We start from the raw sequence: 57,671 nt of genomic DNA on the forward strand, positions 1-57,671 counted from the left end.
TGCGCTTTTTTCCTGTCGTAAATGGGATATCTGAAATCAGGCGGCGCTGCGGCGCAAACGCTCAAGCCCGAGGTTTTCAAGCACCGCATCGACCAGCGGCGCACGGTTCATGGTGTAGAGATGGAACTCGTTGACACCGCGCCGTTGAAGATCGGCGATCTGCTCGGCAGCAACTTCCGCCGCAACGCGGGCGCGTCCCTCGAGATCGTCGTCATAACCTGCAAAACGCTCATCCAGAAAACCGGGCACACTGGTACCGCAGCGGCCGGCGAAACGCTTGAGCTGGGTCAGGTTCTGGATCGGCATGATACCCGGAACCACCGGAATGGTGATGCCCGCAGCCGTAACCCGCTCCATGTAGCGCTCGAACACGTCATTATCGAAGAAGAACTGCGTCAGCGCCCGCGTTGCGCCATTGTCCGCCTTGCGCTTCAGCATATCGATATCGACCGCATCGCTGGCGCTCTCCGGATGCTTTTCGGGATAGGCAGAAACGGAAACCTCGAAATCGCTGATATCGCGTAGCCCCTTCACCAGGGCGGCGGCATTCTCGTAACCTTGCGGATGCGGCCTGTAATCCGTGCCGATACCGGTCGACGGATCACCGCGCAGCGCCACGAAATGGCGAACGCCGGCATTGCGAAACTCTTCAACGACTTGATGCACGTCGTCACGGCTGGCATCCACGCAGGTCAGGTGCGCGGCGGTCGGCAAATGGCTGTCACCGATCATCCGGCGCACCGCATCCAGCGTCGGCGCCTTGGTGGAACCGCCCGCGCCATAGGTGACGGAGACGAAATCCGGATCCCATTTCTTCAGCTCGGCAACCGTTTCCCAGAGCTGGTTTTCCATCTCGGGATTCTTGGGCGGGAAAAACTCGAAAGATAACCGGATATCACCCCGGATTTCGCCATTGTGGCGCGCGGTTTCCGACCTCAACATATCATGCCCTCCCGGCAGCAAGTAAAACGGCCTCTTGCACCACATCGTCTACCATCAGCAGCCGCTGGTCGCGGGCAACCCATATCGTGACGTCCAAGGATTCATCGGACGCCCGTTCAGAATGAAGATCGACGGCGCGGTCGAGCGCGAGCCCGGCCTTTTTCAGCCATTCATCCATGAGCGGATGCGAAAAGCCGAGCCGTACATGCGCATGCTCGTCACGAAGATGCTCGAAGGAATGCGGTGCAAGATCGATGACGATCAGCCGGCCACCGGGACGCAGTATGCGGGCGGCTTCGGAAAGCGCGATCTCCGGCTGGTCGAGAAAATGCAGAACCTGATGGATGACGATCAGATCGAAATCCTGGCCTTCCAGCGGCAGGTTGAGAATATCGCCATGGCGAACGGATGCATTGACCACGCCCGCCTTGTCCAGATTGGAGCGCGCCACCGACAACATGTCGCGGCTCGCATCGACGCCGATTGCCCGGCGATAGATGCCGCTCAGAAGCTGCAGGATGCGGCCCGTGCCGGTGCCGAGATCGAGCAGCGAGTCGATCGGGGTGGTTCCCACCAGCTTCAGCAATGCCCCTTCCACCGCCTCGTCGCTCACATGCAGGCGGCGCAGCTCGTCCCAGGCGGAGGCATTGCGGCTGAAATAATCCTGTGCCCGCTCCGCCCTTACCCGCTTGACGGTGGCAAGGCGTTCGCTGTCGCGCTGGAGAACGGCGTCAGAAGGCGATGCGGCGCCCAGCAGCTGCCTGATAACAACGGCGGGCTCGCCATCCTGCCGCAGGCGGAAATAGGCCCAGGCGCCTTCCTGATAGCGCTCGATCAAACCTTCTTCCGTCAAAAGCTTGAGATGACGGGAAATACGGGGCTGCGACTGGCCGAGAATTTCGGTGAGATCGGTGACAGTCAGATCGCCGGCCGCCAGAAGCGCCAGCAAGCGAAAGCGCGTCGGCTCGCCGGCCGCCTTCAAGAGATCCACCAATTTATCCAAACCGAACGCCACGTCTGCCGCACCTTGCAATCTAATCAACATATAAAGATATCTTTATGTCGGTGTCGCGCGAGATGCAAGCGCAATTTGCCACGCTCTCCCCTTAAGCCCCATTTATTGCATCAAAAAAGGCCCGCTTTTAGGCGGGCCTTTCTGAAGTAATCCGAGAACAGGATTAGCGCGTCAGGCGCTTGTAGCTGACGCGGCCGGGCTTGATGCTTTCCGGGCCGAGACGGCGGACCTTATCCTTTTCATAGTCTTCGAAGTTGCCTTCGAACCATTCCACGTGGCTGTCACCCTCGAAGGCGAGGATGTGAGTGGCCAGACGGTCGAGGAACATGCGATCGTGGCTGATGATAACGGCGCAACCGGCGAAGGCTTCTAGCGCTTCTTCGAGCGCTGCCAGCGTTTCCGTATCAAGGTCGTTGGTCGGTTCGTCGAGCAGCAGCACGTTGCCGCCTGCCTTCAGCATCTTGGCAAGGTGAACGCGGTTACGCTGACCACCGGAGAGGTTGCCGACCTTCTGCTGCTGATCGCCGCCCTTGAAGTTGAAGGCGCCGCAATAAGCGCGGGAGTTCGTTTCGAACTTGCCGAGCTTGATGATGTCGTTGCCGCCGGAGATTTCCTCCCAGACGGTTTTGTCACCCGCCAGCGTATCGCGGCTCTGGTCGACGTAACCAAGGTGCACGGTCTCACCAATGGTCACCGAACCGCTATCGGGCTTTTCCTGGCCGGTGATCATGCGAAACAGCGTGGTTTTACCAGCACCGTTCGGGCCGATGACGCCGACGATGCCGCCCGGAGGCAGCTTGAAGGTGAGGTTTTCGATCAGAACACGATCGCCATAGGACTTGGTAAGGTTTTCCGCCTCGATAACAACGCGGCCCAGACGCTCGGCGACCGGAATGACGATCTGCGCGTCGCCGGGACGGCGATTTTCAGCTGCTTCCACCAGCTCGTCATAGGCGCGGATACGCGCCTTGGACTTCGTCTGGCGCGCCTTGGGGCTGGAAGCGATCCACTCCTGTTCGCGGCTGATGGCCTTCTGGCGCGAGGCGTCTTCGCGGGATTCCTGCTGCATGCGCTTGGCTTTTGCCTGCAGATAGGCGGAATAGTTGCCTTCGTAGGGAATGCCGCGGCCACGGTCGAGTTCGAGAATCCAGCCGGTGACGTTGTCGAGGAAGTAGCGATCGTGGGTGATCATCATCACGGCGCCGGGATAGTCGCGCAGGTGCTTTTCGAGCCAGGCGATGGTTTCGGCGTCAAGATGGTTGGTCGGTTCGTCGAGCAGCAGCAGGTCAGGCTGCGAAAGCAGCAGCTTGCAGAGCGCCACGCGGCGGCGCTCACCACCCGAAAGGCCGGTTACTGCCGAGTCGCCAGGCGGGCAACGCAGCGCATCCATGGCCATTTCGACCTGATTTTCCAGATCCCACAGGTTCTGGCTGTCAATGATGTCCTGAAGCTTTGCGCCCTCATCCGCCGTTTCGTCGGAATAGTTCATCATCAGCTCGTTGTAGCGATCGACGATTGCCGTCTTGCTCGCCACACCTTCCATGACGTTTTCCATCACGGTCTTGTTTTCGTCGAGCTTCGGCTCCTGCTCGAGATAACCGAGCGTCGCACCCTCAGCGAGCCAGGCCTCACCGGTATATTCCTTGTCGAGACCAGCCATGATCTTCAAAACGGTCGACTTACCGGCACCGTTCGGACCGAGGATACCGATCTTGGCATCGGGATAGAAGGAGAGATGGACGTTCTCAAGAACCTTCTTCGCGCCATAGGACTTGTTCAGCCCGGCCATGTGATAGATGAATTGACGTGCCATTGTAGCGAATGCTCCACATCGGATTTTAAAGAGTACGTATCGGGAAATTTGCCGCTATGTAGGGTAAATAGGACCTTGGGGCAACCTCTGGCACGATTATGACCCCATGATTATGACAAGGGATACCATGGCAGGCACGGGCGAAAGCATGAATGAGACGACGGATGACTTGACGTTCAGCCGGATTGAGAGGCTCGACGCTCCATCAGGCGCATCCATCGCCTTTCGCCACCAGCCCTCTGCCCTTTCTCCGGCGCGCGGCGTGCTGATGATCTGCCACGGCCTGGTGGAGCACGCCGGCCGTTACCGCCGTTTTGCCGATGTCATGGCAAAGCAGGGTTTCGAGGTATACGCCCACGATCATCGCGGCCATGGCCGTACGAGGGCGGCGGATGCGCCGATCGGCCGCTTCGCCTGGAAGGATGGCGCCCAGAAGGTGGTTACCGATGTCATGGCGATGCGCATGATGGTCGGCGAAAGACATCCCGGCCTGCCGGTGATCCTGTTCGGCCATTCCATGGGCGGCCTTGTGGCGCTCAACACCGCCGTCAGTCATCCGGATGCCTTTGATGGCCTTTCCATCTGGAATTCCAACCTCAATCCCGGTGTCATGGGCCGTCTTGCACAGATCGTGCTGCGCCTTGAAAAGATGCTGAAAGGCTCTGATGTGCCGAGCGCCATCCTGCCCAAAGCAACCTTCCGTGCCTGGAATGCCAGAATGCCGGAAAAGCGCACTCATGCGGACTGGCTGAGCCATGACAGGGCAGCGGTGGACGCTTATGTTGAGGATCCGCTTTGCCAGTTCGAGGCCAGCGTCTCCCTGTGGCAGGATGTCTTTGAATTGTGCTATCGTGCGCCGAGGCTCATCGAACGCCTGCCGAAGACGCTGCCGATTTTGCTTGTCAGCGGCGATCAGGATGCCGCGACCAATGACGGCAAGGAGATCGTCTGGCTTGCCGAACGCTTCCGCGAAGCGGGTTTCAGCCATGTCGAACACACGATCTACCGGGGCATGCGCCACGAAACGCTGAACGAGATCGGCTGGCATGCCGTGGCTGCGGATTTCGCCGCCTGGTGCGGCCGCGTCGTTGGCAACTGACGAGCCTTTGCCGAAACGGAATAAGTCCATGAGATAAAATCACATGCGGCAATGCGGGGAGACGTCTATAAACCGGCAAGCACAAAACACCGGGGGACAAATGACCGAAACGCCGAACAGGAAACCGCCACTATCAGGCATTCGCGTCATCGAGCTGGCGCGTGTTCTGGCCGGTCCCTGGGCGGGGCAGATGCTGGCAGATATGGGTGCGGATGTCATCAAGGTCGAGAACCCCGAAGGCGGAGACGATACCCGCGCATGGGGTCCGCCCTTTGTCGAAAGCGCCGATGGTGAAAACCTCTCCGCCGCCTATTACCATGCCACCAATCGCGGCAAACGCTCCATCGTCGCCGATCTCAAGACGGCGGAAGGCTGCGCGCTGGTGCGGCGGCTCGTGCGCACCGCCGATGTCGTCATCGAGAATTTCAAACGCGGCGGGCTTGCCAAATATGGCCTCGACTATGAGAGTCTCAGGGTTCTCAATCCGAAGCTGATCTATTGCTCCATCACCGGCTTCGGCCAGACCGGTCCTTATGCCGACTTCGCCGGATACGACTATATCGTGCAGGGCATGTCCGGTTTCATGTCGATCACCGGCGAACCCGACGGTCAGCCAATGAAGGCGGGCGTAGCGGTTGCCGATATCTTCACCGGCATCTATTCCGTGTCAGCCATTCAGGCCGCGCTGATCCACGCCATGCGATCAGGCGAAGGCCAGCAGATCGATATGGCACTCCTCGATGTGCAATCGGCAGTGCTCGCCAACCAGAATATGAACTACCTGATATCCGGCAATGCCCCCGTCAGGCTCGGCAACGCCCATCCGAATATCTCACCCTATGAGGTCATGCCGACAGAGGATGGTTTCCTCATCCTGGCCGTCGGCAATGACGGCCAGTTCCGCCGTCTCTGCAAGATCCTCGGAATCGAGGCGACCGCCGATGAAGAACGTTTCGCCACCAACAAGGCGCGCGTGGCGCATAAGGCAGAGGTGCGGCGGATCGTTTGCACCGAGACGCTGAAATGGCAAAAGCGCGATCTTCTGACCGCCTGCGAACAGAATGCCGTGCCGGCCGGGCCGATCAACTCCATCGAAGACATGTTCGCCGATCCGCAAATTCAGGCCCGCGGCTTACGTGTTGATCTCGAATCAGAAGATGGCACGGTCATTCCCGGCGTGCGCACCCCCATCGTGCTGTCGCAAACCCCGCTGCACTACGGACGCCCGAGCCCGAAGCTTGGCGAGCATCAGGCGCAAGTGCTGGCCGAACTGGAAAACATCGAAAGGACCACGACGCCATGAAAGCAACCGGAATGAAAAGAACAGGCGGACAACTGATCGTCGAAGCGCTGAAAGCCAATGGCGTCTCCCGCGTTTCCTGCGTTCCCGGTGAAAGCTATCTGGCGGTGCTGGACGCGCTTTATGAAAGCGGCATCGAAACCGTGGTGTGCCGCCAGGAAGGCGGCGCCGCAATGATGGCCGACACCTGGGGCAGGCTGACCGGCGAACCCGGCATCTGCATGGTAACGCGCGGTCCCGGCGCCACCAACGCCTCGGCCGGCCTGCATATCGCAAGGCAGGATTCAATTCCGATGATCCTGTTCATCGGCCAGGTACAGCGCGAAGCCCGCGAGCGTGAGGCGTTTCAGGAGGTGGAATATCGCCGCGCCTTTACCGAATTCGCCAAATGGGTGGGCGAGATCGACGATGCGCGCCGCATTCCGGAATTCGTCACCCGCGCCTTTGCCGTCGCCACCTCCGGCCGCCCCGGTCCCGTGGTGCTGACGCTGCCCGAAGACATGCTGGTTGAAGAGGTCGAAGCCCCCGAGGCAAAGCCCTATACGCCGGTCGAAGCGCATCCCGGCCCGTCGCAGATCGCCGCTTTCTCAAAAATGCTGGGCGAGGCCAAGCGGCCAATCTTCATCATCGGCGGCACACGCTGGTCCGAAGAAAGCGTCGCAAGCTTCACGGCTTTTGCCGAAAAGAACAAACTGCCCGTCGGCTGTTCCTTCCGTCGCCAGATGCTGTTCGATCACTTGAGCCCATCTTACGCGGGCGATATCGGTATTGGCATCAACCCGGCCTTGGCGAAGGACATCAAGGAAGCCGACCTCGTGGTGCTGCTCGGCGGTCGCCTCTCGGAAATGCCTTCCTCCGGCTACACGCTGATCGACATTCCCTACCCGTCGCAGAAACTTGTCCACATCTACCCGGAGGCCGAAGAGCTTGGCCGCGTCTATCGCCCCGATCTCGCAATCTGCGCCTCACCGGATGATTTCGTCGCCGCCCTTTCTTCCGTAACGCTCCCCGATAACGCCGCCTGGGCGGACCGCACGGCCACCATGCATTCGGCTTACCTTACCTGGTCGACACCGCCGCAGACCGGTCCGGGCGCGGTGCAGATGGGTCCGATCATGGACTGGATCGAGGCCAATGTGCCTGACGATGCCATCTTCACCAATGGCGCGGGCAACTATGCCACCTGGGTGCACCGCTTCCACCGCTTCCGCCGCTTCAACACTCAATCGGCGCCGACCTCCGGCTCGATGGGTTACGGCCTGCCCGCGGCTGTGGCCGCCAAGCACCTGTTTCCCGAGCGGGAAGTGATCTGCTTTGCCGGAGATGGCTGCTTCATGATGCATGGGCAGGAATTCATCACCGCCGTGCGGTATGGTCTGCCGATCATCACCGTGCTGGTCAATAACGGTACCTATGGCACGATCCGCATGCATCAGGAGCGGGAATATCCCGGCCGCGTCAGCGGCACCGATCTCGTCAACCCGGATTTCGCCGCCTTTGCCAAGGCCTATGGTGGCCACGGCGAAACGGTCGAAAAGACGCAAGACTTCGCCGCCGCCTTCGAACGCGCCCGGGCAAGCGGCAAGCCCGCCATCATCGAGGTGAAGCTGGATGCCGAAGCGATCACGCCAACCCGCACGCTGACCCAGATCAGAAGCCGGACCTGATATTGCGCATGGACATGGCTCCGGCATGGTGTAAATCCTGACTAGAACATACAGGTTAGGAAACGACATGCCGGATGCAGCCCCTCCCGTCATCACCCCACGCGGCGCAAAGATCGAACCTTCGGCCGGTGCGCCATTCGAGGCCGTGCGCGTGGCACGCGATGTCCTGCACACATCCCGCACGGCGGCGCTCGCGACCCTCGATCCGGTCAGCGGTTATCCCTATACGACCGCCACCAATATCGGGATCGAGCCGGATGGTACGCCGTTCTTCTTCGCAGCGGGCCTGACGCTGCATGCCCGAAACATGGAGGCCGACCCGCGCATCTCGTTGACACTTGCCCCCTTCGGCAAGGGTGACGCGCTGACGCTGCCCCGGCTGACACTGGTAGGCAAGGCGGAACTAATCGATCCGGAAGAAGTAACGCTTGCCAGACAGCGCTACATCGACCGCTATCCCAAGGCAAAACTCTACCTCTCTCTTCCCGATACAAGGCTCTACCGGCTGCGGACAGAGGGCGTGCAGATCAATGGTGGCCCTGCCCGCAACGCCAGCAACATCACACCCGCCGATCTGCGCACTGACCTTTCCGACGCGGAACAGCTGATGGCTGCGGCAGCGGACGAGGCCGCGCGCCTCAACGCCATCAAGGGCGAGGCATCACGGCTGGCCGCTCTTGCGGGTGCGAAAACCGCACGCTGGAAAATCACTTCCATAGACCCTGATGGTATCGACCTCGCCTCAGCCAATGACCTGGCACGACTGTGGTTTGCAGAACGGGTGAAGACGTTGAAGCAGCTTGAGAAGGCGCTTGCTTAGCTTCTGAAATGAAGGGCGCAAGCGATTCACAAACCTGGGACAATCGCCTCTCCTCCGTCATGCTCGGGCCTGTCCCGAGCATCTGCTACCTATCAATTTGCGATACGTGATTGGATCCTCGGGGCAAGTCCGAGGATGACAAAACGAGCGTTTCGAATTTTCCCAACAAAAAAGGCCGGGCTGCATTCCGCAACCCGGCCTGTCTCAAAATCAAACCGTTACTCAGAGAGCAGCGGTAACGATGAACTCAACCTTGTAGTCCGGAGTAGCAAGCGCCGCTTCGCTGGTGGCGCGGGCCGGCGGGTTTGCCGGGTCGATCCAGCCTTCCCAGACGGCGTTCATTTCGCCGAAGGTGGACATGTCGGAGAGGTAGATGATGGTCTGCAGGATCTTCGACTTGTCGGAACCGGCAGCGGCCAGCAGACGATCGACTTCAGCCAGCGCCGACTTGCTCTGATCGGTCACGGACACGCCCTCACCGACCTGGCCGGCCAGATAAACGGTGTTGCCGTGGATGACGGCGCCGCTCATGCGCTTGCCCGGCTCGATACGCTTGATGGTCATGGAAAACTCCTGTTGATTGGCTTTAGAAAATCGAATTATCCGCGGAAAATCAGCCGCGCAGGTGGTGGGTCTTTTCGTAGATCGCGGTCGAGCGCGCGCCGGAACGGCAATAGCCGAGCATCGGGCGCTGCAATTCGTCAAGCGCATCCACCATGCCGGTAACCGCATCCGCATCGACGCCGTAGCGGCCAACCGGTACATGCACGATGGTCAGGCCAAGCTGTTCGGCACGCTCGGCAATATCGGCGAAAAGCGGCTGGCCTTCTTCTTCGCCGTCCGGGCGGTGGCAGACGATCGACTTGAAGCCGAATGCCTTGACCTCGTCGAGATCGGCAACGCTGATCTGTCCCGTGACCGAATATTCGTCGTCTATGCGCCTGATATCCATATTAATGCCTCCGCTTAAACCGGCGCCTTGGCGCCGCTGGCACGCTGTCGCCACTGTCTGAAATCCGCATCCGATGTAAGGGCTCAAAACCCTTGCGTCAATGATGCGGCGCCCTCATTCGGTACGCCATTCAGTCCCCTATTCAGAGGATGGAAAAGCGAAGACCATAGGAGCGGCTTTCGCCCGGCTGCAGCATGTTGAACTCGCCGGCGGCCTCAAGCTCCCCGCGCCCCACCCAGCGGTGCGAAACCGGTTCGATGCCAAGCACATTGGCCGGATCCTTCTGGTTCCGCCACATCTGCAGATAGGGCAACGTCTCCGTGCCGAAACGTACTCTCAGCGTCTTGCCGCCAATTGCGGCAATCGGACCGAGCGCAAGTTCCGCCCATTCGTCCTGACCGGCGGGAACACAGAACACCGTGCCCGGCTCCTCGCCAAAGCGCCAGCCATGACCACCGCCATCGAGCATGGCACCTTCCAGCCGAACGGCCTCGTCAAACAGCCGCGCGCCGACATTCATGTGGTACATCAGAAAGACCGGGATCGGCCGCGAACTCGTATTGACGATCCGGTCATCGAGGCTGACTTCGCCGCTTTCGCCATCGATGCGCCATGTCCGCTCCAGAAGGGCCATGCCGCCATCGGCAAGGTTCACGGGAACCTCGGCACGCGCCAATGCATTGGACTCATGAACGTCGAAGGCAACTATCTTGGCGGGATGCGCGGAGAAGGACCCATGCAAAGGATATCGACGCCCCTCGCCCTCACCGCCGATCGGTTCGGGATGGCGGATATGATCGGGACCGCAGGTGAACAGAAAGCCTTCCAGCGAATGGTCGATGCGCGGATCGCCATCATCTGGAATGGCACGGCCGGGCGCGATGTCGATACCATCGACAACACAGGCGCCAATATCGAAAACGGAGGTTTCATCGAGGAAAATGCGTGGCGATTTGCCGGCCTGAAACGAACGCAAGACAACCTCCCTGTGGCAGTAAAAGCGCAATAATCACGGAAACGCTACTAACCGTGACGTAAATTAAGATTGCTTTAACCGTGAATTCACCTTTTTCACAATAGGGTCAAGATTGCGGTGTGTTTATCGGTGAACGAAGTAAGGGATAGCAGAATCGTGAAACAGTTTGTTAACGCAGCTCTGGGTCTGGCGATTGCCTTGGCGGCGGTTTGCGCGCCTCTACAGGCTGGCGCTCAGCAGCGTTATGGCTATCAGGAACAGCCGGTTCTGGTGACGCCGGATGGCCGTGTTCTCGATTTCGTGCCCCAACGTGGCGACATCGTCATCAGTCGCGACAATATGGGCCGCACGGTCTTTTATGACCGGTACGGCAACCTGCTGGCCACTGAAATGCCGTCAGGCTATCAGCAGCGGCAACAGGTACAGCAGCGCGACACCACCTATTATCCCCCGGCCCCCGGCGGCGAGTATCGTGAGCCGCAGCGCGATTACGGTTATCAGGAAAATGGAAGCGTGCGCGATTACCGCGAATATCGCGGCAATGGTTCCGGCGACGATGTCTATACCGGCTCGGTTCCCGGCCCGGGCGCTGTCGAAAGCGCGCCGCTCAACCAGCCGATGCCCGAAGAAAGCACCACGGCTGCTGTTCCGCAGCCGCAGCACCTGATCGAGCGCCACACGCCCGTCACCACACCGGTCAACAGGTCCCGTCAGGAGATCGTAGCACTTCAGACTTTCCTCGACCGCGAAGGCATCTCGCCCGGCGTGATCGATGGCAAGATGGGCGACAACGTCAACAAGGCAATTGCCGCCTGGCAGGACATGACCGGCGAAAAGCTCGACCCGAACAATTCCGAGGACATTCTCGAGCGTCTGCGCGCCTCCGGCGGTATGCCGATCGTCGATTATACGATCACCGCAGCCGATGCAGCCGGCCCCTATGTCGCTTCCATTCCGGATGACTATGCGGAGAAGTCGCAGCTACCCGCCCTCTCCTTCACCTCCACGTCGGAGGCGCTGGCCGAACGCTTCCACATGGACGAGACCTATCTGAAAGAACTGAACCCCGGCATCGATTTCTCCGTGCCCGGCACCATCATCAAGGTGGTCAATCCGGGGGAACCGAAAAAGGGACAGGTGGCCCGCATCGTCGCGCATAAGGGCATCAAGCAGGTCTTCGCTTATGGAGAGGATGGCGCTCTGATCGCCGCTTATCCCGCCACCATCGGTTCTACGGACACGCCTTCGCCAAGCGGCACGCACACGGTCGAGCGCGTCGCGCTTAATCCGGGTTACACCTACAATCCGAAGATCAACTTCAGGCAGGGCCAGAACGACAAGATCCTGCAAATTCCGCCGGGTCCAAACGGCCCTGTCGGCACGGTCTGGATTGCCCTGTCCAAACCGACCTACGGCATCCACGGCACGCCGGAACCCTCGAAGATCGGCAAGACCAACAGCCACGGCTGTATTCGCCTCACCAACTGGGATGCGACGGAGCTGGCAAAAATGGTCCGCCCCGGCGTCGTGGTTGAATTCGCGGAATAGGATTGACCGCGAAGACGAATTGCAAAAGCCCGGCGGATGTCATTCCGCCGGGCTTTTTCGTTGATGGATGTTATCCGCGCTTTTCAGTCAGGAAGTAAAGCAGCGCCGCCGCTGGTAGAGCAAAGCCGACCCAGGACGCAGCACCCCATTCCCCCACGGAATAGGCCCAGCCGCCGACGGCAGAGCCGATCGCTCCGCCCATGAAAAATGTCGCCATGTAGACGCCGTTCAGACGGCTGCGGAATTCCGCCCCGAGCGTGAAGATGGCGCGCTGACCGAGCACCAGATTGGTGGTGACGCCGAAATCGAGAACGATGGCGGCGACCACGAGAATGCCGAGTGCCAGATGCGATCCTTCCGGCGCAAGATGCGTGACGGCGAATGACAGCGCCGCTGCCACCATCGCGGCAAAAGTAGCGGCATAGGTCCAGCCCCGGTCAGCCATGCGCCCCGCAATCGGAGCGGCGACGGTGCCTGCTGCACCGGCAAGGGCAAACAGCGCAATCTGACCCTGGCTGAGATTGAAATGCGGCCCGCTCAGGTAAAGCGGCGTCGTCGTCCAGAACAGACTGAAGGCAGCAAACAGGAAGGCGTGATAGATCGCCCGCCGCCGCAGGATAGGCGTATGGGCGGCAAGCCTGCCCATGGATGCCATCAACGCGCCATAACCCAGCCTTGCCTCCGGCACACGAACGGGCAAAAGGCGATAGAGCACAACGGCGAGAATCGCCATGACGCCAGCCGATGTCAGGAACACACCGCGCCAGGAGACCACTTCCGAGAGGAGGCTGGAAACCGGGCGCGCCAGCATGATGCCGGCCATCAGTCCACTCATGACATTGCCGACCACCCGCCCTCGAATAGCGTGCGGCGCCATGTGCGCCGCATAGGGAACGATAACCTGCACCGCGACCGAACTGATACCCACCAGAAAGGCGGCAATCAGAAAAGGCGCCGCATGCGGGGCAAAAGCCGCCGCGAGGAGCGCAAGCACCGCCATCGAAACGGTACTGACGACCAGCCTGCGATTCTCGACCAGATCGCCTAGCGGCACGACGAACAGCAGGCCGACGCCGTAACCGATCTGCGTCAGGGTCACGATCAGACCGGTTGCGCCGGCAGACAGGCCAAGCTCCGCACCGATGATGCCGGCAAGGGGCTGGCCATAATAAAGATTAGCCGCAATCAGTCCGCAGGCGGTAGCCAGCAGAAAAGTCAGCGCCGGGGAAATGGATGTTTCGTAAACATCCTCCCCTTCAACTACACGCGTCGTCATCATTTTCTCCAATATGGAAACGAATGTTTCCTAAATAGCCACAAAATCATTCCGCAAGTTTCAGGGCGATATTCACCACGGCCGTCATCTCTTCCAAACTGCGCCCGGTCTTTCCCACCACCCGCATGCCGTACATCATGCACAACATCGCTCTGGCGAGATCATCCGGATCAGTCTTCGACTGCACGGAACCATCCCTCTGCCCTTCAGCCACAAGGCGGGCAACGATCCGCTCCCTCGCCTTCACCGCCCGCTCGACCACGACAGCGATATCGTCGTCCAGTGCGGCGAGATCGGCGGCAGCACCAACCACGAGGCATCCATCCGAACCGGTGGCACCGTGGGACCGTTCCGCATAAAACATCAGGCCGGCTCGCAAACGCTCGTAACCGGTATCATAACCGGCAACGGCGGCTTCAAACCGCTCCGTCTGCAAGATCCTGTAGCGCTCCATCGTCGCGATGAAGATGGATTTCTTGTCCTTGAACGCCTTGTAGAGACTGCCCTGCGCCAGTTCCATCGCATCGGTAAGATCACCGACAGAGGTAGCGTGATACCCGCGCCTCGAAAAAACACGGATTGCTCCATCAAGCGCGCGGTCGATATCGAACTCGCGCGGCCTGCCGCGATGGCGTTGTTCCGGGGAATTGGTGTGGATGGTATCGATCATGGCTGCAATATAGGAAACGATCATTTCCAAATCAAGTCAATAATTAAACCCGCTAGATTGATGAAGCCGGGCGTTTGGCAAGTTCGCGATAAAGCGCTTCGGGGGAAACGCCTATTTCCTCAGCCAGGCTCTTCCATTGGCCCTTTGGCGGAAGCTGGCCATCATTGAATGCGGTCCACGCATCGAGCCGCGCCCCGACCGAGCGCAGCGCCAGTATTTCGGCGCGCGTCCTGACCTTCTGCAACTCGCCGGAAACATGGCTCATCCATCCGCGTGCGAATACCGGCTCCCGCTCCAGCAATTGCCGCACTGTCATCATCGGCACGAGCAGGACACGGCCAGCCATCATCGCCACTGCATCGCAATGATATTGATCCGAGAACACCGAGGCTTCGGCAAGAACTGTCATCGGTCCCGCACGTTGCAACACTGCGCCATTGCCATCGGCCTGAAACCGCATCAGATGCACATATCCCTCGACCACGAGAAACAGCATGTGTATGGCATCGCCTCGATGGAAAAGGGTCTCGCCCTTTTCAAAAGACTTCGAGGCGGCAGCCTTCGGGCGAAGATAGTTGAAAATCAGATTGGACATGATCTCTATCATGTCCAGAAAAGGCATCGGCTGGCAAGGTCAGGAGATCGAAGCAATCAGGTAGCCACCATGAAATCCACTCTCCTCGTTCTTCTCGTCGCCCTTCTGCCCCTCTCCGCCGCGGCAGAACAGCAGCATCAGCATCTTTCGGCCCAGGCCAGTGGACATAGCTTAAACATCAAAAGCCTCTCGGCTGAAGACATTGCCGAGCTGGAGAAGGGTGGCGGATGGGGTTTTGCGAAAGCGGCCGATCTCAATGGAATTCCGGGGCCTTCGCATGTTCAGAAAATGGCGGAGCAACTGGCATTGACGGCGCAGCAGCTGGCCTCGGTGCAACGGCTATTCGAGACCATGCAAGACAATGCCGCGATAGAGGGAAAACAATTGATCGCCAGGGAAGCGGCATTGGAGGCCGCTTTCCGTGATGGCACGATAGAGGCGGATCAACTGCGTGCCCGCCTCGATATTATCGAGGCAAGCCGCGCGAAGCTCCGATACATCCACCTTGCCGCCCATCTCGAAACGGTCAAGCTACTGAACAGGGAGCAGATCGCACGTTACAACGAGCTGCGCGGCTCCACACGCTAGCCGGGAAATTGTGCTCAGGCCGCCTTGCGGGTGAAAAGGCGCGCAGGTTGCGTGCCGAGCCTCAACAGGCGTTTCGGCAAAAGGCCTAGCACCTCGCCCGCGAATGCTTTCGCATTCTCCACCGCCTTGTCGATATTGCTGACCTTGTCCTTATCGAGACAGAGAAGAGTGCCGCCATAATCGAAGATATCGCGATAGGCCGCTCTTTCGACAATCGGCGTATTCAGAATCGAAACGTTCTTCTCGGCCAGCAGCATTTTGACGAGCAGCAGCGAGCGGGTCGCCACCATGGCGTTGACCCGCGTCAGCACGATGGAATGGGCGATCGCCTTGCCCATCTTGCGGTTCAGGAATTCGATATGGTCAAGAACCTCGGCTGCCCCGCGCGCATCCATGGCGCAGCCCTGCACCGGTATCAGCACATGGTCGGAAATACCAAGCGCCATGGTCAGAAGCGGGTTTTTCGCTCCCGGCAGATCGATGATGAAACAGTCGGTATTGGCATTGTTTTCGCGGATATGCCCCTCGAGGGACGCCATCGTCACATGCGAAATTACCGAGAGATTTTCGATCTCTCCTGATAATTCGTGCCAGCGGGAAATCCACAATTGCGGATCGGCATCCAGCACGGTCACGCGGTGGCCGCTGCGGGCGAGTTCGGTTGCCAGAAGCAGCACGGCAGTTGTTTTTCCCGCGCCGCCCTTGGTGTTGGCAAAAGTAATGACAGGCATGATATCCCCTGATGATCAGAGCCGTTTCATGCTCATTCGCGCACCGAACCAATCATGGTGCTTTCCATAACCTTAACGAACATGGTTAAGAAAAGACTAAGATCGTTTGTGGGGACAACAAAAAGCCCGCGATAAATCGCGGGCTTTTGCCATCTGATTGATCACGCCAGCTTACGGCAGGAACCCACATCGTCCGCACGCAGGCGGCCGGCTTTTAGATCCTCGTACTTCGGCAAGTTCAGGGAACTGCCCAGCCTTTTCTCAACGGTTGCACGATCAAGCGTAATCATGCGTCCGGCGCTGGTGAAGGAGACAATGCCATTCTTTCCAGAATACGCCATAGTCGCGCGCATTTCACAGAAGTAGCGGTCTGAGCCCCTGGACAAATTCCATCCCTGGATTCCTGCCTTATTGCTCGACAGAGCTCCGACTTTGTAACCCTGACCGGAAAGTTCCTTGAAAGAAGCAGCCTGAGCCACGAGGGGCAGGCTTAGAAACGCCACTGCGAGCAATGGCGAAAAAACTGAAAATCTCATGGCTGCCATAACTACTTTTTAAAAGCAGTCCTCAAACAATTTCCTGGTATTCTCCAGCGTCATCGGCACCGGATTGCCGCCGCAGCTCGGATCCTTGATCGCTTCTGCCGCCAGTTCGTCGATGCGGTCAGGCTTGATACCCATGGCGGTCAGGTTATCAGGCACGCCGAGTTCCTTGCGAAGCTCCAGCACATAATCATAGAAACCATCGAAACCGCCCGAAATGCCGAGATATGCGGCAGCGCGGGCAATCTTGTCTTCGATGGCCGGGCGGTTGAAACGCAGGACCGCCGGCATCACGACCGCATTGGTCATGCCGTGATGGGTGTTATAGACCGCGCCGATCGGGTGCGAGAGCGAGTGAATGGCGCCGAGACCCTTCTGGAAGGCAACCGCCCCCATCGCAGCCGCCGCCATCATATTGGTGCGCGCTTCGATGTCAGTGCCGTCCTTATAGGCGCGTGGCAGAAATTCCTTGACCAGCCGCAGACCCTCGAGCGCAACGCCAGCGCTCATCGGATGGAAGAACGGCGACGAATAGGCTTCGAGGCAATGGGCAAAGGCGTCCATGCCCGTGCCTGCCGTGATGACCTTCGGCATGCCGACCGTCAGTTCCGGATCGCAGATGACGACGCCGGGCAAAAGCTTCGGATGGAAGATGATCTTCTTCACATGGGTCTGCGAATTGGTGATGACGCTGGCGCGGCCGACTTCCGAACCGGTGCCCGCCGTCGTCGGAACCGCGACGATGGGCGCGATCTTCGAGGCGTCCGCCCGCGTCCACCAGTCACCGATATCCTCGAAATCCCAGACCGGGCGCATCTGCCCGGCCATGAAGGCGATGGTCTTGCCAAGATCGAGGCCGGAACCACCGCCGAAGGCGACGACGCCGTCATGGCCGCCATCGCGATAGGCTTTTACGCCGGCTTCCATGTTGATTTCGTTGGGGTTCGGATCGACATCGGCGAAGATCGCCCGGCCGAGCCCAGCCTCTTCCAGTACATCGAGCGCATGCGCGGTAATCGCCATATTGGCAAGGCCGCGATCCGTGACGAGAAGCGGCTTCTTGATGCCGAGCGTCTTGCAGGCTTCCGCCAGTTCCTTGATCCGGCCACGGCCAAGCTTGACGGCTGTGGGATAGCTCCAGTTGGCGACGATATTCATTTCGTGACTTTCTTCAGATGGTAGGATTTAGGTCGGGTCAGGTTCTGGAAACCGAGAACGGAAAGCGAGCCGCCACGGCCCGTTTCCTTCACACCTGTCCAGCAGAGCGCGGGATCGAGATAATCCGCACGGTTCATGAACACGGTCCCGGTTTCGATCTCACGGCCGATCCGCCCGGCACGCGCTGCATCCTGCGTCCAGAGCGAGGCGGTGAGGCCAAATTTGCTGTCATTCATCAGGGCGATGGCCTCGTCGTCGTTCTTCACCTTCATGATGCCAAGAGCGGGGCCGAAGGTTTCTTCGGTCATGAACTCCATGGAATGATCGACATTGACGAGCACTTGCGGAGCGACGTAAGCGCTCTCGCCGTCATCGGCAGGGAAAAGCTTGGGATCGACCAAAGCCTTGGCGCCCTTTGAGACGGCATCAGCGATCTGTGCGCGCACCACTTTGGCGAAACGCTTGTTGGCCATCGGCCCGAGTGTCGTTTCCTGCTCCAGCGGATTGCCGAGCTTGTAATTGGACACCCACGCCACGGACTTCTCGACGAATGCGTCATAGAGGTTTTCGTTGACGTAGATACGCTCGATGCCGCAGCAGCATTGCCCGGAATTATAGGTCGCGCCATCCATCAGCGTATCGACGGCAGCGTCGAGATCAGCATCCTCCATCACATAGCCGGGGTCCTTGCCGCCGAGTTCAAGCCCGAGACCGGTGAAGGTGCCGGCAGCAGCGCGCTCAATGGCTCGGCCGCCTTCCACCGAACCGGTGAAGTTGACGAAATTGAACAGGCCTTCGGAGATCAGCGCCGAGGTCGTCGCATGATCGAGGAAGACATTGATGAAGACATCCTCAGGCACGCCCGCCTCGACGAAAGCCCGCACCATCCGCTCGCCGACGAGAAGCGTCTGCGCCGCATGTTTGATGACGACTGTGTTGCCGGCCATCAGAGCCGGGGCAACGGTATTGATCGCCGTCATGTAAGGATAGTTCCACGGCGCGATGACGAAGACCACGCCATGTGCTTCGCGCTCGATGCGGCGTTCGAAATTGCCGCTTTCCTCGATGACGAGCGGCGCCAACGCATCCGCCGCAATGGAGGCGACATAGTTGGAGCGCTCGTTGAAGCCCTTGAACTCGCCGCCATAACGAACCGGGCGGCCCATCATATGCGCCAGTTCCGGCACCACCTCGGCTACCATTTCGTTAAGGCGCGCCACACCTTTGAGAACCAGCTGAACGCGGTCCTCAAGCGGACGTCGCGCCCAGTCCTTCTGCGCCTTGCGCGCTTTCGAAACGGCGGCGCGCGCCGCTTCCAGCGACATCGCCTCCCGCTCGGCATAAACCGAGCCGTCGATGGGCGAGATATTCTGGATCATGGTCATGATGTTTTCCCGTAATGATTAGGCTCTCTCGAAACCGCGCGCCACTTCCCAGTCGGTCACGCGGCGGTCGTATTCTTCCTGCTCCCACCTTGCGGCATGCACATAGTGATCGACCACGTCGTCGCCAAAGGCCTCACGCAGCATTTTCGATCCGTCCAGGAAGGCGGTCGCGTCGCGCAATGTCTTGGGTATCTCGCGCACGTCCTTCCCGCCATAGGCGTCACCAACAAAAGCGGGCTCAAGTTCGAGTTTATTTTCAATGCCGTCAATGCCCGCCGCAAGAAGAGCGGCCATGGCGAGATAGGGATTGAGATCCGACCCGCCGACCCGGCACTCGATACGGATGCCCTTGGTTTCCGCGCCGCAAAGGCGGTATCCTGCCGTGCGGTTGTCGAGGCTCCAGATCGCCTTGGTCGGCGCAAAGGTGCCAGCCATGAACCGCTTGTAGGAATTGATGTAGGGCGCCAGGAAATAGGTGATGTCGCTGGCATGCGCCAGAAGCCCGGCAACATAATGCCGCATCACATCCGACATGCCGTGTTCGCCGTCCTTGTCGAGGAAAGCCGGCTTGCCATCCAGGCTCCACAGCGACTGGTGGATATGCGAGGAACTGCCGGCGGCATTGTAGTTCCACTTGGCGAGGAAGGTCACCGCCTTACCCTTCGACCAGGCGATCTCCTTGGTGGCGTTCTTTATGATGGCGTGCCGGTCGGCCATGGTCAGCGCCTCGGCATAACGCACATTGATTTCCGCCTGACCGGGAGACGCCTCGCCCTTGGAATTCTCGACCGGAATTCCCGCACCCTGCAAGCCCTTGCGCAGCGCCCGCATGACGTCCTCTTCCTTGGTCGTCTGGAAGATATGATAATCCTCGTTGTAGCCGCTGGCGAGGTTCAGGTCCCTGTAGCCGCTGGCGCGTGCCGCATCGAAAGTCTGGTCGAACAGGAAAAATTCGAGCTCGGTGGCCATATAGGCCTTCAGCCCCATCGCCTCCAGCCGCGCCACCTGCTTTTTCAGCAGCGCGCGCGGCGAATGCGGCACTTCTTCATGGGTGTGGTGATCGAGCACATCGCACAGAACCAGTGCCGTGCCTTCCAGCCACGGCACCTTCCGCAGCGTCGAAAGGTCGGGCTTCAGCGTATAGTCACCATAGCCCTTTTCCCAGCTTGAGGATTTGTAACCGGGAACGGTTTCCATCTCCATGTCGGTGGCAAGCACATAGTTGCAGCTATGGGTTTCCTCAAAGGCGCTTTCAACGAAAAACTCCGCCTGGAACCGTTTGCCCATCAGACGCCCCTGCATGTCGACAAGGCAGGCCAGAACCGTGTCGATGCGCCCTTCGGCCACATCCATCTTCAGCGCGTCGAATGTATAGCTCGTCATTTTGTCCATCCCTTTTCGTGTATCGAGCAGGCGGCCGGTATGCGGCCGCCCGTCAGTTCGAGCATCAGGCCTTTGCAGCCGCCGCTGCCATGGCAGCCTGCTTGTGCTCCAGCGCGAACTCCTCTTCCGGCGACAGGATGAGGCGATGGCGTCCGACAAAGGCGAAGTAGGCAATGGCAACCGCAAACCATACGGCTACCCACAGCACACCCTTGGTGAAGTTCGGATCCTGGATCTGATAGAGCAGCGTCACGATGGCGATGATGATCGTCAATACCGCGCCCGGAATGCCGAAGGGCGAGCGGAACGGCCGCTCGATATGCGGCAGATTTTTCCTGAGCAGAATGAAGGAAATCGCCTGCAGGATGTAGGAGAACATCGCACCGAACACGGCCATGTTCAAAAGCACGCTGCCGATGATGCTGCCGCCCTGTTCCGCACCCAGCGAGAACCAGATGACGAGCATGACCGCAAGGCCGACGAGCGCGCCGGCAATATTGGCAACGTATGGCGTCCGGTATTTCGAATGGGTGATCGACAGCACGGTCGGGAAGTAGCCCGCACGCGACAGCGAATAGATCTGGCGGCCCTGCGCATAGAGGATCGTATGGAAGCTGGCGATCAGGCCGGTCAGCGCCACGAGACCGAGCAGCACCACGCCGCCATCGCCGTAGATCGCCTTGAAGCCATCCAGCAGCGGTTCAAGCGACGAGCTGAGATGGAAGGCGCCGACGCCCGGTAGCGACGGGTTGAGCAGCACGATCATGAAGGCCGAAACCATCAGCGTGATGACACCGAGAATGATACCCTTGGGCATATCGCGTTTCGGATCAACGGATTCTTCAGCCGCCAGCGGCAGCTGCTCGATGGCGAGAAACAGCCAGACCGCAAAAGGCAGCGTGGCAAGAACGCCCGAAAAACCGAATGGGAAAAAGGAACCGTTACCTTCCGGCAGCTCCACAGCCTTGCCATCAGGTCCGACGCCGATATTAAGCGCGTAACGCGAAAAATCCATGTTCGGAATGGCGCTGACCCAGAAAAACACCAGAACGCCGAGCGAAATCAGCGTGATGACAAGGGTGACCTTGAAGGAAAGCTCAAGTCCGAAGACGTTGAGAGCAAGGAAGATCGCGTAGAAGGCTATCCACACAAAGGGTGAATAGGCCGGATCGAGGCCGAGAATGGAGTTCACATAGGCGGTGATGAAGGTAACGACGACCGCCGGCGTCAGCACATATTCGACATTCTCGCAAAGTCCGGTGACGAAACCGCCCCACGGGCCCATGGCCGTGCGGGCAAAGGAATAGGCAGCACCCGTGTGCGGCAGCGCCGGGCTCATTTCCGCAATCGAGAATGTCAGCCCGAGATACATGATGGCGATGATGATGCCCGCCACCAGCATGCCGCCCCAGCCACCGGTGGAAAAGCCGAAATTCCAACCGGAAAAATGCCCTGATATAACCGCGCCGACGCCAAGCGACCACAGAGACCACACGCCCGCGTATCGGGATAGTCCGCGTTTTTCGAAATAGGATGCATCAGCCTTCTTGTAGCTGACGCCTGATGATGAACCGTCCATGCCCTTCTCTCCTTAATAGAAAAAAAAGCCAGCCAGCCGTTATTGGCCGATTGTGCCCCCAGTTTCCGGCATCGCCCGGGAGGTTTCCCGCACTGCGCCGCACGCATCTGCTGTTCCCTTGCCGCTTCATGCCGTTCCGGCTTTTGTCGATTGCGGCAGTCTCATTGACGGTCGGCCGCAGTGTTTTCACCATAAGCCGCCCCATTGCTCCCTCACTCATCGATTGATGAGAGCGCCTTCCCCATAAGCTCGTGGAGAAAATCGGCGATTGCCGATTGGTCTCCTTCATTGGCGATCAGATCGTTGCGGATCTCGATCATGACGTTCAAAAGTCCGTCCGGCAGCGCATGCAGCCGCAATGTATGCGTTACACCGTCTTCCGGACCGTAGGGATCGTTGCGCTTGACCGTGAGCGCAGAACCCTCGGCGCCCACCAGCATCGCATCGGCCAGCCGGCTGTCAGTATCGTGCAGGATGCCGATCTGCACTTCACGGAACCGACCGTGATAGACCGGCGTGAAACTGTGAATGGTCACCACCACCACCTTGCGGCCGCGGTCCTGCCGCTCGGCAATAATCTCACTGACACGGTCGTGAAACGGCACGTAAAGCGCCGAGGTACGGGCAAACCGCTCCGCCTCGTTCAGATCGAGATTGCCGGGAATATTGTAAATCTCGCTTTTGACCGGCATGGCAGAAGGCGATTCCGGCGGCCGGTTGCAATCATAGACCAGACGCGAAAACCGCTGATGGACGAGCGTGGCATCAAGCTTTTGAGAAAGCAGCCTCGCAACCGCCAAGGCACCCGGATCCCAGGCCGCATGGCTCGAAAGCACGTCCGGCGAAAGACCGAGCGTACCGAGTTTTTCGGGGATGGTGGCTGAAGCATGTTCGCAGACGAGAACGACGTCGCCCTTCGCTGCGGCGTTCTCGACGCCGACAGCCTGTCCTTCCGCTTCCGTGAAAAACCGTGAACGCACCGTCATGCACGCATCCCACCCCGAAACCTGCCATCCCGCCGATGACGAAAAGAATTCTTCACATTATCGCGAGTGTCAAATGGAATTTTGAAATTTTCTCTTCATTTTCCCCATTGACTCGATAGCTGGCACAGATGCTTATATTCGCCAATACACCGGCAAAAAGACCGGAAGGGGAAAGATTTGCGCAGTACGACGGCCACCGTGTCGGATGTCATCCATGCCCATTATGACGCGCTGACCCGTTCGGAAAAACGGCTGGCGGAGAGCCTTCTCGGCAACTACCCCGTCTCGGGTCTCGGCAGCATCACCACGATTGCCGAAAATGCCGGTGTTTCGACGCCGACCGTGGCGCGCATGGTGCAGAAGCTCGGATATAAAGGTTACCCTGAGTTTCAGGCCCATCTGCACCAGGAACTGGAAGCGACGATCTCCGGCCCGGTTGCGAAACATGACCGCTGGGCAACCAATGCACCGGGTCTGCATATTCTCAACCGTTTCGCCGATGCCATAACGGGCAATCTGCGCGACACTTTGAGCGATCTCGACACCGCGGTCTTCGACAATGCCGCAAGGCTGCTCTCGGACCGCAAACGCAGCATCTATTTCGTCGGCGGGCGCATCACCGGAGCGATTGCCGAATATTTTTTCACGCATATGCAGGTGATCCGGCCAAAGACGACGCTGATGTCGTCCAACTCCAGCGCCTGGCCTCAATATATGTTGAATATGAGCGCCGGCGATGTGCTGGTGATCTTCGACATCCGCCGTTATGAGCACGACATGACGACGCTTGCCGAGGTGGCGAAGGCAAACGGCGTACAGATCATTCTTTTCACGGATCAATGGACATCGCCGGTGGCGCGCCATGCGCTGCACACCTTCCGTGTGAAGATCGAAGCGCCCTCGGCATGGGATTCATCGGTCGTTACATTGTTTGTCGTCGAAGCGCTGATCGAAGCGGTGCAGAGCAGCACCTGGGATGAAACCAAGGAGCGTATGAACGCGCTGGAAGGCCTGTTCGAGCAGACGCGTCTGTTCCGCAGGCCGGACCGGACATGAACATTAGTAGCCGGCACAGTGCTTGACGCGGAAACCGCCGGCTGATTGGATACCTGAAATCGCTACCAGCGCGATAAAGCGGGATAAAAACAAGCTGGGGAACATATCTGTCCACCACGAATGATGATGGGATTACCCCGCGATTGCAGGCACAAAGCCGGGCGATGGCGGAAAATGGGCGTAAAGTGACGGAATCCGGATAAATAAATTGCAATCCAGCCGTCACATTAGCTTCATCCAGAATCCGTATCAGCGTCCGTAATACGAGAACACGAAGAGGAGAAAAAAGTGATCTCTCATTGCCGTCGACTGCTTGCTGCCACCACCGCTCTGGTAATGGCCTCCACCGCGATCGCTACCGCTGCGCCAAGCGCCGAACTGATCGCTGCCGCCAAGAAGGAAGGCATGCTGACCACCGTCGCGCTGCCGCACGACTGGTGTGGTTACGGCGACGTCATCGCCGCTTTCAAGGCGAAATATCCGGAAATCACCGTCAACGAACTCAACCCCGACGCCGGCTCTGCCGATGAAGTCGAAGCGGTAAAGGCGAACAAGGACAACAAGGGCCCGCAGGCTCCTGACGTTGTCGACGTCGGTCTCGCTTTCGGCCCGCAGATGAAGGCCGAAGGCCTGCTGCAGCCTTACAAGGTCTCCACCTGGGACGAAATCCCTGACAACGTCAAGGATCCGGAAGGTTACTGGTACGGCGACTATTACGGCGTGATGTCCTTCTTCGTGAACAAGGACCTCGTCAAGAACGTGCCGAAGGATTGGGCCGACCTGCAGAAGCCGGAATATTCCGGTCAGGTAGCGCTTGCCGGCGATCCGCGCGCTTCCAACCAGGCTATCCTCGGCGTTCTCGCCGCCGGTCTTGCCAGCGGTGCGAAGTCCGGCAAGGAAGCCGGTGAGGCAGGCCTGAAATATTTCGCCGAGCTCAACAAGGCTGGCAACTTCCTGCCAGTCATCGGCAAGGCTGGCACGCTGGCACAGGGTGCTACCCCGATCATCGTCGCCTGGGACTATAACGCGCTCTCCTGGAAGAAGACGCTGAACGACAACCCGCCCACGGAAGTCGTGGTTCCGGAAAAAGGCGTTCTGGCTGGCGTTTACGTTCAGGGCATTTCCGCTTACGCCCCGCATCCGAACGCTGCCAAGCTCTGGATGGAACACCTTTATTCCGACGACGGTCAGCTCGGCTGGCTGAAGGGTTATTGCCACCCGATCCGCTTCAACGCGATGGTTAAGGCCGGCAAGGTTCCGCAGGAACTGATCGACAGCCTGCCGCCGGCAGCAGCCTATGAAAAGGCATTCTTCCCGACGCTCGAAGATGTCGACGCCAACAAGGCAGCCGTTACCGGCGGCTGGGACAGCGTCGTCGGCGCGAACGTGAAGTAACCTTTGAAAAATACACCCCGGCTTTTCAAAAAGCCGGGGTGCTTCTTTGACAGCATTTCAGGTAAAACTCCCTAGGTTTTACCCCCGGAAATTGCACAAAACAAAGATCGAAAGTGCGTCTGACGATTCCGTTTTTACCAGACGTGCGATAATAAAGAACTTTATAGACAGACCGTTTGAAAACGGCGTTTGGGGACCAGGCATGCCATCAACCAACACCGGCGGACCATCCGATGCGGGCAGAAAGTTGCCGCTTCATTGGTTAGGCGTCGTACCTTTTGCTGTTTTTGTTCTGCTGTTTCTGATTTTTCCGACGATGAAAATCGTGGTCGGTGCGTTTCAGCGTCCCGATGGCAGCCTGACGCTGGAAAACGTCGCCGGGCTTTTCACCTCGTCCATCCTCGCGGCCTACTGGATTTCGATCAAGATCAGCCTCGCCTCGGCGGCTCTTGGCTGCCTGATTGGTTTTGCCGTCGCCGCCGCCGTGGTTCTGGGCGGTCTGCCGCAGCGCATTCGCGGACCGCTCCTGACTTTTTCGGGCGTCGCATCGCAATTTGCCGGCGTGCCGCTCGCCTTCGCCTTCATCGCCACGCTCGGCCCGGTCGGCCTACTCACCGTGTTTTTGAAGACGCAGATCGGCATTGACCTGAGACTCCTCGGCTTCAACATCCTGTCCTTCTGGGGCCTGACCGTCACCTATCTGTTCTTCCAGATTCCGCTGATGATCCTCATCATCACGCCGGCGCTTGATGGATTGAAGCGCGAGTGGCGCGAAGCTGCGGAAATCCTTGGCGCGACCGGCGTGCAATATTGGCGCATGGTGGCCTTCCCCATCCTCCTGCCATCGTTGCTTGGCACCATGTCGCTGCTGTTTGCCAATGCCTTCGGTGCGGTGGCCACCGCGATCGCGCTTACCGGCTCGTCGCTCAACATCGTGCCCATCCTGCTTTTCGCGCAGATCCGCGGCGACGTTCTCGGCAATCCGCATCTGGGTTACGCTCTCGCCTTCGGCATGATCGTCGTCACCGGCATTGCCAATGCGCTTTACATCTGGCTGCGCGCCCGTAGCGAAAGGTGGCTCAAATGAAGAAGTTCTTCGCCTGGGGCGCGCTGATCTTCGGCCTCCTCTATTTCGCCCTGCCGCTGATCGGCATGACCAACTTCTCGCTGAAAATGCGCCGCGGTGAATATTCCTTCGACGCCTACGGCAAGGTGCTCACCGACCCGCGTTTTCAGGAAACCTTCAGCTATTCTGTGGTGATGGCTCTCTTCACCATCGTTTTCGGTGTGCTGCTGGTGGTGCCCACGGCCTATTGGGTCCGCCTGAAACTGCCGGGCCTGCGCCCCTATATCGAATTCATCACGCTCCTGCCGCTGGTCATCCCGGCCATCGTCATCGTGTTCGGTTATATCAGGCTTTACAACACCTCCAGCTGGCTTCCGCTGACCGGCACGACCTTCGGCACCAACCTGCTTTTGATGTTCGGTTATGCCACGCTCGCCTTGCCCTACATGTACCGCGCCGTCGATACTGGTCTGAGAACCATCGACGTCTCGACGCTGACGGAAGCGGCGCAGAGCCTTGGCGCGGGGTGGACGACCATTCTGTCGCGCATCATCCTGCCCAATGTTCTGGTCGCCGTGCTATCAGGTGCGTTTTTGACCTTCGCCATCGTCATCGGTGAATTCACCATGGCCGCCCTTTTGAACCGCCCGGCCTTTGGCCCCTATATGCAGCTGCTTGGCGCCAACCGCGCCTATGAACCGGCTGCACTTGCCGTGATCTCCTTCGGCATCACCTGGGGTTGCCTTGGGTTGATCCAACTCGTTTCACGCTACCAGAAGGGCGCGCCTCCCAAGGCCTGAGGACAAGATTTTCATGAGCTTTTTGACACTTAGCAATATCAAGAAATCCTTCGGCTCCGTACAGGTCGTCCATGATTTCAACATGGCCATCGAAAAGGGCGAATTCGTCTCCTTTCTCGGACCATCGGGCTGCGGCAAGACCACCGTGCTGCGCATGATCGCCGGTTTCGAAATCCCAACCGGCGGATCGATCGTCATCAACGGCAAGGACCAGACGACGCTCAGACCCAACCAGCGCAATATCGGCATGGTGTTTCAGGCCTATGCGCTGTTCCCCAACATGAATGTCTATGAAAACGTCGCCTTCGGGCTCAAAGTCGCCGGCAAGCCGAAAGCCGAGATCGATGCCCGCGTGAAGGAAATGCTCCAGCTCATCCATCTGGAACATCTGGCGGATCGTTATCCCTACCAGATGTCAGGCGGCCAGCAGCAGCGCGTGGCGCTTGCCCGCGCATTGGCCCCGAAGCCGGAAGTGCTTCTGCTGGACGAGCCGCTTTCCGCGCTCGATGCCAAGATTCGCGTATCGCTGCGCGAAGAAATCCGCCAGATCCAGAGAAAGCTCGGCATCACCACGATTTTCGTGACCCACGATCAGGAAGAGGCCCTGTCGATCTCCGACCGTATCGTTGTCATGAATTCCGGCCGCGCCGACCAGATAGGTTCGCCCTTCGATATCTACAACAAGCCCGCGACCCGGTTTGTCGCCTCCTTCGTCGGCACGCTGAACCTGATCGACGCAACCGTCGTCGATTCCTCTACCAGCACAATCCGTGTCGGAGAGCAGAACGTGACGCTCCACAAGCCGGTCGATGTTGCAAACGGTGAAAAAATCACCCTCGCCTTGCGCCCGGAGGCAGGAGCTCTCGGCGCTGACGCGAAGGGAGACGTCGCTATTTCCGGTGTCGTCACGTCAAGCCAGTTCCTGGGTTCGGTCATCCGAACCCGTCTTGATCTCGGCGGCTCGACCTTGTCTTTCGACATGTTCAACGATCCCGGCACCGCACCGCCCGCCCTTGGCGAACAAGTAACGCTTAAATTCGCGGCTGGTGATCTTATGGTGATCAAAGATTAAATTGCTTTTCTCCAGCGTCGGAAGCAGATAGAGCAGGTATAGTTCAAATCTGCTTACCGACGATGTGAGGCTAGGATGCGCGCGCTTTTTTACGAACTGTTCGGCGAGACCCCAATTGTGGCATCCCTGCCCGATCCGGAACCGAGCGATGGCGGCGTGGTCATCGAGGTGAAGGCGACGGGTCTCTGCCGCAGCGACTGGCATGGCTGGATGGGCCACGATACGGATATTCGCCTGCCGCATGTCCCCGGCCACGAATTCGCCGGCGTTATCGCTGCGGTCGGAAAGAACGTTATCAGGTTCAAGACAGGCGACCGTGTCACCGTTCCCTTCGTTTCCGGCTGCGGCCGTTGCCATGAATGCCGCTCCGGCAATCAACAGGTGTGTGAGACGCAGTTCCAGCCCGGCTTCACCCATTGGGGTTCCTTCGCCGAATATGTCGCCATCGATTACGCGGACCAGAACCTTGTGCATCTGCCGGAATCGATGAGCTACGCCACTGCCGCCGGTCTCGGCTGCCGTTTCGCCACGTCCTTCCGGGCTGTGACGGACCAGGGTCGCCTGAAAGGCGGCGAGTGGCTGGCGGTACATGGCTGCGGCGGCGTCGGCCTCTCCGCCATCATGATTGGCGCAGGCCTCGGCGCTCAGGTCGTCGCCATCGACATTGCGGAAGACAAGCTCGAACTTGCCCGCCAACTCGGCGCAACCGCCACCATCAACAGCCGCTCGGTTGCCGACGTCACGGAGGCGGTGCGCGAAGTGACCGGCGGCGGCGCGCATGTCTCTATCGACGCGCTTGGCCACCCGCAGACCTGCTGCAACTCCATCAGCAACCTGCGCCGGCGCGGGCGCCACGTTCAGGTGGGGCTGATGCTGGCCGATCACGCCATGCCAGCCATACCCATGGCCCGGGTGATTGCCCACGAGCTGGAGATTTACGGCAGCCATGGCATGCAGGCATGGCGCTACGAAGACATGCTGGCGATGATCGAGAGCGGCAAGCTCGCGCCCGAAAAACTGATCGGCCGCCACATCACCCTTTCCGATGCCATCACCGCCCTCCCCGCCATGGACCGTTTCCAGGAAAGTGGCATCAGCATCATCGACCGGTTCGAATAACAGTCACAGCCGGAACGTCCTGGAAAATGCCGTTTGTCTAGACGGCATCAGGCATTCCTGCGTCCGAACGGCCGGACTGCCATCCCCGTGCGATTTGGCGCGGCCTCCGGCCTTCTGGTCGGCGGTGCAACCTCATTGCGAGCGGGCGTATAATCCTGGGTAACTGCCGCACGTTGCTGACGTATGGTCGGCGGACGGGTTTCCGGTAATTCGACGACCGCCTCGATATCTTCCCGCTCGAGACGAGCGTTTCTGCTACCCGACCGATAGTACCAGCGAATACCCCTGCGCAGGAGCACGAACAGGCCCACGAGCAGCACAAACCCACCTATCAGTCTCCCTATAGGCTCAGCCGCCTCCGAAGCCGCCGCACGTTTTTTGCGGTCCTCGACGGTAGGGTCAAATCCAAGCATACTGGAAATGCCCTTAAGGCCTACCTCGTCCAACTTCACATATTGGTCGCCATTATAAAGAACATAAGCGTCGCCACTACTGCTGTTCAGATAACCGAGATCAAAGAACTTCCCTTCCAGCACGAAAGTCGTTTGATCGGGCAAATCGTAAACCCTGTCGATCGTCTCACCGCGACTGAAGCCAGGCGCCGCAAAAAACCGAAAACGCTTGGCATCGGCATCCACAGCAGACGCGAACAAAAATATGATGGCGACGTAAACCAGCGCAATCTGATTCATATCTTCCCCGCAATACAAAAATATCGGGATATATTTCTACAATCGCCTTAATATAAAATTTAATCGATGACTATTCATTTAATTACTTTGAAAATACACAGATGTAATTTTGATACTTATAATATACACCAATATAATATACTCCTCTTCCGCCGCAAACGGACGCACAGAAAAAGAAGCATCGATAAAGAGGATTGAAAATGCTGTTTCTCGACAGCGTGACCATGAAGGAAACTCCGGACCGAAGGGACGAATACCCCTTTACCGTTCCGGCGCTGCGCCAGCTGGAACGCCTCGAATTCAAGACGCCGATCACCTTTTTCGCGGGCAATAACGGCTCCGGCAAATCCACGCTGCTGGAAGGGCTGGCAGCCGGAATGACGGCCTATGCCATCGGCAACCATGGACAGGTTGCCGGCGACCTCTATCTTCAGCATGCGGAAACCGTGGCGAAGGCATTCTATTTCGCCCGCAAGAAATACCCGAAAATCCGCATGTTCATGCGCGCCGAAGACGTGCTTGGCTACATCCGCAAGCAGAATGAAGAGACCCTGGATGACTTTCGCTGGGAGCGGGAAAAAGCCCTGAAAAGAGGGGAAGATTTTCCCGAGGAAACGCCGGACACTTTCAGGCATATCGTCAGAAGCAACGTCATAGACCGGCGTTCGCATGGCGAGGGATTTCTCGATATCATGCAGCAGCGCCTGCACGGCGCCGGCCTTTATTTTCTCGATGAACCGGAAAGCCCTCTTTCACCGCAAAAGCAGCTGGAGCTTGCGGCTATCGTCCGTCACACGGCAGATAGTGGTGGGCAGTTGATCATCGCAACCCATTCGCCGGTGCTCTTGGCCATTCCCGAAGCGACGATTTATTACTTCGACGAGATCGGCATCACCGAGCGTCTTTATGACGAGCTGGAAAACATCAGTTTCCTGCGGCGCTTTCTTGATCGTCCATCAAAATTCCTGAGCGATTAGGAGCTGATAAGGCTTGAAATCGCGCATCGCTTGCCGCATGCCCATTAGCAACATGTGAATTAGAAAAAGAAGCAGGCTTATGTCTCCCACCACCACACCGGCAGCTGCCCGGCCCCTGAACAGGCAGGACTACAGAACTCTCGGCCTTTCGGCCCTCGGCGGCGCGCTGGAGTTCTACGATTTCATCATTTTCGTGTTTTTCGCCACCGTCATCGGCCATCTGTTCTTCCCGCCGGAAATGCCCGATTGGCTGGTGATGATTCAGACCTTCGGCATCTTCGCCGCCGGTTATCTGGTGCGGCCGCTGGGCGGCATCGTTCTCGCGCATTATGGCGATCGTTATGGCCGCAAACGCGTCTTCGCCTTCTCCATCCTGCTGATGGCGCTTTCGACCCTCGGCATGGCGCTGATGCCGACCTATGCCACCATCGGCGTTGCGGCACCCATCCTGCTCATCGTCCTGCGCATGCTGCAGGGCGCGGCCATCGGCGGCGAAGTGCCGGGTGCCTGGACCTTCGTTGCGGAGCATGTGCCCTTTCGCCGCGTCGGGCTCGCCTGCGGTTTCCTGACGTCCGGCCTCTCTTTCGGCATCATGCTCGGTTCGCTGATTGCCTTTGCCATCAATTCCCTGTTCTCGGCAGAAGATGTGGCGGCCTATGCATGGCGCATTCCCTTCCTGCTCGGCGGCATATTCGGCCTGATTGCCGTCTATCTGCGCCGCTGGCTGGAAGAGACGCCGATCTTCATGGAGATGAAAAAGTCGAAGTCGCTGACGGACAAGCTTCCGCTTGGCCTCGTGCTGAAGCACCATATGCGCGGCGTGATCATTTCCGCGCTGCTGACCTGGGTTCTGTCCGCAGCCATCGTCGTTACCACGCTGATGACGGCAACCTTCCTGCAGAAGCTCTATGGCTACACACCGACGCAGGCGCTGGCAGGCACCAGCTTCGGCACGCTGTTCCTCATCTTCGGTGTCATCATCGCCGGCGCATTGATCGATCGTGTCGGCTCCGGCATTTTCTTCATGGCCGCCAGCATCTTCTTCGGCATCGCCACCTTCACTTTCTACAGCTATGCCGGCACATCGCTCGAAACCATGTTCGTGCTTTACGGCGTCATGGGCCTGTCGGTCGGCATGGCGGGTGCGGTGCCTTATGTCATGGTGCGCGCCTTTCCGGCATCGGTCCGCTTCTCGGGCCTCTCCTTCGCCTACAACGTCTCCTATGCCGTCTTCGGCGGGCTGACACCGATTGGCGTAACAATGGCGCTAGCCGTCAATCCAATGGCGCATGCGTGGTATCTGGTGTTCATCGCCGCCCTCGCCTTCTGCATCGGCGTCTACCTCTATCTGCGCGGCAGCGAGATCGAAAGCCATGTCGGCATAGAGGAACTGGCGGCCTTAAGGTCGTAAGCCCAACGACGACACAAAAAAGCGCGGGCAGGACCCGCGCTTTTTATTGCGACAACGGTGGCCGAAACCTCAGGCCGCGCTGTCGATTTCCTCGGCACCGTTTACCGGTACGTAGTTGAGCACCGGTCCCAGCCAGCGCTCTACCTCTACCAACGGCATGTCCTTGCGACGCGCATAGTCCAGCACCTGATCGCGTTCCACCTTGGCGACACCGAAATAGTAGCTCTCGGGATGGCCGATATAGAGGCCGGAGACGGAGGAGCCGGGCCACATGGCATAACTCTCCGTCAGCTCCACGCCCGCCGCGTTGGTGGCGTCGAGCAGGGAGAACAGGGTTTTCTTTTCGGTATGATCAGGCTGGGCCGGATAACCGGGCGCAGGGCGGATACCGGCATAGGCCTCGCCGATCAGCTCATCGCCGGCAAGAGCTTCTTCGGGCGCATAACCCCAGAATTCCTTGCGCACCCGCTCATGCATACGTTCGGCAAAGGCTTCCGCAAAACGGTCGGCCAGCGCCTTGACGAGAATCGACGAATAATCGTCGTTGGCCCGCTCGAAGCGTTCAGCAATCGCCACCTCCTCGATACCCGCCGTCACGACGAAGCCGCCGACATAATCGGCAACGCCGCTATCGACAGGCGCGACGAAATCGGAAAGCGCCACATTGGGGCGTCCGTCACGCTTGGAAAGCTGCTGGCGCAGCGTGAAGAAGGTCGCCAGTTCTTCGGAGCGGTTTTCATCCGTGAACAGCCTGATGTCGTCGCCCACCGCATTGGCGGGCCAGAAGCCGATAACAGCCCGCGGCCGGAACCATTTTTCCTCGATGATCTTCTTCAGCATCGCCTGCGCATCGGCATAAAGCTGCCGCGCGGCCTCGCCCTGCTTCTCGTCTTCGAGGATAGCGGGATAGCGACCCTTCAGCTCCCAGGTCTGGAAGAACGGCGTCCAGTCGATGTAACGGGACAGCTCCTCAAGGTCATAGGTCTCGAACACCTTGGTGCCGAAGAATTGCGGCTTCACGACACTATAGGTCGACCAGTCGATCTTGTGCGCATTCTCGCGGGCGCGGGAAAGCGGCAGACGCTGCTTTTCGCGCTCATTGCGGGCGTGCGCCTCCGCCACCTTGGCATATTCAGCCCGGATGCCGTCGATATAGGCTGGCTTCTGCTCGGCGGAGAGAAGTGCGGAAACGACGCCCACCGCGCGCGAGGCATCGGTGACATAGATCGCCTGACCCTGTTCGTAACGCGGATGGATTTTCACCGCCGTATGCACGCGGCTCGTCGTTGCGCCGCCGATCAGCAGCGGGATGTTGAAACCCTGCCGCTCCATTTCCGCCGCCACATGCACCATTTCATCAAGCGATGGCGTGATGAGACCGGAAAGACCGATCACATCGACCTTTTCGGCAATCGCCGTTTCAAGGATTTTTGTCGTCGGCACCATCACGCCGAGATCGATGATCTCGTAATTGTTGCAGGCAAGAACGACGCCGACGATGTTCTTGCCGATATCGTGCACGTCACCCTTCACGGTCGCCATCAGCACCTTGCCGGCGGCCTTGTTCTGCTCGCCGCCGTTCAGGCGCTTTTCCTCTTCCATGTAAGGAAGCAGCACGGCGACGGCCTGCTTCATCACGCGGGCGGATTTCACCACCTGCGGCAGAAACATCTTGCCAGAGCCGAACAGGTCACCGACCACGTTCATGCCCGCCATCAGCGGCCCTTCGATGACATGCAGCGGGCGGGCGGCCTGCTGGCGCGCCTCTTCCGTATCGGCCTCGATGAATTCGGTAATGCCGTTGACCAGCGCGTGTTGCAGCCGCTTTTCGACGGAAAGCTCGCGCCAGGAAAGATCCTGCACCTTCGCCTGTTTTTCACCCGTGCCGCGGAAACGCTCCGCCACGTCAAGCAGCCGCTCCGTCGCGTCGTCGCGGCGGTTCAGCACCACATCTTCGCAGGCCTCGCGCAGTTCCGCATCGATGTTGTCGTAAACCGCAAGCTGCCCGGCATTGACGATGCCCATATCCATGCCGACCTGGATGGCGTGGTAGAGGAACACGGCATGCATCGCCTCACGCACCGGCTCATTGCCGCGGAAGGAGAAGGACAGGTTGGAAACGCCACCGGAAATATGCGTGAGCGGCATGGTTTCGCGGATGGTCTTGGTGGCTTCAATGAAGTCCACGCCGTAATTATTGTGCTCCTCGATACCCGTGGCTACCGCAAACACGTTTGGATCGAAGATGATGTCTTCCGGCGACAGGCCCGCCTTCTCGGTCAAAAGCTTGTAGGCGCGCGTGCAGATCTCCACCTTGCGCTGATAGGTATCCGCCTGCCCGACCTCGTCAAAGGCCATGACCACGACCGCAGCACCGTAATTGTGGACGAGCCGCGCCTGCTGGAGAAATTTCTCCTCGCCTTCCTTCAGCGAAATCGAATTGACGATCGATTTGCCCTGCACGCATTTCAGACCGGCTTCGATGATCTCGAACTTGGATGAGTCGATCATCACAGGCACGCGGGCAATATCAGGCTCGGCGGCAATGAGGTTCAGGAATTCCACCATCGCCTTTTGCGAGTCGATCAGGCCCTCATCCATGTTGATGTCGATGATCTGCGCACCGTTTTCCACCTGATCGCGGGCAACAGCGAGCGCCGCCGTGTAATCGCCGGCGGTGATCAGCTTGCGAAAGCGGGCCGAGCCGGTGACGTTGGTACGTTCGCCCACGTTGACGAAGGGAATGTCCTTGGTCAGCACGAAGGGTTCGAGACCCGAAAGCGACATGAAAGGCTTGTGCTCGGGAATGGGGCGCGGCTTGTAATCCTTGACGGCTTCGGCAATCGCCCGGATATGCTCGGGCGTCGAGCCACAGCAACCGCCGACGATGTTGACAAGACCGTCGCGGGCAAAACCCTGCACCTGGCGCGCCATCATCTCGGGCGTTTCGTCATATTGCCCGAATTCGTTCGGCAGGCCGGCGTTCGGATAGGCGCAGACGAAGGTGTCGGCCACATCCGAAAGCTCCTGCAGATGCGGACGCATGGCATCTGCACCAAGAGCGCAGTTGAGGCCGATGGTGAAGGGGTTGGCATGGCGCACCGAGTTCCAGAAAGCAGACGGCGTCTGGCCGGACAGCGTGCGGCCGGAAAGGTCGGTGATCGTGCCTGATATCATCACCGGCAGACGGATGCCCTTGGCCTCGAAGCGCTCCTCGCAGGCGAAGATCGCAGCCTTGGCGTTCAGCGTATCGAAAATCGTCTCGATCAGAATGATATCCGCGCCGCCATCGATCAGACCGTCGATCTGCTCGCCATAGGCGATGCGCAGATCGTCGAAACTGACGGCACGGTAGCCAGGATTGTTGACATCAGGCGAAATCGAGGCGGTGCGGTTGGTCGGGCCGATAGCGCCCGCAACGAAGCGGCGGCGGCCATCTTCGCGCTCAGCCCGCTGGGCAGCACGGCGGACGATCTGCGCCCCTTCGCGGTTGAGATCGTAGACGGCATTTTCCATCTCGTAGTCCGCCTGCGCGATGCGCGTCGACGAAAACGTGTTGGTTTCGAGAATATCCGCGCCCGCCATCGCATAGCGATAATGGATTTCTTCGATGGCATCCGGCTGGGTCAGGATCAGAAGATCGTTATTGCCCTGCTGGTGACAGGCGCAGCCGATGAAACGATCACCGCGAAAATGATCTTCATCAAAACCCAGCCCTTGAATCTGCGTGCCCATCGCGCCATCGAGAATGAGGATACGTTCGCTGGCGGCCTGGCGTAGCGCGCGCAAAATTTCCGCGCCGTCGCGCTTTGCCCCTTCAGGGCCGAACAGATCGTCAAACACGGGCGCACTCCTCATTTCGATTTGCAAGATCGCAAGCCGTCAAGTCACATAAAGATATGTTTATGTCAATATATCTTCAAGGTATAGGTATGGCTTTGCGTCGTTGCGGCAGACTACGAAATTTCACTGACAGATGACAGGTTTATGCGGCAAGGATATAAGCCGAAGCAGCAAACCGTATGGAGGACGAAATGCCCGAGGACGACCACAACAACCGGAACTGGAACACCTTGCCATGGCATCGCCAGTGGCTGGTCAAACAGGCCGATGGGCTTTTCGACTTCTTCCAGTACCGCGCCGTCAATCCGGCCGGCGGCTTCTTCGATCTCGACGCTAAGGGTGCGCCGCTGCAGAAAAACGATCCCGTGCGCGGCATCCATGCCTCGGCACGCATGGTGCATTGCTTCTCCATCGGCCATCTGCTCGGACGGCCGGGCTGCGGCGATATCGTCGACCACGGCATGACCTACCTCTGGAACAATCATCGTGACAGCGAGCACGGCGGTTATTTCTGGCAGGTCAACGATGGCGGCCCGGTGGACGCCACCAAACAGGGTTATGGCCACGCCTTCGTGCTTCTGGCCGCCTCCTCCGCCAAAACTGTCGGCCACCCGCTTGCTGACAAGATGTTGGCCGACATCACGGAGGTTCTGGAAACCCGTTTCTGGGAAGAAAAACACGGCGCTATCGCCGAGGAATTCAACCGCGACTGGTCACCCATCGACAATTATCGCGGCCAGAATTCCAACATGCATCTGACCGAAGCGCTGATGGCCGCCTATGAGGCGACCGGCGACAGCAATTACCTGACAAAGGCCGAACGCATCGCCGATCTCGTCATCCGCCGCCGCGCCGGTGAGCTGGATTTCCGCGTGCCGGAGCATTTTGACGAGAACTGGACGCTCGACAAGGAGTATCGTGGCAACGAAATGTTCCGCCCCTCCGGCTCCACTCCCGGCCACTGGCTGGAATGGGCGCGCCTCATCCTGCAATTGTGGGTGCTGGGCGAACGCCGCCACGACTGGATGCCGGTGGCGGCAAAATCGCTCTTCGTGCAATCCATGGCGCTTGGCTGGGACCGCGAAAAGGGCGGCTTCTTTTATACGCTCGACTGGCACGACAATCCCGACAAGACGGCAAAGCTCTGGTGGCCCATGTGCGAGGCGGCTGGTGCAGCCCACTTCCTCAACGAAAATCTGCCGGCGGACGAATTCTACGAAGATAGCTACCGCCGCATCTGGAGCACGATCGCCAACAATTTCATCGACCACGCCAATGGCGGCTGGCACGAGGAGCTGACGGAAAATCTGGTTCCAGCCAACACGCTTTTCCCCGGCAAGGGCGACATCTACCATGCGCTTCAGGCCTGCCTGATCCCGCTATTTCCGGCAACGGGAAGTTTGACGAAAGTGATCAAGGAAGGCGGCGGCTCCTATTGAGGCCGCTGCAAGAATGAAGCACCCTGACACTCTCTTCGTCATGCCGGACGTGATCATGCTGGACCCCGGATCAAATCCGGGGTGGCGGCATATCGAGGCGCCTCAAAATCCGATAGTTTCCTCGAAATCATCCCAGGACTGGTACATTTCATAGCGGCCGATACCCGGGATCGGCACATGTCCGTAATAGGGTGAAAGCTGGAACTCGGCGGCAGCCTCGCTTTTGCCGGCAACGGCGCTCACATAGATCGCGGAGGCGAGCCCGGTTCGGTTGGCGCCGTGTTCGCAATGAATGAGGATCGGCTTTTCAGCGTTGCGCAGCACGGCGACCAGCATTTCCGCTTCCTCCACCGAGACCTTCTCGCTTGAACTCAGCGGATAATCGACCAGCCGGACGCCGTTGTTTTTCGCTGCCTGGCTTTCGGCGTCATACCAGCCTTCACGCTTTTCATCGCGCAGATTGATGATCGTCTTGATGCCATAGGCCTTGGCATAGGCCGTGATGTCCTTGCCGCTCGGCTGGGCCGAACGATAAAGTTCGCCGGGAATGACCTCGTGAAAATTTCCGGTCAACTGGCCGATGCCCATATGCGCGCCGGCCAGAACCGGCAGAGCCACCAGGCCAATGGCGGCAATTTTCAGAAACTTCAGAACTATACGCAAAACCTAAACCCGCAACATTCATCGGACGGGTGGGCAGGTGGCATTGCAAATCGGCGAAAACAAGTCCCGCAACGGCGAAAGCGGCCTCGGCGTGGCCGGCAACGACGCGGGCACCTTTACGAACCCCTTGCAACACAAGGGGTTCAGGCGACAGCACGAAAATGTTCAAAAAACCGTGAGGGTCGCAAGCAGCGACAGCCGTTCAATCGAACTCCGCAGAAACGATGGTGACGCGCCATTCCAGCCGTTGCGGATCTACCGTTTCATTGTTGCGCAGTCGGAAAGAGCGGCACGCGGCAAAGGTCTCCCCGGCCTCGATCCGCCTTTCACTCACCTGATAGGGATCGAAGGCGACCGAGGCGCGGAAGGCAGGCTCGAACCCTTCAAGCGTATAGGTCAGGCGCTGCACGGCAACATTGTTGTCGTTGCGGAAGCTGACGCGGATCGGCAATGCCGCATCCGTGCACGCCGCATCGAAGCTAGCCGTCGCAATGACATGGTCGAGCCGCTGGCTACCGCGCTGCCAGTCGTAAATGACAAAGGCGGCGGTGGTTCCCCAGATCAACAGCAGGCAGATGACAACCGGTTTGAGATGCCGCGGAAACGCGATGAGGGTGAGAAGAAGAATGGCACTGAGAACGGCTCCGACAATCACGTCGCCCCTCCCCCATGAAAACTAACCCGCATGCGATACTGTCCTCCCTTGCCCATTCCTGCCCGCAACATCAGCCCTATCCAGGTGCCGAAGCACCGGCATTGCCGCAGACCGGCACAACTCTATGGTCGTGCCCCCCGCTGTCAAGACAACCAAGCGTGACCCCGCTCCCGTCGCATTGACAAGGCGGCGAAAGGAACCAAACGCCGTTGAAGGCGTTCGCCGCATCAGAACAGCATGACGGGGCGGTAAAAAACGTCGCGATTTGGGCAAGAAAGGCCGGCAACTCGAGGGAACAATCTGCCCCTTGGAACCACCGATCTCCAACCCATATTAAATGCACCTAATATATGTTATAGAAGTCAATCAGCTCAGGGAGAAAAACGATGAAAACGCTGATCGTAACGTCACTCTTGGTCCTGTCGGCCAGCACCGCGATGGCTGCGGATGCCGTCTACGAAACACCGGCGCCTCCGGTCGCGCAGGAAACCCTGCCGGTATTTACCTGGTCTGGTCCCTATCTTGGTATTCAAGGCGGCGCAGGCTGGGCGAACGGCGATTTTTCGGCTGGCGGCCCCGTCGCGTCGGATAGTTTCGATGGCGGCATTCTGGGCGCTTTTGCCGGTTACAATTACCAGTTCGACAATAATTTCGTCCTCGGTATCGAAGGCGATGTCGATTATAACTGGAACGACAATGACTATGCCGGCGTGAACATCGGCACCGACTGGCAGGGCTCCGTTCGTGGCCGTGTCGGTTACGCTTTCGACCGTGCCTTGATCTATGGTACCGCCGGCTGGACAGCGACGCGCGGCTTTATCGAAACGCCTGGCGCCGGCAAGGATAGCACCACGTTCAACGGTTACACCGTCGGCGCTGGCCTGGACTATGCCTTCACCGACAATGTATTCGGCAGGATTGAATATCGCTACAATGACTATGGCGACAAGGACATCTTCGGCGTCAACACCGATTTCGACCAGAGCACCGTCAAGGTCGGCCTTGGTGTGAAGTTCTGACAGCGTCGACAAACGTCAGCAAAAGAGCCCGGCCAAGTGCCGGGCTTTTTCTTTGTCGGAACGCCGCACCAGCTTCGCCCTGAGACTCTAAAAACGTGGAAAATGTGAACATCGCAAAAATGAGATATTCACGGACCGTTCAGCCGGCCCGTGCCATCATGCGGGCATAATGAGCCTCTATCTCCCGAAGCAGGCTTATGGAGTAGCCCTCGATGAAAAAGATCATTCTTACAACCCTTGCCGCGCTGGTTGCCACCGGCAGCGTCTTCGCGTCCTACGGCACCGCTGCCGCGCAGGACTATCCCTATCGTCCGCGCTACGACCGTGGCGGCCCGCCCCCACCGCCCTATCGCGAACACCGCCGCCACAATGATGGTGCCGCGATTGCCGGCGGACTGGCCGCAGGCGTCATCGGCGGCCTGATCGGCGGCGCAATCGCCAACGGCGGCAACGGCGGTCCCCGCTACTACGAGCCACCACCGCCGCCCCGCCCACGCTGCTGGTTCGAAGACCGCCGCGTTCCCAATTCCTATGATGGCGGCTGGCACACCGAGAGCATGCGGGTCTGCGACTGACCCCATAGCTGAAAATCCGTAATGAACAATCCGATCAGTCTGAATGGCTGGTCGGATTTTTTGTTGGATGAGCAAAAACCAAGGAATGCGCAATGATCGATGATGTACCGATTTGCTATACGGAATCGCACCAACTCGTTCAAAATATAAGGAAAATGGTGGGCCCGGAGAGACTCGAACTCCCAACCAAGCGGTTATGAGCCGCCGGCTCTAACCATTGAGCTACAGGCCCTTTCGGAAAAATTATCCGAAACACCGGCTTCGCAATGGTTCGAATCCGGTGGGTCACGCTCTAACGTAATTTTTACGGCCCGACAAGCCATTGATGCTATCGCAAGCTGCCGTTGCCGTATTAGCTTCACAATCTAAGGCAATACCCTGCAAAGGGACACAATCAACGAGGAACACCATGACAAAGGCCCGCCTTTTCGCACTTAGTGCATTGACCGCAGCAGCAATGATGCCGCTTGCCGGTAATGTCCTTGCGCAGGATGCCACCCCGCGCGAAGCAACCATCAGTGTTTCCGGCGAAGGCCAGTCGGCAATCGCGCCCGATATGGCGATCCTGTCCTTCAGTGTCGTCAAGCAGGCGGAAACGGCGGCCGCGGCTCTGACAGAGAATTCCAAGGCGCTCGCCGAGGTTCTGAAATCGCTGAAGGCGTCCGCCATCGAAGACCGCGACCTGCAGACGAGCAATTTCTCCGTGCAGCCGCTTTACAAGCATTATGAGCCCAAAGACGGCGTTTACGTCGCACCGGAAATTACCGGCTATCAGGTTTCCAACGGACTGACCGTGCGCGTGCGCGACCTGAAGAAGCTGGGCGAGATACTCGATACCTCCGTCAAGCTCGGTATCAACCAGGGCGGCGATATCACCTTTACCAATGACAAGCCGGAAGCAACCGTGACCGAGGCCCGCAAGCAGGCGGTTGCCGATGCGCTGGCCAAGGCGAAAACGCTGACGGAAGCGGCGGGCGTGAAGCTTGGACGCGTGATCCAGATCAGCGAGAACATGCAGCGCCCCATGCCGGTGCCGCAGACCATGATGCGCGCTTCGATGGCGAAGGAGGCCGACAGCGTGCCGATCGCTTCGGGTGAGAACAGCTACAGCGTGGTGGTCAACGTCACTTTCGCCTTGGGTGAATAAAACAGTCAGGGCGGTGGCATTGCCCGCCGCCCGCATTTGCCGAACGGCTGCGCGCAACCGCCACCCGAGAGGCCACAAAAAGAAACGCCCCCCGCCTGTCATGACAAGCGAGGGGCATTTTTTTTGATCCGCGCGAAGGGCGGGGGATTTCGGCGGATCAATATCAGCCGTTTAGCGACGGATCACCGGGCAACCACGCTCATTGGCGAAGAAGATGCGGTCAGGGCCGCGACGGTCGAAGCCTGCAACCACGACACGGCGCGGCGATACATCGACAACGCGCGCGCGGCGAAGACCCATGCGGCTAGCCTTTTCTTCCGCAAGCCGCGGCGAGCAACCGTAACGCGGGCGGTCAGGACGGCCCCAACCCGGACCAGGACGATCGGGACGATCCCAGCCCGGGCCGCGACCTCTGTCATGACCGTATCCATCCTGAACCTGAACTCTGAGCTGAACATCCGGGCCAGCCGAAGCGGCTGGAGCAGTGACGGAAATTCCGCCGAGGGCGATGAGGGCAGCCAGGCCGGCTTTTGCGAAGGTGCTGAACATGAACTCACTCCGTTTGTTTCTGCGCCGGCAGGGGACGTCCCCCGGCGATTGACGAGACCCTAGACCCGCCCGCCTGAACGCCGACAGAACCGCATGTTCAGCAGACGTTCAGAGACATTAACGGGAAAACGACAGGAAAAGGCGGGGGCTTTTGACGGGAATCATGGGGAGATATGCAGAACGATTTCACGGCGGTGCGGCCGGTCGCGATGTTCGAAAAGATAAAGGCCCTGCCATGTGCCAAGGGTAAGCCTGCCATCGCTGATCGGCACTCCGATGGAAACCGCGGTCAGGGCCGATTTGATGTGAGCAGGCATGTCATCAGGGCCTTCGAGCGTGTGGACGACCCAGCGCATGGAGACATCGTCGGAAGGCGGCACGAGGCGGGAAAAAAATACCGCCAGATCGCGCCGGACATCCGGATCGGCATTTTCCTGGATAAGCAGGGAGCAGGATGTGTGCCTGACGAAGACGGTCAAAAGGCCTTCGTCCACGCCTGCCTCCTTCACAAAGCGCTCGGCCTCGGACGTAAATTCGTAAAGCCCCTGCCCGTGGGTGGTGGTAATGGTCATTTTCTTCTGCGGCACGTTATTTCCTTTAGATAATTCGGAACAAATTAGGCACTGCAAACGTTGGACCATGTCGAATTGTAACCGATGACGAAAAGGCGTGCTTCCATGACATGGCGGCTGCCTTTAATAGAACGGAATACCGGCGTCACGGTTGCAAAAAACGGGGAAGGATTGGCACTATCAGAATGAACCATTCACGCTTTCCCGTCTGCGGACGACTAAACTATTTTCAGTGCAAGACAGGCAGAGGGTGCGAGAGATAGATTCATGGCATCCACTGACTATAATGTCGACCTGACGAATTGCGACCGCGAGCCCATCCACATTCCAGGTTATATTCAATCGCACGGCTGCCTGATTGCTTGCGACAACGCCATGCGCATGGTCCTGCGGCATTCGGAAAACTGTCGCGAGATTTTGCGCGTCGATGGCGATATCAACGGCAGGACCGCCGAAGAGGTGCTTGGTAAAGATCTTGTCCACGACCTTCGCAATGCACTCACGGTAACCGGAAGAACCACCCGCCCTGCCATGCTGCCCAATATGGAACTGCGCGATGGTCGCAGCTTCGATATTGCGCTCCACCGCTATAAATCCACGACGATCGTCGAATTCGAACCGTCCGGGAGCGAGACCCAGCCGCTTGGCACCGCACGCAAGATGGTGGACCGCATCCGCGAGGCGGACACGGTCGAAAGCCTGATTTCGAGAACAACCCGGCTGGTAAAGGCGACCTTGGGTTATGACCGGGTGATGATCTACCGTTTCGAGGATGACGGTGCAGGCAAGGTCGTGTCGGAGGCAAAGCAGCCGGAACTGGAAAGCTTTCTCGGACAGTATTTTCCGGCAAGCGACATACCGCAGCAGGCCCGCACGCTCTACCTGAAAAACACACTGCGTATCATCTCCGACGCCAGCGGAATACGAGTACCCGTATTGCCCGCCATCGATGTGTCTGGTGAACCGCTTGATCTATCATTCGCGCATTTGCGCAGCGTTTCTCCCATCCATTGCGAATATCTTCGCAACATGGGCGTTGCCGCCTCCATGTCGATTTCGGTGATCGTCGATGGCACCCTCTGGGGCCTTATCGCCTGCCACCATTATTCGCCACGCGTTCTGACGATGTCGGTCAGGATCGCCGCAGAAATGTTTGGAGAGTTTTTCTCCATGCATTTGCAGGTCCTTAAGCAGAAGCGCAAACTCGATACCGTCAACCACGCCCATGCCGCTCTCGACCGCTTCCTGCGGCTTGCCGCCCATCACGCGCACATCGAGGAACTGCTAATCGACAGTTTCCAGGATTTTGCCGATCTGATGCCATGCGACGGCGTCGGGCTTTGGGTGGAAAACAACTGGCACGGCCACGGCGCAACCCCGCCCGCGGATGCCATTCCAAGGCTGGCGCGCTTCGTAACCTCTGTCAGTGAGGGAAGGGTCTGGGCAACCCATGCCATCTCGCAAGCCATACCGGAAGCGGAGATTTATGCAGATACCGCAGCCGGAATGCTCGCCATTCCGCTGTCGCAGGTCAAGAACGACTATCTGCTGTTTTTCCGCAGGGAGATCGTGCAGAACCTGAACTGGGCCGGCAACCCGGAAAAATCCTATGAGACCGGTCCGCTCGGCGATCGTCTCACCCCGCGCAAGAGCTTCGCGATCTGGAAGGAAACCGTGCGTCTGCAGGCGCAGCCATGGTCCGATGCTGACCGGGAAATTGCCGAAGCCGCAAGAATAGCGTTGGTCGAGGTCGCATTCCATCACAGCGAGCTGATGGCGGGCGAAAGAGAGCGCGCGGAAGTGCGCCAGCGCATGCTGAACGAGGAACTCAACCACCGCGTCAAGAACGTTCTCGCCATTATCAAATCGCTGGTCGGCAATCCCTCGCAGGAGGGTAAAACCCTGCAGGAATATGTTAGTGCGCTGAAGGGTCGTATCCAGGCATTGTCCTTTGCCCATGACCAGATCATTCGCGGTGAAGGCGGCGGCTCGTTGCGCGACCTGCTGGACGCCGAATTGTCGCCGCACCGTTCACCCGAGGCAATTGTTGATCTCGCCGGACCACAGGTCACGCTCGATTCGCGCGCATTTTCCGTTATGGCCCTCGTACTGCATGAACTGGCGACGAATGCTGCCAAATACGGCGCGCTTGCGCAGACCGGCGGAAAACTGGATCTGCGCTGGGAAGTCGACGAACACCGCGATTGCCTGATACATTGGCGCGAAACTCTGCCTACCAAACTGCCCACACCATCACGCTCCGGTTTCGGCACGGCGCTCATCAGCCGCAGCATCCCCTACGATCTGGGCGGACGCAGCACCATCCGGTATTTGCCTGATGGGCTGGAGGCGGAAATTCTCCTGCCCTCCCGCCATATCTCAGCAGTCATGACAGCGTCCGAAACGAAGACGGAGGATGACACCATGCCGCAACCCAGACGGTCCAACCGGGAGGAAACGTTGAAAATATTGCTCGTAGAAGACCAGATGCTGATCGCCATGGATGTGGAGAACATGCTGGAAGACAACGGCATCAAGACAATCGAAACCGCGACCTCCTCGGCAATGGCCATCGAGAAGCTGAAGAGCTACGTGCCGGATGTGGCTATCCTCGACATCAATCTCGGTTCCGACACCTCCATCGCCGTCGCACGCGAGCTTCACCGCCGCGGCATCCCCTTCCTGTTCGCCACCGGCTATGCCGATGCCAGCATGGTGCCTGACGACTTCGGCAACGTGCCTGTCATCAGGAAGCCGTACGACGAAGATGCGCTGATGGCGGGTATCGGGCTGTTGGTCGGTGATACGGAGAGGGTGTAAGCTCCCAGCCCTGCTGACCGACACATGTCCAGACTCGACGTCATCCTTGGGCTTGTCCCGAGGATCTAAACACGTCTACAAAATCAGTCGGTTGCATGTCCTCGGGACAAGCCCGAGGAAGACAGAGTAGCGGACGGAAACCTTCGTCAGCAAACCAAAAATTTAAAAAAACTAGCCTTCATTGAAATCGGGTGAAGCCCCGCTTTTTCGCCTCATCCGGTGTTAAGGCGTTCCCAATCTTAAACCGGAAGGCCGTCACGGCGTAGTTATCCAGATCGACCTCGCACTGAAAAGACACATCGTGCCAGCCATTGCCGGTATTGAATGCGCCGCCGGAAGCATCAATCGAATTCCCCGATATCCTCCCGCCCGTATCCGAATAGGGTATCATGCCACGGGCGGCAAAACCCGCGCCCTGAATTTGCGCCAGAGCCTCCGTGCTGCAAAGCTGAACAATGCGGCGACGGGGCGGCAGATCACCAAACATCTGGCGTCTTTGGGCCGGAGAAAGCAGCGACGAAGACAATAAACTTTTCGCGGCGGGAAGTTTCGCGGGCTTCTCCTTTGCCACCTCGGCAGGTTTTTCCTCAGCCGGTTTCTCCTGCGGCACAGGCGCCTTTTCCGGCTCAGCCTCTTGCTTGACGGGTGAAACCGCAATTTCTCCCTGTTCGGCTGACGCCTTGAGATCGCCGTTGGCGGCAGATGGCGCGGGCTTGTCCTCAGCCGTCTTTTCAGGCTGGCTTTCAGGCTCCTTGGAAGGCTCGGCCTTGTCCGCTTCCTCCGCCTTACCTGGCTTGTCCTCGGGGTCCGCCTGCGTCTCCTCCGGCCGCATGGCGATGGCCGGCAGCGTCGCCTGCAGGGGCGGCGAAGGTTTCGGCTCCTCTGCCGGCGGAGCGGGCGGCGGCGGTGGAGGCTTCGGCTTTTCTTGCTTTGCCTGCTCGGCGGCGGGAGGCTTGGCTTCTTCCGGCTTCTTTTCCTCAGGCGGCGGCACCAGATCGACGCTGATGCTTTCCGGCTCCTGCGGTTCGGCTATGCGTTCTGGAAGTTCAAAAAGAAAGATCGCGACCACGGCCAGATGCAGCAACACGGAGACGGGCACCGCCCATCCCTTCCCTCGCCATCTGCTTGCCGAAACCTGTTGCATGTCATCGAGCCAAATCGAACCTGAGCATTTCCGAAAAAGCGGAATGCTTTGTTTTCACACATAAGGCTTGTCGCAGAGATCGCCAGTGCGGGAAACAAAAAACCCGGCCAGAGGTGACTGACCGGGTTCAATTTTAATGCAGGCAAAGGCTTAGCTGTCGAGGAAGCTTCTAAGCTTTCTGGAGCGGCTCGGATGCTTCAGCTTGCGCAGTGCCTTCGCCTCGATCTGGCGAATACGTTCGCGTGTGACCGAGAACTGCTGGCCGACTTCTTCCAGCGTATGGTCGGTGTTCATGCCGATGCCGAAACGCATGCGCAGAACACGTTCTTCACGCGGCGTCAGCGAGGCGAGAACGCGGGTCGTCGTCTCGCGCAAGTTGGCCTGAATGGCGGCGTCGATCGGCAGCAGCGCGTTCTTGTCCTCGATGAAGTCGCCGAGATGCGAATCCTCTTCGTCACCCACAGGGGTTTCGAGCGAAATCGGCTCCTTGGCGATTTTCAGAACCTTGCGCACCTTTTCAAGCGGCATGGCAAGCTTTTCCGCCAGCTCTTCCGGGGTCGGTTCGCGGCCGATCTCGTGCAGCATCTGGCGCGAGGTGCGAACGATCTTGTTGATCGTCTCGATCATGTGAACCGGAATACGGATCGTGCGCGCCTGGTCGGCGATCGAACGCGTGATCGCCTGTCTGATCCACCATGTCGCATAGGTCGAGAACTTGTAACCACGGCGATATTCGAACTTGTCCACCGCCTTCATCAGGCCAATATTGCCTTCCTGAATGAGATCGAGGAACTGCAGGCCGCGGTTGGTGTATTTCTTGGCGATGGAGATCACGAGACGCAGGTTGGCCTCGACCATCTCCTTCTTGGCGATACGCGCTTCGCGCTCACCCTTCTGCACCATGGAAACGATACGGCGGAATTCGGCGATGGAAATACCGGTTTCCGTCGACAGATTCTGGATTTCCTGACGGATCTCGCGGATCGTGTTGCTTTCCTCGCGGGCGAATTCCTTCCAGCCGCGGGCGGCCAGATTGGCAATCGACTTCATCCAGTTCGGATCGAGTTCCGCACCGTGATACTGCTCGAGGAAGCTGTCACGCTTGACGCCATAGGATTCGGCAAGGCGCAGCAGCCGGCCTTCGTTCTGCATCAGACGCTTGGAAATATCGTAAAGCTGCTCGACAAGGCTGTCGACACGGTTCTGGTTCAGCGACAGCGACTTCACAGCCGTGATCAACTGGTCCTTGAGGTCCTTGTAGCGGCGCTCCTGACCGGAGGACAGGGTTCCCGTGCAGGCAAGGCGAGCCTCGACCTGCTGGTCCTGAAGCTTGCGCAGCTTCTTGTAGGTGTCGGCAATGGTGTCGAGCGTTTCCATGACCTGCGGGCGCAGTTCGGCTTCCATCGCGGCAAGCGAAAGGTTGGACTCGTCGTCGTCCTCTTCTTCCTCTTCCGGCGGCAGGCCATCGCCACCCACGTCAGTCACATCCTCGTCACCGGAGGGCGCACGCAGTCTGCGGGTCTTTTCCTTCTCTTCAGCGGCCTTGCGGTCCGCCTCGATCTTTTCCGGGCTCTGGAACTGCGGGGCAGCCTTGGCTTCCGGGCCGGAATAGGTGGTTTCGAGATCGATGATCTCGCGCAGCAGCGTCGTGCCTTCGTTGAGTTCGTCGCGCCAGATGATCAGCGCCTGGAACGTCAACGGGCTTTCGCAGAGGCCGGAGATCATCGTTTCGCGGCCGGCCTCGATGCGCTTGGCGATGGCGATTTCGCCTTCGCGCGACAGAAGCTCTACGGAACCCATTTCGCGCAGATACATGCGCACAGGATCGTCGGTACGGTCGGTCGGTTCTTTTTTCTTCGCGGTCGCAAGCGCGGTACCGCCGGAAGGTGCCAGTTCGCCGCCTTCGGACTCTTCGTTATCGGAATCGTCGCTTTCGGCTTCGCCCGGTGCTTCCTCGGCATCCTCGTCCTCGATAACGTTGATGCCCATATCGGACAGCATCGCCATCGTGTCTTCGATCTGCTCGGACGTCACTTCTTCGGACGGCAGGACGGAATTCAGCTCGTCCATCGTCACATAGCCGCGCTTCTTGGCGGCCTTGATCATCTTTTTGACCGCGTCATCCGAAAGATCGAGAAGCGGACCGTCCGTCGCACCGTCGCGTTCGTTTTCTGCTTCTTCGTTTTCTTTGACTTTGGTTGCCATCTATCTCGTCGCTTTCCCTGACGCTAACACCTGTTCCGCCGCATCGCCGTTCGCCTTGAGAGCATCCGGCTGATAACAGCGAATCACTGTCAGACACCTAACGGAGTGATCTTTAATTGCCGATTAACCACGGCAGCCTCAGGCAGAATGCAAAGACAGTGCACCCGAAAATGCTTGCTCATGCAATTTCTATCCGCCAAGGCTCATTCCACCTTACTATTCCTGAATTGGTGATTCCCGCTATTTCCCGCCCCGTCAAGCCTTTGAGGGCGAGACAGCCACGGAAATTCATAAAAAGGGCCGCATTTTGCGAGTTATCACCAGACTACCCCCTATTTAGGGCGCTTGCAGCAAAAGGCAACCCCACACGTCTTTCTATTCTTGGCCGCAGTCCTCAGCCATGGCCGACCGCCGGACCCTTTACCCGGCCGGACATGACGCCGAAACCATCGATGATCGCTTCCTGATTTTCCATTCGGCCGATTTCCAGCTGAACTTCGGCCAGTGCCCGCACCAGAAGCGTGCCGCGTTCGTCGTCCGTCGCCTCGCCTATTTCCCGTTCCAGCTCGCGCTTCTGCCAGAGCAGGGATTTCGTCCTCTTGTGCAGGGAAAGCGCCTGCACATATCCCTCACGCGCATCTTCCAGCGCCGCCTGTTCCGTGGCCGTCCACAGGCGCGCATTGCGCACCTGCTGGTCCATGGTTTTCAAAAGCACCTCGAAACCCTGCTGCGACAGGCGCTCGATCAGCCCTGCACGCGAAATCTCGGCCGCACTTTCCGCAGCAAAGGTCAGCACAGTCGACCACAGGCGTTGCAGATCGCGGTTCTCGTAATCGATCGCGGCGATCTCGTCATATTCCTCAAGCAGCAGTTCGGGATGGTTGACGATTGTGATGGCGAGAACGCTTTCGCGAAGTGAAGGCTTGGTCTGGTGCCCCCTGACCAGACCCGACTGGGTAAGCCGGTCGGAAATGTTGCTGGCCGGCGCAGCCATGGCTCCACCCCGTCCGGAAGCGTTCCGCTGGAACCCGCGCCCATTACCCTGCTGGCCATCGCGGCGGAAATTTCCACCCTGCGAACCGCCCTGCTGAAAACGCGGCTGGAAAAAGGCATTCAGCCTGTCGCGCATATCCTGCTGGTAAAAACGCCGCACCGCCTCGTCGCCGATCACGGCAACGATCTGCCGCAGCCGGCTTTCAAGCTGGGCACGCTTTTCAGGCGTATCGAAAGTCACCGACGACGTCTCGCGGCTCCAGATCATCGCGGCGAGCGGTTTTGCCTCGGAAAGCACACGGTCAAAAGGCGCACGCCCCTCAAGCCGCACGAGATCATCAGGGTCTTTTCCGTCGGGCAAAAGCGCAAAGCTCACCGAACGATCCGGCTTGATATGCGGCAAGGCGAGATCGGCTGCGCGGTTGGCGGCACGAATACCGGCGCCGTCGCCATCAAAGCAGAGGATCGGCTGCGGCGACATTTTCCACAGGAGATCAAGCTGGCTTTCCGTCAGCGCCGTGCCGAGCGGGGCGACAGCATTTTCGACACCCGCCTGATAAAGCGCAATGACATCCATATAACCTTCGACGGCAATGACGGTGCCACCGGAAGCTTGCGAGGCGCGCCGCGCGCGGGCGAAATTGTAGAGAACATTGCCCTTGTGAAAAAGCTCGGTCTCGTTGGAGTTCAGATATTTGGCCACCGCATCCGCCGCCATGGCGCGGCCGCCGAAAGCGATCACCTTTTCGCGCGACGACAGGATCGGGAACATGATGCGGTCGCGGAAGCGGTCATAGGAAACCGGCACGTTTTCATGCACCACCAGCCCGCAGGCTTCCATCTGTTCGCGCGCCACACCCTTGCTCGCCAGATGCTCCTTCAGCGCATTGCGGCTATCTGGCGCAAAACCGAGCCTGAATGTCTCGATGGTGCGCCCAGTCAGCCCGCGATCGCGCAGGTAAGCCCGCGCCCGCGCACCTAGCGCGGTCTGCAACTGATCCTGAAAGAACAGCGTCGCCATTTCCATGACGTCCTGCAACGAGGTGCGCTCGCGCTCGCGCTTCTCAGCCTGCGGATCGGGCTGCGGCATGGAGATGCCGGCCATGTCGGCAATCTGCTGAACGGCTTCGGGGAAACTCAACCCCTCGAGATCGGTGAGAAACCGGAAATGATCGCCGGAAACACCGCAACCGAAACAATGGTATCGCCCCTTGCGATCCTCGCAATGAAAACTCGGGCTTTTTTCGCCATGGAACGGGCAGCAGGCCCAATAATCGCCCCGCGGCGTATTGGTCTTCTTCTTATCCCAGGACACACGTCGGCCGATCACATCGGAGATGTTCACGCGGTCGCGTATCTCATCGAGAAAAGAATTGGAAAATCGCATGGGTTACCTGTTCGAGGCCAGTCTTTCATATAAGCGCAGAAAGGGGTCAGTACCAAACCCAAAGAACCGGAATACCCGATATTCACAGGCCATCGCAATAAAACCGTATCGCCGCTGTCGCCCGCTTCGGGCAAATTTATGGCAGCGCATCATCACAAAAAATTATGTTTTTGTAATTTGAGCCAACCGTCGCCGAGGTATAAAACATATTCAAAGGCAGCGCCCGGACATTCTCATAAAGCTGCTGACGCCCGCAGGCACGTCCCCCGAAAAACGCCTGCGCGTGACCGCATTTTGATCCGCCGAAATGCGCCTTCGTCGGCAGCAAAAAGGCAGGGCAGCCATGGCTGCCCTGCCTTTACTTTTTCCGAACGGACGAAACCTACTTCAGCAAATCCTTGACGACGCCGGAGGCTTTCGCAAAGTCGATCTGGCCGGGATAACGCTCCTTGAGCGCATTCATGCACTTGCCCATGTCACGCAGGCCGGAGGCGCCGGTTTCGCTGATGACGGCCTGGCACAATTCGCGTACCTTTTCGGCCGGAATTTCTTCCGGCATGAATTCCTTAATGATGACGATTTCCTCGCGCTCCTGAGCGGCAAGCTCGGCGCGGCCGGCGCCATCATAGATGCTGGCGGACTCTTCCCGCTGCTTCACCATCTTGGTCAGTATCTGCATGATCTCGTCATCGGTGACGGGGTCCTTGCCCACGCCGCGATTGGCAATATCGCGATCCTTGATGGCCGCCTGGATGAGACGCACGGTCGATGTACGCCGGGCGTCACGAGCCTTCAGCGCGTCTTTCAGAGTATTAGCGAACGTGTCGCGCATCATTTCTTCTTCTCCTTGGGAAAGTGCAGTCCGCAGCTTCTCGACGCGGAAACTTTCCACCTTATTTTTCGAAACGACATAACCGAGCAAACCCGCTCAAGCAAATCAAATGCATAAGCCCTTGAATGTGCGAAGGTTTAATTCCGCGTAAATCTTGAGCCTGCGGTTGACCGTTTAAGCAGCTTTCGTTATTTTCCGGCACCTGCACGAGATTTTAACGAAGGGTCAAAACGCGAGTTTTTCGCGCGCCCCTTTATGTCACGAAGCCTGCGACAAAAAATGGCCCCTCTCCCCCTGCCTTTCAAGAGGCGGGGTGCGAAGCGGCAGAAACGGAACGAGATGACCGAGACAGCGCCCTGGACTACCCGCAAACCGACCGCAATGCTTGTTCTTGCCGATGGCACAGTGATCGAGGGAACGGGCATCGGCGCAACCGGCAAGGTACAGGCCGAAGTCTGCTTCAACACCGCGCTGACCGGTTACGAAGAAATCCTGACCGATCCGTCCTATCTCGGCCAGATCGTCACCTTCACCTTCCCGCACATCGGCAATGTCGGCACCAATGAGGAAGACATCGAAGACCTGACGCCTGCCGCCCGCCGCGGCGCAGTCGGCGTCATCTTCAAGGCCGACATCACCGACCCTTCGAACTTCCGCGCCGCCAAACATCTGGATGCCTGGCTGAAAGCCCGCGGCGTCATCGGCCTTTGCGGCATCGACACGCGCGCGCTGACGGCATGGATCCGCGAAAACGGCGCACCGAACGCGGTAATCGCCCATGATCCGAACGGCGTGTTCGACATCGAGGCGCTGAAGGCGGAAGCCAAGGCATGGAGCGGTCTCGTCGGCCTCGACCTCGCCATCGAAGCCACATCCGGCCAATCCTCCACCTGGACGGAAACGCCTTGGGTTTGGAATGAGGGTTACGGCACGCTGAATGAAGCCGATGCCAAGTACCATGTCGTCTGCGTGGATTTCGGCGTCAAGCGCAACATCCTGCGCCTCTTCGCCGGCCTCGATTGCAAGGTCACGGTGGTTCCGGCCCAGACATCCGCCGAAGACATTCTGGCACTGAAGCCGGATGGCGTGTTCCTTTCCAACGGTCCGGGAGACCCGGCCGCGACAGGCGAATATGCCGTACCGGTCATTCAGAACCTCATCAACAGCGACCTGCCGATCTTCGGCATCTGCCTCGGCCACCAGATGCTTGGCCTGGCCGTCGGCGCCAAGACTGAAAAGATGCATCAGGGCCACCACGGCGCCAACCATCCGGTCAAGGACTTCACCACCGGCAAGGTGGAAATCGTGTCCATGAACCACGGTTTTGCGGTTGACGCCAAGTCGCTGCCTGATGGCGTCGAAGAAACCCACACGTCGCTGTTCGACGGCACCAATTGCGGCCTGCGCATCGTCGGCAAGCCGGTCTTCTCCGTCCAGCACCATCCGGAAGCATCGCCCGGCCCGCAGGACAGCCACTATCTCTTCCGCCGCTTCGTCAATCTGCTGCGCGAGAGACAAGGTGAGGCAGCGCTCGCCGAGCGCTGAGACATCTTCGGAAAATCAGGAAAGATATACGGCCCGCTTTCAGCGGGCCGTTTTCATTTCACGCTTCACCAGAATGACGAAACGTATAGTCAGGAGAACGGCCGCCGTCGAAAGGCCAATCACGAAACCGAACCAGACGCCACGTCCGCCAAAGCCGAGCGGAAAGGCCATGGTCCAGGCCAGCGCCAGCCCGATCGGCCAATAGGAAATCAGCGCCAGCATCGCCGGAATGCGCGCATCCTTCAATCCGCGCAGCAAGCCTGCTGTCACGGCCTGGATACCATCGACCAACTGGAAGATGCCGGCGATCACCACGAGGCTGCTTGCGTAGGCAAGCACTTCCGCCGCTTCCGGCAACTTTGCGTCAAGAAACCACTTCGCCAGAAATTCCGGAACAGCCGCAAACAGGATGCCGCCGCAAACGGCAATGCCGCAGGCGATCGCGTAAACCATGATGGCGGCGCGCACGAGGTTCCTGAAATCACCCTGACCGAACGCGACACCGACCCTCACGGTCGCCGCCTGCGACAGGCCGAGCGGGATCATGAAAGCGATGGAGGCAAGTTGCAGAGCGATGCCATGCGCCGCAAGCTGCACGGTGCCAATCTGTCCCATCAGGATCGAAGCGGCCGCAAACAGCGTCACTTCGGCAAGGATGGTGATGCTGATCGGCAGGCCAAGGCGCAACACTTCGAACAGCGCATGCCAGTCCGGCCGCCAGAAGCGCACGAACAGCTCGTATTTCCTGGTTTCCTCACGCGTCTGCACATAAGCGACGATGAAGACGAAGCTGAAGGCATTGACGATGACGGCAACGACGGCCGCGCCGTTCATGCCCATCACCGGCAATCCGAAATGGCCGAAGACTAGCGCATAAGCCATCAAACCGTTCATCACCAGCATGATGATGGTGACATACAGAATGATACCGGCACGGCCGATGGCACTGACAAGCCCGCGCAGTACGTAAAAAAGCAGCGCCGGCAAAAGGCCGAACTTGGCGATGGCGAGATAATGGCCGGTCAGCGCCGCAACTTCGGGGTTTTGCCCGAGATAGACCAGAATGCGCTCGGCATTGAAGAATATCGGCAAGGCGAGAATCCAGTACGCGATTGCCACCCACATGCCCATGCGTAGCGAGCGGCGGGCAGCCGTCGCATCGCCCTGCCCGTAAGCCTGCGCTACCATTGGCACCACGGCCACGGAAAATCCCGAGCCGAAAATGAAGACGACGAAGAAGAACTGCCCGGCCAGCACCATGGCCGCCAGCTTCTCAGCGCCGAGCTGACCGACGATGACCATATCTGTAGTGTGGATGCCAAGCTGCGCGAGCTGCGCACCGACAAGCGGAATTCCAAGCGCAAGCGTAGCCTTGAAATGCGAAAGCCACGACCCCGATCCGGAGGGAACGGTTTCTGCAACAACCGACGAAGACATTGTAATTCACCTGAATTTTGGCCATTGCCCGCGAATTGCGCAATGGCAGCAGGTGATGAATAAAATATTCCCTTCCTGCACGCAACCTTTGCCGATCAATGATCAAAATTTACGCAGAACGGCAATTTTACGTCCACTTGTGCCGAAACGGCGTGACATAAAACAAATTTAGCCGAATTTTACCATTTCACTTTACGCATTAGAATATCGCGAAGTTCTTTCAAACCATAAGCTGCATGACGCAGAATATTCCCGCCATTGAGGCATGTCTTTCCCATTATTTTCCAAGATGAGCCGAATGGGCACATCTGGTTCCAAGGACGTGTAGCTTGCCCAAAAAAACCAATCTCATGACGCGCATTCTGTTTGCGGCGTCATCGCTTGTCGTCGCCGCTTTTGCCGGCTTTTCCTTCTATATCGATAGTCTTCAGCACCAGGTGACAACGGAAGCCGTGGCGGAAAATATCGATTCGTCCGGCAAGCAGGCAGCGCAAAGCATCGCCAACTGGCTGAACGGCCGCATCATGCTGACCGAAACGGTTGCGAAGACGCTCGCCAAGCTCCCAGATGACGACGCCAAGCTGCAGTTCCTCCAGAACGACGTGCTGACGGCTCAGTTCATGTCCACCTATTTCGGCAATGCCGAAAGCGGCAGTTTCACGACTTTCCCGAAATTGCCATTGCCGGAAGGCTATGACCCGCGCAAGCGCCCCTGGTATCTGGACGCCGTTAAGGCCGGCAAGCCAGTACCGAGCCCTATAGCGATGCCTCGACCGGCGGCCTTATCATCACTGCCGCCATTCCCGTGTCCATCAACGGCAAGCTGGCCGGCGTGACGGGTAGCGACTTCTCGCTGGATTCGCTGGTAACGATGATCAAGTCGGTGGATGCGGGCAAGGACGGATACGCCTTCCTCGTCAGCAAGGACGGCAAGATCCTCATGCATCCCGATGCGAAATTCGTCGACAAGCCGCTGACCGATCTCTTCAAGGTTGATACACCGGCAATTTCTTCCGCGATTTCGCAAACCGAGATCGACGGCAAGGGCAAGATCACCAGCTTCATTCCCGTCGCCGGTCTGCCATCGGTCGATTGGTATCTCGGTTTCGTTGTCGATTCCGACGTCGCCTACAGCGCGATCGGCCAATTTCGCCTCGCGGCAACCATCGCGACGATCCTTGCCGCCGCGATCATGATCGCCCTGCTGGCAACCGTTCTCAGCCGTTTCATTGTTCGCCCCGTCACGCAGATGACTGCTGCCATGGAAGGGCTTGCCGCCGGCAATCTCGATGTCGCCATTCCAGGCCAGGAGCGCAGTGACCAGATCGGCTCGATGGCTGCGGCGGTTGCGGTATTCAAATCGAACGCCACGGAACGTCTGCGTCTTGAAGGTGACGCGGAACAGAACCGCACACTTTCCGAACAGGAGCGCAACGACCGCGAAAGACTGGCGGCGAAAGACGCCGCCGACATCCAGTTCGCCGTCGATTCGCTGGCAAAGGGACTGAAGCACCTCTCGAACGGCGACCTCAACTACCGGATCGAGACGCCTTTCGTGACCCGCATCGACCGCTTGCGCGACGACTTCAACAACTCTGTCGCCAAGCTGAACGTTGCCTTGAGCACAGTCGGCCAGAATGCACGCGCAATCGATGCCGGTGCTGGAGAAATCCGCCAGTCTGCCGACGATCTGGCCAAGCGCACCGAGCAGCAGGCCGCCTCTGTCGAGGAGACTGCGGCAGCGCTTGAGGAAATAACCACAACGGTCAAGGATTCCGCCCGCCGTGCCGAAGAGGTAGGCCGTCTGGTCGACCGCACGCGCAACAATGCCGAGCAGTCCGGCATCATCGTCGAGGACGCTGTTCGCGCCATGGAAGGCATCGAAAAATCGTCGTCGGAGATCAGCAACATCATTGGCGTGATCGACGAAATCGCCTTCCAGACGAACCTGCTTGCGCTGAATGCCGGCGTGGAAGCCGCGCGCGCCGGTGAGGCAGGCAAGGGTTTTGCCGTCGTCGCACAGGAAGTGCGCGAGCTTGCCCAGCGCTCTGCAAATGCCGCGAAGGAGATCAAGACGCTGATCAACGCCTCAACATCGCAGGTGCAATCCGGTGTCGATCTCGTCGGCAATGCCGGCAAGGCGCTGGAAACCATCGTCCGCGAAGTCCAGGAGATCAACCGCCACATCGACGCCATCGTAACGTCGTCGCGCGAACAGTCCACCGGACTTCAG

Annotated in this window: 47 protein-coding genes, 1 tRNA gene and 1 pseudogene (1 of these 49 only partly in view); 21 read left to right on the forward strand and 28 right to left on the reverse strand. The window is 58.8% G+C overall.

What is annotated here, in order from left to right; genetic code table 11:
- Window positions 1–36 precede the first annotated feature (36 nt).
- The 3 genes from metF to ettA form a co-directional block, all read right to left on the reverse strand.
- Window positions 37–942, reverse strand: coding sequence for a methylenetetrahydrofolate reductase [NAD(P)H] (gene metF / locus CRP02_RS21865; RefSeq protein ID WP_179784095.1), 906 nt, complete (start codon window positions 940–942; stop codon window positions 37–39).
- Between the two features lies 1 nt (window position 943).
- Window positions 944–1,957: an ArsR/SmtB family transcription factor gene (locus CRP02_RS21870; protein ID WP_097172275.1), complete on the reverse strand. Its 1,014-nt coding sequence runs from the start codon at window positions 1,955–1,957 to the stop codon at window positions 944–946.
- Window positions 1,958–2,120: 163 nt separating this feature from the next.
- Window positions 2,121–3,770, reverse strand: a complete 1,650-nt coding sequence (ettA, locus tag CRP02_RS21875; protein WP_003513287.1) for an energy-dependent translational throttle protein EttA — start codon at window positions 3,768–3,770, stop codon at window positions 2,121–2,123.
- A gap of 127 nt (window positions 3,771–3,897) precedes the next feature.
- Here ettA and CRP02_RS21880 point away from each other — a divergent pair, with 127 nt between their 5' ends.
- The 4 genes from CRP02_RS21880 (at window position 3,898) to CRP02_RS21895 (ending at window position 8,656) form a co-directional block, all read left to right on the forward strand.
- Window positions 3,898–4,869, forward strand: coding sequence for an alpha/beta fold hydrolase (locus CRP02_RS21880; RefSeq protein ID WP_179784165.1), 972 nt, complete (start codon window positions 3,898–3,900; stop codon window positions 4,867–4,869).
- A 100-nt stretch (window positions 4,870–4,969) separates the two neighbouring features.
- Window positions 4,970–6,172, forward strand: a complete 1,203-nt coding sequence (locus CRP02_RS21885; RefSeq protein ID WP_097172276.1) for a CaiB/BaiF CoA transferase family protein — start codon at window positions 4,970–4,972, stop codon at window positions 6,170–6,172.
- Complete coding sequence (locus CRP02_RS21890; protein WP_179784096.1) at window positions 6,169–7,836, forward strand: thiamine pyrophosphate-binding protein; 1,668 nt, start codon at window positions 6,169–6,171, stop codon at window positions 7,834–7,836. The genes CRP02_RS21885 and CRP02_RS21890 overlap by 4 nt, the downstream gene beginning before the upstream one ends.
- A 67-nt stretch (window positions 7,837–7,903) precedes the next feature.
- Window positions 7,904–8,656 (forward strand): HugZ family protein, encoded by a 753-nt coding sequence (locus tag CRP02_RS21895; RefSeq protein ID WP_097172277.1) that lies wholly within the window; start codon window positions 7,904–7,906, stop codon window positions 8,654–8,656.
- A 222-nt stretch (window positions 8,657–8,878) separates the two neighbouring features.
- Here CRP02_RS21895 and CRP02_RS21900 read toward each other — a convergent pair whose 3' ends face one another.
- From CRP02_RS21900 to CRP02_RS21910, 3 genes are all read right to left on the reverse strand, one after another.
- Window positions 8,879–9,220: a RidA family protein gene (locus CRP02_RS21900; protein WP_003513295.1), complete on the reverse strand. Its 342-nt coding sequence runs from the start codon at window positions 9,218–9,220 to the stop codon at window positions 8,879–8,881.
- 49 nt (window positions 9,221–9,269) lie between these two features.
- Window positions 9,270–9,608, reverse strand: coding sequence for a TIGR01244 family sulfur transferase (locus tag CRP02_RS21905; protein ID WP_097172278.1), 339 nt, complete (start codon window positions 9,606–9,608; stop codon window positions 9,270–9,272).
- A gap of 142 nt (window positions 9,609–9,750) precedes the next feature.
- The gene (locus tag CRP02_RS21910) at window positions 9,751–10,584 is read right to left on the reverse strand and encodes an aldose 1-epimerase family protein (RefSeq protein WP_097172279.1); all 834 of its coding nucleotides are present in this window, start codon (window positions 10,582–10,584) and stop codon (window positions 9,751–9,753) included.
- 156 nt (window positions 10,585–10,740) lie between these two features.
- Here CRP02_RS21910 and CRP02_RS21915 point away from each other — a divergent pair, with 156 nt between their 5' ends.
- Entirely contained in the window at window positions 10,741–12,132 is a 1,392-nt protein-coding gene (locus CRP02_RS21915; RefSeq protein ID WP_097172280.1) for a L,D-transpeptidase family protein, read from the forward strand.
- Window positions 12,133–12,202: 70 nt separating this feature from the next.
- Here the strand turns inward: CRP02_RS21915 and CRP02_RS21920 are convergent, their stop codons facing one another.
- Genes CRP02_RS21920 through CRP02_RS21930 form a run of 3 tightly spaced genes read right to left on the reverse strand, consistent with a single transcriptional unit; the run spans window position 12,203 to window position 14,685 of the window.
- Entirely contained in the window at window positions 12,203–13,408 is a 1,206-nt protein-coding gene (locus CRP02_RS21920; protein WP_174002017.1) for an MFS transporter, read from the reverse strand.
- A 46-nt stretch (window positions 13,409–13,454) separates the two neighbouring features.
- Complete coding sequence (locus CRP02_RS21925; RefSeq protein WP_097172282.1) at window positions 13,455–14,102, reverse strand: TetR/AcrR family transcriptional regulator; 648 nt, start codon at window positions 14,100–14,102, stop codon at window positions 13,455–13,457.
- Window positions 14,103–14,130: 28 nt separating this feature from the next.
- On the reverse strand, window positions 14,131–14,685 hold the full coding sequence (locus tag CRP02_RS21930) for a Crp/Fnr family transcriptional regulator (RefSeq protein ID WP_097172880.1): 555 nt from the start codon (window positions 14,683–14,685) through the stop codon (window positions 14,131–14,133).
- 57 nt (window positions 14,686–14,742) lie between these two features.
- On the opposite strand from CRP02_RS21930, the gene CRP02_RS21935 reads away from it, so the two are divergent.
- Window positions 14,743–15,261 (forward strand): hypothetical protein, encoded by a 519-nt coding sequence (locus tag CRP02_RS21935; RefSeq protein WP_097172283.1) that lies wholly within the window; start codon window positions 14,743–14,745, stop codon window positions 15,259–15,261.
- A 14-nt stretch (window positions 15,262–15,275) separates the two neighbouring features.
- Here the strand turns inward: CRP02_RS21935 and CRP02_RS21940 are convergent, their stop codons facing one another.
- The 7 genes from CRP02_RS21940 to CRP02_RS21970 all read right to left on the reverse strand — a co-directional run bounded on the left by CRP02_RS21940 (window position 15,276) and on the right by CRP02_RS21970 (window position 23,025).
- The gene (locus tag CRP02_RS21940; RefSeq protein WP_097172284.1) at window positions 15,276–15,992 is read right to left on the reverse strand and encodes a ParA family protein; all 717 of its coding nucleotides are present in this window, start codon (window positions 15,990–15,992) and stop codon (window positions 15,276–15,278) included.
- A gap of 161 nt (window positions 15,993–16,153) precedes the next feature.
- Window positions 16,154–16,537: a hypothetical protein gene (locus CRP02_RS21945; protein ID WP_097172285.1), complete on the reverse strand. Its 384-nt coding sequence runs from the start codon at window positions 16,535–16,537 to the stop codon at window positions 16,154–16,156.
- Between the two features lie 9 nt (window positions 16,538–16,546).
- Window positions 16,547–17,692 (reverse strand): iron-containing alcohol dehydrogenase, encoded by a 1,146-nt coding sequence (locus tag CRP02_RS21950; RefSeq protein ID WP_097172286.1) that lies wholly within the window; start codon window positions 17,690–17,692, stop codon window positions 16,547–16,549.
- A complete protein-coding gene (locus CRP02_RS21955; protein ID WP_097172287.1) occupies window positions 17,689–19,077 on the reverse strand; it encodes an aldehyde dehydrogenase family protein in 1,389 nt (462 codons plus the stop codon). The genes CRP02_RS21950 and CRP02_RS21955 overlap by 4 nt, the downstream gene beginning before the upstream one ends.
- 18 nt (window positions 19,078–19,095) lie before the next feature.
- Window positions 19,096–20,460 carry a glutamine synthetase family protein gene (locus CRP02_RS21960; RefSeq protein WP_013636540.1) on the reverse strand — a complete coding sequence of 455 codons (1,365 nt, stop codon included), beginning with the start codon at window positions 20,458–20,460 and terminating at the stop codon, window positions 19,096–19,098.
- A gap of 64 nt (window positions 20,461–20,524) precedes the next feature.
- Window positions 20,525–22,039 carry an amino acid permease gene (locus CRP02_RS21965; RefSeq protein WP_003513319.1) on the reverse strand — a complete coding sequence of 505 codons (1,515 nt, stop codon included), beginning with the start codon at window positions 22,037–22,039 and terminating at the stop codon, window positions 20,525–20,527.
- A gap of 212 nt (window positions 22,040–22,251) precedes the next feature.
- Window positions 22,252–23,025: an N-formylglutamate amidohydrolase gene (locus CRP02_RS21970; RefSeq protein WP_097172288.1), complete on the reverse strand. Its 774-nt coding sequence runs from the start codon at window positions 23,023–23,025 to the stop codon at window positions 22,252–22,254.
- A gap of 177 nt (window positions 23,026–23,202) precedes the next feature.
- On the opposite strand from CRP02_RS21970, the gene CRP02_RS21975 reads away from it, so the two are divergent.
- From CRP02_RS21975 to CRP02_RS22005, 6 genes are all read left to right on the forward strand, one after another.
- On the forward strand, window positions 23,203–24,081 hold the full coding sequence (locus CRP02_RS21975; protein WP_003513323.1) for a MurR/RpiR family transcriptional regulator: 879 nt from the start codon (window positions 23,203–23,205) through the stop codon (window positions 24,079–24,081).
- A 288-nt stretch (window positions 24,082–24,369) separates the two neighbouring features.
- Window positions 24,370–25,476 carry an ABC transporter substrate-binding protein gene (locus CRP02_RS21985; protein WP_097172289.1) on the forward strand — a complete coding sequence of 369 codons (1,107 nt, stop codon included), beginning with the start codon at window positions 24,370–24,372 and terminating at the stop codon, window positions 25,474–25,476.
- Between the two features lie 202 nt (window positions 25,477–25,678).
- Window positions 25,679–26,563, forward strand: a complete 885-nt coding sequence (locus CRP02_RS21990) for an ABC transporter permease (protein ID WP_003513327.1) — start codon at window positions 25,679–25,681, stop codon at window positions 26,561–26,563.
- Window positions 26,560–27,342 carry an ABC transporter permease gene (locus tag CRP02_RS21995; protein WP_003513330.1) on the forward strand — a complete coding sequence of 261 codons (783 nt, stop codon included), beginning with the start codon at window positions 26,560–26,562 and terminating at the stop codon, window positions 27,340–27,342. The genes CRP02_RS21990 and CRP02_RS21995 overlap by 4 nt, the downstream gene beginning before the upstream one ends.
- Window positions 27,343–27,355: 13 nt before the next feature.
- Window positions 27,356–28,414, forward strand: a complete 1,059-nt coding sequence (locus CRP02_RS22000) for an ABC transporter ATP-binding protein (protein WP_097172290.1) — start codon at window positions 27,356–27,358, stop codon at window positions 28,412–28,414.
- A gap of 75 nt (window positions 28,415–28,489) precedes the next feature.
- Window positions 28,490–29,533, forward strand: coding sequence for a zinc-dependent alcohol dehydrogenase family protein (locus CRP02_RS22005; protein WP_097172291.1), 1,044 nt, complete (start codon window positions 28,490–28,492; stop codon window positions 29,531–29,533).
- A 47-nt stretch (window positions 29,534–29,580) separates the two neighbouring features.
- Here the strand turns inward: CRP02_RS22005 and CRP02_RS22010 are convergent, their stop codons facing one another.
- Window positions 29,581–30,225 carry a hypothetical protein gene (locus tag CRP02_RS22010; RefSeq protein WP_097172292.1) on the reverse strand — a complete coding sequence of 215 codons (645 nt, stop codon included), beginning with the start codon at window positions 30,223–30,225 and terminating at the stop codon, window positions 29,581–29,583.
- 200 nt (window positions 30,226–30,425) lie between these two features.
- Between CRP02_RS22010 and CRP02_RS22015 the strand changes: the two genes are divergently transcribed.
- Both CRP02_RS22015 and CRP02_RS22020 read left to right on the forward strand, forming a co-directional pair.
- The gene (locus tag CRP02_RS22015; protein WP_097172293.1) at window positions 30,426–31,202 is read left to right on the forward strand and encodes an AAA family ATPase; all 777 of its coding nucleotides are present in this window, start codon (window positions 30,426–30,428) and stop codon (window positions 31,200–31,202) included.
- Between the two features lie 79 nt (window positions 31,203–31,281).
- On the forward strand, window positions 31,282–32,613 hold the full coding sequence (locus tag CRP02_RS22020) for an MFS transporter (protein WP_097172294.1): 1,332 nt from the start codon (window positions 31,282–31,284) through the stop codon (window positions 32,611–32,613).
- 69 nt (window positions 32,614–32,682) lie between these two features.
- Here CRP02_RS22020 and metH read toward each other — a convergent pair whose 3' ends face one another.
- Window positions 32,683–36,456: a methionine synthase gene (metH, locus tag CRP02_RS22025; protein WP_019565253.1), complete on the reverse strand. Its 3,774-nt coding sequence runs from the start codon at window positions 36,454–36,456 to the stop codon at window positions 32,683–32,685.
- Window positions 36,457–36,635: 179 nt separating this feature from the next.
- Here metH and CRP02_RS22030 point away from each other — a divergent pair, with 179 nt between their 5' ends.
- Complete coding sequence (locus tag CRP02_RS22030) at window positions 36,636–37,895, forward strand: AGE family epimerase/isomerase (protein ID WP_179784097.1); 1,260 nt, start codon at window positions 36,636–36,638, stop codon at window positions 37,893–37,895.
- A 102-nt stretch (window positions 37,896–37,997) separates the two neighbouring features.
- On the opposite strand, the gene CRP02_RS22035 is transcribed toward CRP02_RS22030, so the two are convergent.
- Both CRP02_RS22035 and CRP02_RS22040 read right to left on the reverse strand, forming a co-directional pair.
- Window positions 37,998–38,558 (reverse strand): dual specificity protein phosphatase family protein, encoded by a 561-nt coding sequence (locus CRP02_RS22035; RefSeq protein WP_097100626.1) that lies wholly within the window; start codon window positions 38,556–38,558, stop codon window positions 37,998–38,000.
- A 202-nt stretch (window positions 38,559–38,760) separates the two neighbouring features.
- The gene (locus CRP02_RS22040) at window positions 38,761–39,213 is read right to left on the reverse strand and encodes a hypothetical protein (protein ID WP_003513344.1); all 453 of its coding nucleotides are present in this window, start codon (window positions 39,211–39,213) and stop codon (window positions 38,761–38,763) included.
- 386 nt (window positions 39,214–39,599) lie between these two features.
- Here CRP02_RS22040 and CRP02_RS22045 point away from each other — a divergent pair, with 386 nt between their 5' ends.
- Both CRP02_RS22045 and CRP02_RS22050 read left to right on the forward strand, forming a co-directional pair.
- Window positions 39,600–40,232 (forward strand): outer membrane protein, encoded by a 633-nt coding sequence (locus CRP02_RS22045; protein WP_097100627.1) that lies wholly within the window; start codon window positions 39,600–39,602, stop codon window positions 40,230–40,232.
- A gap of 212 nt (window positions 40,233–40,444) precedes the next feature.
- Complete coding sequence (locus tag CRP02_RS22050) at window positions 40,445–40,807, forward strand: hypothetical protein (protein ID WP_097172295.1); 363 nt, start codon at window positions 40,445–40,447, stop codon at window positions 40,805–40,807.
- Between the two features lie 156 nt (window positions 40,808–40,963).
- On the opposite strand, the gene CRP02_RS22055 is transcribed toward CRP02_RS22050, so the two are convergent.
- Window positions 40,964–41,039 (reverse strand) — tRNA-Ile (locus tag CRP02_RS22055).
- A gap of 177 nt (window positions 41,040–41,216) precedes the next feature.
- Here CRP02_RS22055 and CRP02_RS22060 point away from each other — a divergent pair.
- Entirely contained in the window at window positions 41,217–41,954 is a 738-nt protein-coding gene (locus tag CRP02_RS22060) for an SIMPL domain-containing protein (protein WP_097172296.1), read from the forward strand.
- Window positions 41,955–42,125: 171 nt separating this feature from the next.
- Here the strand turns inward: CRP02_RS22060 and CRP02_RS22065 are convergent, their stop codons facing one another.
- Entirely contained in the window at window positions 42,126–42,503 is a 378-nt protein-coding gene (locus tag CRP02_RS22065; RefSeq protein WP_025594085.1) for a hypothetical protein, read from the reverse strand.
- A gap of 161 nt (window positions 42,504–42,664) precedes the next feature.
- Entirely contained in the window at window positions 42,665–43,090 is a 426-nt protein-coding gene (locus CRP02_RS22070) for a secondary thiamine-phosphate synthase enzyme YjbQ (protein WP_026330776.1), read from the reverse strand.
- A 252-nt stretch (window positions 43,091–43,342) separates the two neighbouring features.
- Here CRP02_RS22070 and CRP02_RS22075 point away from each other — a divergent pair, with 252 nt between their 5' ends.
- On the forward strand, window positions 43,343–45,895 hold the full coding sequence (locus tag CRP02_RS22075; RefSeq protein ID WP_097172297.1) for an HWE histidine kinase domain-containing protein: 2,553 nt from the start codon (window positions 43,343–43,345) through the stop codon (window positions 45,893–45,895).
- A gap of 178 nt (window positions 45,896–46,073) precedes the next feature.
- Here the strand turns inward: CRP02_RS22075 and CRP02_RS22080 are convergent, their stop codons facing one another.
- The 4 genes from CRP02_RS22080 to CRP02_RS22100 form a co-directional block, all read right to left on the reverse strand.
- Entirely contained in the window at window positions 46,074–46,994 is a 921-nt protein-coding gene (locus CRP02_RS22080; RefSeq protein ID WP_179784098.1) for a DUF930 domain-containing protein, read from the reverse strand.
- 195 nt (window positions 46,995–47,189) lie between these two features.
- Window positions 47,190–49,244: an RNA polymerase sigma factor RpoD gene (gene rpoD, locus CRP02_RS22085; protein WP_003513359.1), complete on the reverse strand. Its 2,055-nt coding sequence runs from the start codon at window positions 49,242–49,244 to the stop codon at window positions 47,190–47,192.
- Window positions 49,245–49,638: 394 nt separating this feature from the next.
- Window positions 49,639–51,624 (reverse strand): DNA primase, encoded by a 1,986-nt coding sequence (gene dnaG / locus CRP02_RS22090; protein ID WP_013636554.1) that lies wholly within the window; start codon window positions 51,622–51,624, stop codon window positions 49,639–49,641.
- Between the two features lie 382 nt (window positions 51,625–52,006).
- A complete protein-coding gene (locus CRP02_RS22100) occupies window positions 52,007–52,456 on the reverse strand; it encodes a GatB/YqeY domain-containing protein (protein ID WP_026330775.1) in 450 nt (149 codons plus the stop codon).
- A 339-nt stretch (window positions 52,457–52,795) separates the two neighbouring features.
- Here CRP02_RS22100 and carA point away from each other — a divergent pair, with 339 nt between their 5' ends.
- Window positions 52,796–54,001, forward strand: a complete 1,206-nt coding sequence (gene carA / locus CRP02_RS22105; protein ID WP_003513375.1) for a glutamine-hydrolyzing carbamoyl-phosphate synthase small subunit — start codon at window positions 52,796–52,798, stop codon at window positions 53,999–54,001.
- Window positions 54,002–54,040: 39 nt separating this feature from the next.
- On the opposite strand, the gene CRP02_RS22110 is transcribed toward carA, so the two are convergent.
- Entirely contained in the window at window positions 54,041–55,438 is a 1,398-nt protein-coding gene (locus CRP02_RS22110) for an MATE family efflux transporter (protein WP_097172299.1), read from the reverse strand.
- A gap of 329 nt (window positions 55,439–55,767) precedes the next feature.
- Between CRP02_RS22110 and CRP02_RS22115 the strand changes: the two are divergent.
- A pseudogene (locus CRP02_RS22115) lies at window positions 55,768–57,671 on the forward strand (methyl-accepting chemotaxis protein); it runs 183 nt beyond the window's last position.

The organism is Rhizobium sp. AN5, from assembly GCF_900215255.1.
GTDB classification, from domain to species: domain Bacteria; phylum Pseudomonadota; class Alphaproteobacteria; order Rhizobiales; family Rhizobiaceae; genus Agrobacterium; species Agrobacterium tumefaciens.

Bases quoted from the DNA above. Each gene is read 5' to 3' on its own strand.
- CRP02_RS22005 (WP_097172291.1), top strand. From the start codon at position 28,490: ATGCGCGCGCTTTTTTACGAACTGTTCGGCGAGACCCCAATTGTGGCA.
- rpoD (WP_003513359.1), bottom strand. From the start codon at position 49,244: ATGGCAACCAAAGTCAAAGAAAACGAAGAAGCAGAAAACGAACGCGAC.
- CRP02_RS22110 (WP_097172299.1), bottom strand. From the start codon at position 55,438: ATGTCTTCGTCGGTTGTTGCAGAAACCGTTCCCTCCGGATCGGGGTCG.
- CRP02_RS22045 (WP_097100627.1), top strand. From the start codon at position 39,600: ATGAAAACGCTGATCGTAACGTCACTCTTGGTCCTGTCGGCCAGCACC.
- CRP02_RS21905 (WP_097172278.1), bottom strand. From the start codon at position 9,608: ATGGATATCAGGCGCATAGACGACGAATATTCGGTCACGGGACAGATC.
- CRP02_RS22060 (WP_097172296.1), top strand. From the start codon at position 41,217: ATGACAAAGGCCCGCCTTTTCGCACTTAGTGCATTGACCGCAGCAGCA.
- CRP02_RS21995 (WP_003513330.1), top strand. From the start codon at position 26,560: ATGAAGAAGTTCTTCGCCTGGGGCGCGCTGATCTTCGGCCTCCTCTAT.
- CRP02_RS22065 (WP_025594085.1), bottom strand. From the start codon at position 42,503: ATGTTCAGCACCTTCGCAAAAGCCGGCCTGGCTGCCCTCATCGCCCTC.
- CRP02_RS21965 (WP_003513319.1), bottom strand. From the start codon at position 22,039: ATGGACGGTTCATCATCAGGCGTCAGCTACAAGAAGGCTGATGCATCC.
- CRP02_RS21955 (WP_097172287.1), bottom strand. From the start codon at position 19,077: ATGACCATGATCCAGAATATCTCGCCCATCGACGGCTCGGTTTATGCC.
- CRP02_RS22015 (WP_097172293.1), top strand. From the start codon at position 30,426: ATGCTGTTTCTCGACAGCGTGACCATGAAGGAAACTCCGGACCGAAGG.
- CRP02_RS22050 (WP_097172295.1), top strand. From the start codon at position 40,445: ATGAAAAAGATCATTCTTACAACCCTTGCCGCGCTGGTTGCCACCGGC.
- CRP02_RS21930 (WP_097172880.1), bottom strand. From the start codon at position 14,685: ATGATAGAGATCATGTCCAATCTGATTTTCAACTATCTTCGCCCGAAG.
- CRP02_RS22075 (WP_097172297.1), top strand. From the start codon at position 43,343: ATGGCATCCACTGACTATAATGTCGACCTGACGAATTGCGACCGCGAG.
- CRP02_RS21880 (WP_179784165.1), top strand. From the start codon at position 3,898: ATGGCAGGCACGGGCGAAAGCATGAATGAGACGACGGATGACTTGACG.
- CRP02_RS22100 (WP_026330775.1), bottom strand. From the start codon at position 52,456: ATGCGCGACACGTTCGCTAATACTCTGAAAGACGCGCTGAAGGCTCGT.
- CRP02_RS22010 (WP_097172292.1), bottom strand. From the start codon at position 30,225: ATGAATCAGATTGCGCTGGTTTACGTCGCCATCATATTTTTGTTCGCG.
- CRP02_RS21890 (WP_179784096.1), top strand. From the start codon at position 6,169: ATGAAAGCAACCGGAATGAAAAGAACAGGCGGACAACTGATCGTCGAA.
- CRP02_RS21950 (WP_097172286.1), bottom strand. From the start codon at position 17,692: ATGAATATCGTCGCCAACTGGAGCTATCCCACAGCCGTCAAGCTTGGC.
- CRP02_RS21935 (WP_097172283.1), top strand. From the start codon at position 14,743: ATGAAATCCACTCTCCTCGTTCTTCTCGTCGCCCTTCTGCCCCTCTCC.
- CRP02_RS21895 (WP_097172277.1), top strand. From the start codon at position 7,904: ATGCCGGATGCAGCCCCTCCCGTCATCACCCCACGCGGCGCAAAGATC.
- CRP02_RS21960 (WP_013636540.1), bottom strand. From the start codon at position 20,460: ATGACGAGCTATACATTCGACGCGCTGAAGATGGATGTGGCCGAAGGG.
- CRP02_RS21925 (WP_097172282.1), bottom strand. From the start codon at position 14,102: ATGATCGTTTCCTATATTGCAGCCATGATCGATACCATCCACACCAAT.
- CRP02_RS21990 (WP_003513327.1), top strand. From the start codon at position 25,679: ATGCCATCAACCAACACCGGCGGACCATCCGATGCGGGCAGAAAGTTG.
- carA (WP_003513375.1), top strand. From the start codon at position 52,796: ATGACCGAGACAGCGCCCTGGACTACCCGCAAACCGACCGCAATGCTT.
- CRP02_RS21885 (WP_097172276.1), top strand. From the start codon at position 4,970: ATGACCGAAACGCCGAACAGGAAACCGCCACTATCAGGCATTCGCGTC.
- CRP02_RS21900 (WP_003513295.1), bottom strand. From the start codon at position 9,220: ATGACCATCAAGCGTATCGAGCCGGGCAAGCGCATGAGCGGCGCCGTC.
- CRP02_RS21940 (WP_097172284.1), bottom strand. From the start codon at position 15,992: ATGCCTGTCATTACTTTTGCCAACACCAAGGGCGGCGCGGGAAAAACA.
- CRP02_RS22030 (WP_179784097.1), top strand. From the start codon at position 36,636: ATGGAGGACGAAATGCCCGAGGACGACCACAACAACCGGAACTGGAAC.
- CRP02_RS22000 (WP_097172290.1), top strand. From the start codon at position 27,356: ATGAGCTTTTTGACACTTAGCAATATCAAGAAATCCTTCGGCTCCGTA.
- ettA (WP_003513287.1), bottom strand. From the start codon at position 3,770: ATGGCACGTCAATTCATCTATCACATGGCCGGGCTGAACAAGTCCTAT.
- CRP02_RS21970 (WP_097172288.1), bottom strand. From the start codon at position 23,025: ATGACGGTGCGTTCACGGTTTTTCACGGAAGCGGAAGGACAGGCTGTC.
- CRP02_RS21920 (WP_174002017.1), bottom strand. From the start codon at position 13,408: ATGACGACGCGTGTAGTTGAAGGGGAGGATGTTTACGAAACATCCATT.
- metF (WP_179784095.1), bottom strand. From the start codon at position 942: ATGTTGAGGTCGGAAACCGCGCGCCACAATGGCGAAATCCGGGGTGAT.
- CRP02_RS21945 (WP_097172285.1), bottom strand. From the start codon at position 16,537: ATGGCAGCCATGAGATTTTCAGTTTTTTCGCCATTGCTCGCAGTGGCG.
- CRP02_RS22020 (WP_097172294.1), top strand. From the start codon at position 31,282: ATGTCTCCCACCACCACACCGGCAGCTGCCCGGCCCCTGAACAGGCAG.
- dnaG (WP_013636554.1), bottom strand. From the start codon at position 51,624: ATGCGATTTTCCAATTCTTTTCTCGATGAGATACGCGACCGCGTGAAC.